46 protein-coding genes, 4 tRNA genes and 1 pseudogene (1 of these 51 running past the window's edge) are annotated in these 57671 nt (G+C 71.3%); 22 read left to right on the top strand and 29 right to left on the bottom strand.

Features of this window, described 5'->3' with window-relative positions; genetic code table 11:
* Window positions 1–39: 39 nt before the first annotated feature.
* The 4 genes from uvrC to EF879_RS15660 form a co-directional block, all read right to left on the bottom strand.
* Entirely contained in the window at window positions 40–1977 is a 1938-nt protein-coding gene (gene uvrC / locus EF879_RS15645; protein WP_123559299.1) for an excinuclease ABC subunit UvrC, read from the bottom strand.
* A gap of 75 nt (window positions 1978–2052) precedes the next feature.
* A complete protein-coding gene (locus EF879_RS15650) occupies window positions 2053–2538 on the bottom strand; it encodes a Rieske (2Fe-2S) protein (RefSeq protein WP_123559301.1) in 486 nt (161 codons plus the stop codon).
* A 101-nt stretch (window positions 2539–2639) separates the two neighbouring features.
* A complete protein-coding gene (gene uvrA / locus EF879_RS15655; RefSeq protein ID WP_123559303.1) occupies window positions 2640–5573 on the bottom strand; it encodes an excinuclease ABC subunit UvrA in 2934 nt (977 codons plus the stop codon).
* Between the two features lie 329 nt (window positions 5574–5902).
* The gene (locus EF879_RS15660) at window positions 5903–6559 is read right to left on the bottom strand and encodes an MBL fold metallo-hydrolase (RefSeq protein WP_123559305.1); all 657 of its coding nucleotides are present in this window, start codon (window positions 6557–6559) and stop codon (window positions 5903–5905) included.
* Between the two features lie 375 nt (window positions 6560–6934).
* Between EF879_RS15660 and rsgA the strand changes: the two genes are divergently transcribed.
* The 4 genes from rsgA to EF879_RS15680 all read left to right on the top strand — a co-directional run bounded on the left by rsgA (window position 6935) and on the right by EF879_RS15680 (window position 8972).
* Window positions 6935–8002: a ribosome small subunit-dependent GTPase A gene (gene rsgA, locus EF879_RS15665; protein WP_123559307.1), complete on the top strand. Its 1068-nt coding sequence runs from the start codon at window positions 6935–6937 to the stop codon at window positions 8000–8002.
* 590 nt (window positions 8003–8592) lie between these two features.
* Window positions 8593–8665 (top strand) — tRNA-Glu (locus tag EF879_RS15670).
* Window positions 8666–8775: 110 nt separating this feature from the next.
* Window positions 8776–8851, top strand: a tRNA-Leu gene (locus EF879_RS15675).
* 49 nt (window positions 8852–8900) lie between these two features.
* A tRNA-Gln gene (locus EF879_RS15680) sits at window positions 8901–8972 on the top strand.
* A gap of 169 nt (window positions 8973–9141) precedes the next feature.
* Here the strand turns inward: EF879_RS15680 and EF879_RS15685 are convergent.
* Window positions 9142–9402 carry an SCO4848 family membrane protein gene (locus EF879_RS15685; protein WP_123559309.1) on the bottom strand — a complete coding sequence of 87 codons (261 nt, stop codon included), beginning with the start codon at window positions 9400–9402 and terminating at the stop codon, window positions 9142–9144.
* Between the two features lie 169 nt (window positions 9403–9571).
* Window positions 9572–10210 carry a DedA family protein gene (locus tag EF879_RS15690; protein WP_199736457.1) on the bottom strand — a complete coding sequence of 213 codons (639 nt, stop codon included), beginning with the start codon at window positions 10208–10210 and terminating at the stop codon, window positions 9572–9574.
* A gap of 207 nt (window positions 10211–10417) precedes the next feature.
* Between EF879_RS15690 and EF879_RS15695 the strand changes: the two genes are divergently transcribed.
* On the top strand, window positions 10418–10621 hold the full coding sequence (locus EF879_RS15695) for a cold-shock protein (RefSeq protein ID WP_123559311.1): 204 nt from the start codon (window positions 10418–10420) through the stop codon (window positions 10619–10621).
* Between the two features lie 71 nt (window positions 10622–10692).
* Here the strand turns inward: EF879_RS15695 and EF879_RS15700 are convergent, their stop codons facing one another.
* A complete protein-coding gene (locus EF879_RS15700) occupies window positions 10693–11268 on the bottom strand; it encodes a helix-turn-helix transcriptional regulator (RefSeq protein WP_233604502.1) in 576 nt (191 codons plus the stop codon).
* 125 nt (window positions 11269–11393) lie between these two features.
* On the opposite strand from EF879_RS15700, the gene EF879_RS15705 reads away from it, so the two are divergent.
* On the top strand, window positions 11394–12434 hold the full coding sequence (locus tag EF879_RS15705; RefSeq protein ID WP_123559315.1) for an NAD(P)-dependent oxidoreductase: 1041 nt from the start codon (window positions 11394–11396) through the stop codon (window positions 12432–12434).
* A gap of 233 nt (window positions 12435–12667) precedes the next feature.
* On the opposite strand, the gene EF879_RS15710 is transcribed toward EF879_RS15705, so the two are convergent.
* The 3 genes and pseudogenes from EF879_RS15710 to EF879_RS15720 all read right to left on the bottom strand — a co-directional run.
* On the bottom strand, window positions 12668–13558 hold the full coding sequence (locus EF879_RS15710) for an N-acetylmuramoyl-L-alanine amidase (protein ID WP_123559317.1): 891 nt from the start codon (window positions 13556–13558) through the stop codon (window positions 12668–12670).
* 150 nt (window positions 13559–13708) lie between these two features.
* Window positions 13709–14563: a transglycosylase SLT domain-containing protein gene (locus tag EF879_RS15715; RefSeq protein ID WP_123559319.1), complete on the bottom strand. Its 855-nt coding sequence runs from the start codon at window positions 14561–14563 to the stop codon at window positions 13709–13711.
* 326 nt (window positions 14564–14889) lie between these two features.
* A pseudogene (locus tag EF879_RS15720) lies at window positions 14890–16290 on the bottom strand (DedA family protein); the annotation flags it as partial.
* Window positions 16291–16426: 136 nt separating this feature from the next.
* Here EF879_RS15720 and typA point away from each other — a divergent pair.
* The 4 genes from typA to EF879_RS15740 all read left to right on the top strand — a co-directional run bounded on the left by typA (window position 16427) and on the right by EF879_RS15740 (window position 21315).
* A complete protein-coding gene (typA, locus tag EF879_RS15725; protein ID WP_123559946.1) occupies window positions 16427–18295 on the top strand; it encodes a translational GTPase TypA in 1869 nt (622 codons plus the stop codon).
* Window positions 18296–18328: 33 nt separating this feature from the next.
* Window positions 18329–19171, top strand: coding sequence for a serine hydrolase (locus tag EF879_RS15730; protein ID WP_123559321.1), 843 nt, complete (start codon window positions 18329–18331; stop codon window positions 19169–19171).
* A gap of 25 nt (window positions 19172–19196) precedes the next feature.
* Window positions 19197–20288: a mandelate racemase/muconate lactonizing enzyme family protein gene (locus EF879_RS15735; protein ID WP_123559323.1), complete on the top strand. Its 1092-nt coding sequence runs from the start codon at window positions 19197–19199 to the stop codon at window positions 20286–20288.
* 100 nt (window positions 20289–20388) lie between these two features.
* Window positions 20389–21315: an NlpC/P60 family protein gene (locus tag EF879_RS15740; protein WP_123559325.1), complete on the top strand. Its 927-nt coding sequence runs from the start codon at window positions 20389–20391 to the stop codon at window positions 21313–21315.
* Between the two features lie 153 nt (window positions 21316–21468).
* On the opposite strand, the gene EF879_RS15745 is transcribed toward EF879_RS15740, so the two are convergent.
* Window positions 21469–22473: a TerC family protein gene (locus EF879_RS15745; RefSeq protein ID WP_123559327.1), complete on the bottom strand. Its 1005-nt coding sequence runs from the start codon at window positions 22471–22473 to the stop codon at window positions 21469–21471.
* 574 nt (window positions 22474–23047) lie between these two features.
* Between EF879_RS15745 and EF879_RS15750 the strand changes: the two genes are divergently transcribed.
* The 4 genes from EF879_RS15750 to EF879_RS15765 all read left to right on the top strand — a co-directional run bounded on the left by EF879_RS15750 (window position 23048) and on the right by EF879_RS15765 (window position 29118).
* Window positions 23048–24862, top strand: coding sequence for a stealth family protein (locus tag EF879_RS15750; protein ID WP_233604503.1), 1815 nt, complete (start codon window positions 23048–23050; stop codon window positions 24860–24862).
* Window positions 24859–25851, top strand: coding sequence for a hypothetical protein (locus tag EF879_RS15755; RefSeq protein ID WP_123559328.1), 993 nt, complete (start codon window positions 24859–24861; stop codon window positions 25849–25851). Before EF879_RS15750 ends, EF879_RS15755 begins: the two co-directional genes overlap by 4 nt.
* Entirely contained in the window at window positions 25848–28709 is a 2862-nt protein-coding gene (locus EF879_RS15760; RefSeq protein WP_123559330.1) for a stealth conserved region 3 domain-containing protein, read from the top strand. The genes EF879_RS15755 and EF879_RS15760 overlap by 4 nt, the downstream gene beginning before the upstream one ends.
* 109 nt (window positions 28710–28818) lie before the next feature.
* Complete coding sequence (locus EF879_RS15765; RefSeq protein ID WP_123559332.1) at window positions 28819–29118, top strand: antibiotic biosynthesis monooxygenase; 300 nt, start codon at window positions 28819–28821, stop codon at window positions 29116–29118.
* 306 nt (window positions 29119–29424) lie between these two features.
* On the opposite strand, the gene EF879_RS15770 is transcribed toward EF879_RS15765, so the two are convergent.
* Window positions 29425–30267, bottom strand: coding sequence for an STM4013/SEN3800 family hydrolase (locus EF879_RS15770; protein ID WP_123559334.1), 843 nt, complete (start codon window positions 30265–30267; stop codon window positions 29425–29427).
* A 417-nt stretch (window positions 30268–30684) separates the two neighbouring features.
* Between EF879_RS15770 and EF879_RS15775 the strand changes: the two genes are divergently transcribed.
* Complete coding sequence (locus EF879_RS15775) at window positions 30685–31464, top strand: SDR family oxidoreductase (protein WP_233604504.1); 780 nt, start codon at window positions 30685–30687, stop codon at window positions 31462–31464.
* Between the two features lie 39 nt (window positions 31465–31503).
* On the opposite strand, the gene uvrB is transcribed toward EF879_RS15775, so the two are convergent.
* The 3 genes from uvrB to rpsA form a co-directional block, all read right to left on the bottom strand.
* Window positions 31504–33615 carry an excinuclease ABC subunit UvrB gene (uvrB, locus tag EF879_RS15780; protein WP_123559338.1) on the bottom strand — a complete coding sequence of 704 codons (2112 nt, stop codon included), beginning with the start codon at window positions 33613–33615 and terminating at the stop codon, window positions 31504–31506.
* A 298-nt stretch (window positions 33616–33913) separates the two neighbouring features.
* Window positions 33914–35095, bottom strand: a complete 1182-nt coding sequence (gene coaE / locus EF879_RS15785) for a dephospho-CoA kinase (RefSeq protein ID WP_123559341.1) — start codon at window positions 35093–35095, stop codon at window positions 33914–33916.
* Between the two features lie 124 nt (window positions 35096–35219).
* Window positions 35220–36701 carry a 30S ribosomal protein S1 gene (gene rpsA, locus EF879_RS15790; RefSeq protein ID WP_123559343.1) on the bottom strand — a complete coding sequence of 494 codons (1482 nt, stop codon included), beginning with the start codon at window positions 36699–36701 and terminating at the stop codon, window positions 35220–35222.
* A gap of 354 nt (window positions 36702–37055) precedes the next feature.
* Here rpsA and EF879_RS15795 point away from each other — a divergent pair, with 354 nt between their 5' ends.
* The 4 genes from EF879_RS15795 to EF879_RS15810 are packed head-to-tail and all read left to right on the top strand — an operon-like array spanning window position 37056 to window position 39224.
* Window positions 37056–37925, top strand: coding sequence for a class I SAM-dependent methyltransferase (locus tag EF879_RS15795; protein ID WP_123559950.1), 870 nt, complete (start codon window positions 37056–37058; stop codon window positions 37923–37925).
* A 25-nt stretch (window positions 37926–37950) separates the two neighbouring features.
* On the top strand, window positions 37951–38553 hold the full coding sequence (locus EF879_RS15800) for a Uma2 family endonuclease (protein ID WP_123559345.1): 603 nt from the start codon (window positions 37951–37953) through the stop codon (window positions 38551–38553).
* Window positions 38554–38593: 40 nt separating this feature from the next.
* Window positions 38594–38806, top strand: coding sequence for a DUF2945 domain-containing protein (locus tag EF879_RS15805; protein ID WP_123559347.1), 213 nt, complete (start codon window positions 38594–38596; stop codon window positions 38804–38806).
* Window positions 38799–39224, top strand: coding sequence for a DUF3140 domain-containing protein (locus EF879_RS15810; RefSeq protein ID WP_123559349.1), 426 nt, complete (start codon window positions 38799–38801; stop codon window positions 39222–39224). Before EF879_RS15805 ends, EF879_RS15810 begins: the two co-directional genes overlap by 8 nt.
* Window positions 39225–39316: 92 nt before the next feature.
* Here the strand turns inward: EF879_RS15810 and polA are convergent, their stop codons facing one another.
* The 11 genes from polA to EF879_RS15865 form a co-directional block, all read right to left on the bottom strand.
* Window positions 39317–42004, bottom strand: coding sequence for a DNA polymerase I (gene polA, locus EF879_RS15815; protein WP_123559351.1), 2688 nt, complete (start codon window positions 42002–42004; stop codon window positions 39317–39319).
* Between the two features lie 77 nt (window positions 42005–42081).
* The gene (locus EF879_RS15820; protein WP_123559353.1) at window positions 42082–42891 is read right to left on the bottom strand and encodes an amino acid ABC transporter ATP-binding protein; all 810 of its coding nucleotides are present in this window, start codon (window positions 42889–42891) and stop codon (window positions 42082–42084) included.
* The gene (locus EF879_RS15825) at window positions 42888–43874 is read right to left on the bottom strand and encodes an amino acid ABC transporter permease (protein WP_123559355.1); all 987 of its coding nucleotides are present in this window, start codon (window positions 43872–43874) and stop codon (window positions 42888–42890) included. Before EF879_RS15825 ends, EF879_RS15820 begins: the two co-directional genes overlap by 4 nt.
* Window positions 43875–43899: 25 nt before the next feature.
* Window positions 43900–44799: an ABC transporter substrate-binding protein gene (locus EF879_RS15830; RefSeq protein WP_123559357.1), complete on the bottom strand. Its 900-nt coding sequence runs from the start codon at window positions 44797–44799 to the stop codon at window positions 43900–43902.
* Between the two features lie 34 nt (window positions 44800–44833).
* Window positions 44834–45544: an ABC transporter ATP-binding protein gene (locus EF879_RS15835; RefSeq protein ID WP_123559359.1), complete on the bottom strand. Its 711-nt coding sequence runs from the start codon at window positions 45542–45544 to the stop codon at window positions 44834–44836.
* Window positions 45534–46298: an ABC transporter ATP-binding protein gene (locus EF879_RS15840; RefSeq protein WP_233604539.1), complete on the bottom strand. Its 765-nt coding sequence runs from the start codon at window positions 46296–46298 to the stop codon at window positions 45534–45536. Before EF879_RS15840 ends, EF879_RS15835 begins: the two co-directional genes overlap by 11 nt.
* A 100-nt stretch (window positions 46299–46398) precedes the next feature.
* Window positions 46399–47508, bottom strand: coding sequence for a branched-chain amino acid ABC transporter permease (locus EF879_RS15845; protein WP_123559363.1), 1110 nt, complete (start codon window positions 47506–47508; stop codon window positions 46399–46401).
* 76 nt (window positions 47509–47584) lie between these two features.
* Window positions 47585–48535 carry a branched-chain amino acid ABC transporter permease gene (locus EF879_RS15850; RefSeq protein WP_123559364.1) on the bottom strand — a complete coding sequence of 317 codons (951 nt, stop codon included), beginning with the start codon at window positions 48533–48535 and terminating at the stop codon, window positions 47585–47587.
* Between the two features lie 93 nt (window positions 48536–48628).
* Window positions 48629–49783 carry a branched-chain amino acid ABC transporter substrate-binding protein gene (locus tag EF879_RS15855; RefSeq protein WP_123559366.1) on the bottom strand — a complete coding sequence of 385 codons (1155 nt, stop codon included), beginning with the start codon at window positions 49781–49783 and terminating at the stop codon, window positions 48629–48631.
* A 270-nt stretch (window positions 49784–50053) separates the two neighbouring features.
* The gene (locus EF879_RS15860) at window positions 50054–51220 is read right to left on the bottom strand and encodes a hypothetical protein (RefSeq protein WP_148086456.1); all 1167 of its coding nucleotides are present in this window, start codon (window positions 51218–51220) and stop codon (window positions 50054–50056) included.
* Window positions 51221–51256: 36 nt separating this feature from the next.
* Window positions 51257–51865: an ANTAR domain-containing response regulator gene (locus EF879_RS15865; protein ID WP_370375518.1), complete on the bottom strand. Its 609-nt coding sequence runs from the start codon at window positions 51863–51865 to the stop codon at window positions 51257–51259.
* Between the two features lie 98 nt (window positions 51866–51963).
* Here EF879_RS15865 and EF879_RS15870 point away from each other — a divergent pair.
* Window positions 51964–52036: transfer RNA gene (locus EF879_RS15870), tRNA-Leu, on the top strand.
* A 320-nt stretch (window positions 52037–52356) separates the two neighbouring features.
* Entirely contained in the window at window positions 52357–53742 is a 1386-nt protein-coding gene (locus EF879_RS15875) for a YibE/F family protein (protein ID WP_123559952.1), read from the top strand.
* 68 nt (window positions 53743–53810) lie between these two features.
* On the opposite strand, the gene EF879_RS15880 is transcribed toward EF879_RS15875, so the two are convergent.
* Window positions 53811–54695: a hypothetical protein gene (locus EF879_RS15880; protein ID WP_123559372.1), complete on the bottom strand. Its 885-nt coding sequence runs from the start codon at window positions 54693–54695 to the stop codon at window positions 53811–53813.
* 19 nt (window positions 54696–54714) lie between these two features.
* Window positions 54715–55272: a hypothetical protein gene (locus tag EF879_RS15885; RefSeq protein WP_148086457.1), complete on the bottom strand. Its 558-nt coding sequence runs from the start codon at window positions 55270–55272 to the stop codon at window positions 54715–54717.
* 642 nt (window positions 55273–55914) lie between these two features.
* Between EF879_RS15885 and EF879_RS15895 the strand changes: the two genes are divergently transcribed.
* On the top strand, window positions 55915–56919 hold the full coding sequence (locus tag EF879_RS15895) for an LLM class flavin-dependent oxidoreductase (protein WP_233604505.1): 1005 nt from the start codon (window positions 55915–55917) through the stop codon (window positions 56917–56919).
* A 513-nt stretch (window positions 56920–57432) separates the two neighbouring features.
* On the opposite strand, the gene EF879_RS15900 is transcribed toward EF879_RS15895, so the two are convergent.
* Window positions 57433–57671, bottom strand: the final stretch of a protein-coding gene (locus EF879_RS15900; RefSeq protein ID WP_199736459.1) for a cellulose binding domain-containing protein. The gene runs 2020 nt beyond the window's last position; 239 of the gene's 2259 nt are visible here — the last part of the coding sequence; its start codon lies beyond the right edge, outside the window — the gene reads right to left on this strand; its stop codon occupies window positions 57433–57435.

Genomic DNA, 57671 nt, shown 5'->3' on the forward strand with positions numbered 1-57671 from the left:
AGCCGATCGCCGGCACCGACCCTGGCGCGTTGACGCCGGTTACCGCTGATGCGACGACTCCGCCGGATGCAGGGCGGCGACGATCGCCTCGGCGGTGCGGCGCCCGATGCCGGGCACCTCGGCGATCTCCTCCAGCGTGGCCGCCGAGAGCCGCCGGAGCGATCCGAAGTGGCGCAACAACGCCTTGCGGCGTACCTCGCCGAGTCCGGGGACCTGATCCAGACCGGAGGTGGTCATCCGCTTGGAACGCCGCTGCCGGTGGTACGTGATGGCGAACCGGTGCGCCTCGTCCCGGACGCGTTGTAGCAGGTAGAGCCCTTCGGAGGCGCGGGGCAGGATCACCGGGAACTCATCGCCGGGCAGCCACACCTCCTCCAGCCGCTTCGCCAGCCCGCAGAGCGCGATGTCGTCGATGCCCAGCTCCGCCAGCACGGCCGCCGCGGCGGCGACCTGCGGCTGCCCGCCGTCCACCACCACCAGTTGCGGCGGATAGGCGAACCTGCGGGGCCGGCCGGTGGTCGGGTCGATCCCGGGCCGATCCGGGTCGGAGGCCATCTCCTCGCCGATCTCGCCGGTCTCGCCCCGCGCCTGCAGGTAGCGGGTGAACCGACGACGCAGCACCTCCGAGAGGGCCGACAGGTCGTCGGTGGCGCCGCGGATCGCGAACCGCCGGTACTCGCTCTTGCGGGGCACGCCGTCCTCGAAGACGACCATGCTGGCCACCACGTCCGTCCCCTGGATCTGGGAGACGTCGTAGCACTCGATGCGCAGTGGGGCCGTACGCAGCCCGAGCGCCTCGGTGAGTTCGTCCAGCGCCTCGCTGCGGGTGGTCAGGTCCCCGGCCCGACGCAGCTTGTGCCGGGTCAGTGCCTCGGCGGCGTTGCGGGCGACGGTCTCCAGCAGCGCCTTCTTGTCACCGCGCTGCGGCACCCGGAGGGTGACCCGGCTGCCGCGCCGGCCGGACAACCAGGCCGCCAACGCGTCGACGTCGGCGGGCAGCGCCGGCACCAGCAGTTCCCGGGGTACGTCGCGTTCGCCCTGCTCCCCGCCGTACACCTGGCTGCAGAAGTGGTGCACCAGGTCGCCGGTGGTCAACTCCTCGACCTTCTCCACCACCCAGCCGCGCTGACCGCGTACCCGACCGTCGCGGACGTGGAAGACCTGGACGGCGGCCTCGAGCGGGTCCTCCGCGAAGGCGACCACGTCGGCGTCGGTGCCGTCGCCGAGGACCACGGTCTGCTTCTCCATGGCGCGGCGCAGCGCCGCGATGTCGTCCCGCAGTCGCGCCGCGCGCTCGAACTCGAGCTTCTCGCTGGCCTCCCCCATCTCCCGCTCGAGGCGCCGGATCATGGTGTCGGTGCGGCCGCCCATGAAGTCACAGAACTCGTCGACGATGCGCCGGTGCTCGTCCGCGGAGATCCGGCCGACGCAGGGTGCCGAGCACTTGCCGATGTCGCCGAGCAGGCAGGGGCGGCCGATCTGTGCCTGGCGCTTGAACACACCGGACGAGCAGGTCCGGGCCGGGAAGACCCGCAGGAGCAGGTCCAGGGTTTCCCGGATCGCCCAGGCGTGCGAGTACGGCCCGAAGTACCGTACGCCCTTACGCTTGGCTCCCCGCATCACCTGCAACCGGGGAAACTCCTCGTCCAGGGTGACCGCAAGGTACGGGTACGACTTGTCGTCCCGGTAGCGCACGTTGAAGCGCGGATCGTACTGCTTGATCCAGGTGTACTCCTGCTGGAGCGCCTCGACCTCGGTCCCGACGATGATCCAGTCGACGCGGGCGGCCGTGGTGACCATCTGGCGGGTGCGCTCGTGCAGGGACGCGGGGTCGGCGAAGTACGAGTTGAGCCGGCTACGCAGGCTCTTCGCCTTGCCGACGTAGATCACCCGGCCGTCCGGGTCCCAGAACCGGTAGACGCCGGGCGCGTCCGGGATCGTGCCCGGCGCCGGGCGATAGGTGGCGGGGTCAGGCACGTCGACAAGCCTAATCGGTGATCAATCTGGGGTGTCCCGGCGCGACGGCGGAGCCGGTCGCGCCGGGACCCGGGTTCAGGCGAGGACGATGTCGTCCCCGGTGACGGTGATGTTCTTGGCGGCGAGTGCCTTGGTCGCCGGGCCGCCCTTGACCGAGCCGTCCGCGATCGAGAACTTGCTGAAGTGGCAACTGCAGTTGATCGTGCCGCCGTCGACGCTCGTCACCGGGCAGTTCTGGTGGGTGCAGATGGAGCTGAAGGCCTTGAACTCGCCCTTGGTCGGCTGGGTCACCACGACCTGCTGGTCCGCGATGATCTTCCCACCGCCGACCGGGATTTCGCTGGTCTTCGCCAGCACCGTGCCGCCGCCGGCGGGAGCGCCCGTCGCGCTGTCTCCGCCCGGCGTGCCCGCGGGAGTGCCGCCGCTCCCCCCGTCCAGGGCATCGTCGTCGCCCGTGCCGCATGCGGCCAGCACCATGGAGGCGCCCACCGCCCCCGCGCCCGCCAGCAGTGCCCGTCGGGTGTGCGTGCCCGGCCCGGTCACGGTCTGCTCGTCACTCATGCCTTGCCTTTCTTGATCAACGTCGACGCCGCGCTCCTGGTCGTCCGCGGCCATGCCCGAAGACACGGATATATCCGGCAACCGGTTCAACCGGCTCGTCATCAGGACGTGGTGCCGCGCCCGGCCCGGGCCGCACCGCCGTTGGCCTTCGTGGCGCGGGCGGCCGCCGCCGTCGAACCCTTCGGCGGACCGCTGAGCCCCAGGATCGGGCGGAGGAACCGGCCGGTGTGGCTCTCCGGAACCTCGGCCAGCTCCTCGGGGGTACCGATCGCCAGCACCGTACCGCCCCGGTGACCGCCCTCGGGTCCCATGTCGATCAGCCAGTCCGCGGTCTTGATCACATCGAGGTTGTGCTCGATGACGATCACGGTGTTGCCCTTGTCGACAAGGCTGTTCAGCACGCCGAGCAGTTTGCGGATGTCCTCGAAGTGCAGCCCGGTGGTCGGCTCGTCGAGGACGTAGACGGTCCGCCCGGTCGACCGCTTCTGCAGCTCGGCGGCGAGCTTGACGCGCTGCGCCTCGCCGCCGGAGAGCGTCGGCGCCGGCTGGCCGAGCCGGACGTAGCCAAGGCCGACGTCGACCAGGGTCTTCAGGTGCCGGTGGATCGCCGGGATCGCCGAGAAGAACTCGGCGGCCTCCTCGATCGGCATCTCCAGGATGTCGGAGACGGTCCTGCCCTTGTAGTGCACCTCCAGGGTCTCCCGGTTGTACCGGGCACCCTTGCAGACCTCGCACGGGACGTACACGTCCGGCAGGAAGTTCATCTCGATCTTGATCGTGCCGTCGCCGCTGCAGGCCTCGCACCGGCCGCCCTTGACGTTGAACGAGAACCGGCCGGGCCCGTACCCCCGCACCTTTGCCTCGGTGGTCTCCGCGAAGAGCTTGCGGATGTGGTCCCAGACCCCGGTGTACGTCGCCGGGTTCGACCGCGGCGTACGCCCGATCGGTGACTGGTCGACGCCGACGACCTTGTCGACGTGTTCCAGCCCGGTGATTCGCAGGTGGCGCCCGGGCACCAGGCGCGCCCCGTTGATCTGGTTCGCCAGGACGGCGTACAGGATGTCGTTGACCAGGGTGGACTTGCCGGAGCCGCTGACCCCGGTGACCGCGATGAACTGCCCGAGCGGGAACGGCACGGTCAGGTTGCGCAGATTGTGCTCGCGCGCCCCGTGCACCACCAGCTCCCGGCCCGGCGTCTGCGGCCGGCGCTGTCCGGGCGTGGGGATCGACCGGCGCCCGGACAGGTACGCCCCGGTCACGGACTCCTCGTTCGTCAGCAGCTCGGGCACCGGGCCGCTGTGCACGATCCGCCCGCCGTGCTCACCCGCGCCCGGGCCGATGTCGACGATCCAGTCCGCGGTCCGGATGGTGTCCTCGTCGTGCTCGACCACGATCAGCGTGTTGCCCAGGTTCTTCAGGCGGACGAGCGTCTCGATCAGCCGGTGGTTGTCCCGCTGGTGCAGCCCGATCGACGGCTCGTCGAGGACGTAGAGGACGCCCACCAGGCCGGAGCCGATCTGCGTCGCCAGCCGGATCCGCTGCGCCTCGCCACCGGAGAGGGTGGCGGCGGGGCGGTCCAGCGACAGGTAGTCGAGCCCGACGTCGACCAGGAACCGGAGCCGGGCGTTGATCTCCTTGAGGACCCGCTCGGCGATCATCTTCTGCCGGTCGGTCAGGGTCAGACCGCCGAGCATCTCCGCGCACTCGCCGACCGAGAGCGCGCAGACCTCCGCGATGTTGCGCCCGCCGACGGTGACCGCCAACACCTCCGGCTTGAGTCGGGCGCCGCGGCAGACCGGGCAGGGCACGTCCCGCATGTAGCCCTCGTACTTCTCCCGGGACCACTCCGACTCGGTGTCGTTGTGCCGACGCTCGATCCACTGCACCACGCCCTCGAAGCCGGTGTAGTAGGAGCGTTCCCGGCCATACTTGTTGCGGTAGCGCACGTGCACCTGGTCGCTGGAGCCGTGCAGGATCGTCTTCTGCACCCGGGACGGCAACGCCCGCCAGGGGGTGTCGAGGTCGAAGTGCTCGACCTCGCCCAGCGCCTCCAGCAGCCGCAGGAAGTACTCCATCGTCTGCCCGCCGGACCACGGCTGGATCGCGCCCTCCCGCAGGGTGCGCTCCGGATCGGGTACGACCAGCTCCGCGTCGACCTCCTTCTTCATGCCCAGCCCGGTGCACTCGGGGCAGGCGCCGTACGGGGCGTTGAAGGAGAAGACCCGGGGTTCGAGATCCTCGATCGCCAACGGGTGGTCGTTGGGGCAGGCCAGGTGTTCGGAGTAGCGGCGCTCCCGGTCCGGGTCGTCCTCGGGGAGGTCGACGAAGTCGAGCAGGACCAGCCCGCCGGAGAGCCCGAGCGCGGACTCGACCGAGTCGGTCAGTCGCTGCTTCGCGCTGGCCTTGACCGTGAGCCGGTCCACCACCACCTCGATGGTGTGCTTCTCCTGCTTCTTCAGCTTCGGCGGCTCGGTCAGCGGGTAGACCACCCCGTCGACCCGGGCCCGGGCGTACCCCTTGGCCTGCAGCTCGGCGAAGAGGTCGACGTACTCGCCCTTGCGGCCCCGGACCACCGGGGCGAGCACCATGAACCTGGTGCCCTCCGGCATCGCCAGCACCCGGTCCACGATCTGCTGCGGGCTCTGCCGGCTGATCCGCTCGCCGCAGACCGGACAGTGCGGCTCACCGATCCGGGCGAAGAGCAGCCGGAGGTAGTCGTAGACCTCGGTGATGGTTCCGACGGTGGAGCGCGGGTTGCGGGAGGTCGACTTCTGGTCGATCGAGACCGCCGGGCTGAGGCCCTCGATGAAGTCGACGTCCGGCTTGTCCATCTGCCCCAGGAACTGCCGGGCGTACGACGACAGCGACTCGACGTACCGCCGCTGACCCTCGGCGAAGATCGTGTCAAAGGCGAGGCTGGACTTCCCCGAGCCGGAGAGGCCGGTGAAGACGATCATGGCGTCGCGCGGCAGGTCGAGGTTCACATCGCGCAGGTTGTGCTCCCGCGCGCCACGGATGATCAGTCGGTCAGCCACTGTCCGCGCACTCCATACGTTTTGTCCGGATCTATGGGCGCACAGCAGCGCCGCTCTCGGCGCAGAGACGCGCCTCGGCAACTCTAGCCCCGGCGTATGACAGTCTCGCGCACCCGGTCATTCCCGCAGCTCACGGCACCCGTACCCGGGCCAGCGAGGCGGCCCGACCGATCAGTCCACCGCCGGACGGCTGCCGCCGCAGGCTCCGGGAGACCGGCCCGGCTCCGGCGCCGCGCGCAGACCGCCGGCACCCGCGCGTGGACCGCCGGCGCGAGGACGAGCCCGGCCGCCGCGACGAGGCCGGCCGCCCCGACGGTGCCGGACGGCGCCTACCAGCCGCGGGCCCGCCACTCCGGGAGGGCGGGACGCTCGGCACCCAGCGTGCTGTCCCGGCCATGGCCCGGATAGAACCACGTCTCGTCCGGGAGCCGGTCGAAGAGCTTGTGCTCGACGTCGTTGATCAGCGAACCGAACCGCTCCGGATCCCGGTCGGTGTTGCCGACCCCACCCGGGAATAGGGAGTCCCCGGTGAAGAGGTGGGTCCCGTCGGCGTCGTCACGGTAGAGCAGGGCGACCGAGCCGGGGGTGTGCCCGACGAGATGGATCACCTCGAGCTCGCGCTCGCCGACGCGGATCCGGTCGCCCTCGGCGAGCGGCTCGCAGGGGATCGGCAGCCCCTCGGCGTCGGCGGCGTGCACCAGCGACCGGGCCCCGGTGGCCGCCACCACCTCCTCCAGCGCGACCCAGTGGTCCCGGTGCCGGTGGGTGGTGACCACGGCCGACAGGCCGCCGTCCCCGATCAGCTCCAGCAACCGGGGCGCCTCGTTGGCCGCGTCGATCAGCACCTGCTCGCCGGTGGTGGGACAGCGCAGCAGGTAGGCGTTGTTGTCCATCGGGCCCACCGAGAGCTTGCTGATGATCAGTCCGGTCATCTCCCGTACGTCCGCCGGGCCGCCGGGGGTGACATTGCCGGTGTAGGTGCTCATGGGTCGTACCTCCGAGTCAGGTCCGGCCGGACGGGCACGGGGCGGGTCCGGCGAGCGTACCGGTCGCGTCGGCCGCCAACGGATCGATCCGGCGGCTGGCCGACGGACCGATCCGGCGCTGGGCGCGGATCGTACGCCCGACTCCGTCCGCGGGGACCTGCGGACGGCGGCCGTGCCGGTCCACCCTCGCGGGCGGGGGACCGGCGCCGTGGGTACCGACGATAGCGGGCCGGCGAAGGCGATCGCCCCGACGATCGCCGCCGGCACCCGGAAATGGCTTTCGGCGTGGTCGGGTCGCCGCCTACCGTCAACGCACGGCGCATACCCGGGGACCGCGTCCTTCCCGTACGGCACGTTCTGACGGCGAGGATTGACATGACCTTCGATCTCGCGTCCCTCGGATGGGACGCGTCGCTGGCCGCCGCGTACCCCGAACGCGGCGGTGACCACCAGCCCGGGCGGGTGATCCGTGCCGACCGGGGGGTCAGCACTGTGCTCACCGCCGAGGGCACGGTCCGGGCCAGCCTCGCCGGCGCCCTCCTGCTGGCGGCAGCCCGGGACGCGGTGAACCTGCCGTGCGCGGGCGACTGGGTGGTGATCCGAACCTGGCCGGACCAGCGGATCACCATCGAGGCGGTGCTGCCCCGGCGGACGGCGGTAATCCGGCGGACCTCGGACAAGGACGCCAGCGGTCAGGTGCTGGCCGCCAACATCGACGCGGCGATGGTGGTCGAGCCGCTGCATCCGGCGCCCGACGTGGGACGGATCGAACGGCTGCTCGCCCTGGCCTGGGAGTCGGGGGCGCAGCCGCTGGTGGTCCTCACCAAGTGCGACCTGGTCGCCGACCCGGCGGCGGTCGCCGCCCAGCTACGCCAGGCCGCGCCCGGGGTCGAGGTGCTACCGGTAAGCGCCCAGCGAGGGCACGGGCTGGCCCGGCTGCGGTCGTTGCTGGCCGCCGGTCGTACCCTCGCCCTGCTCGGTCCCTCCGGCGCCGGGAAGTCGACCCTGGTCAACGCGCTGGCCGGGGCGACGGTGATGACCACCCAGGGGGTACGCGGGGTGGACGGCAAGGGCCGGCACACCACCACCCACCGGGAGTTGATCCTGATTCCGGGCGGCGGGGCGGTGATCGACACCCCCGGCGTGCGGGCGGTCGGCCTGCTCGACGCCGCCGCGGGACTCGAACAGGCGTTCGCGGACGTGGCGGCGCTGGTGGCGGCGTGCCGGTTCGCCGACTGCGGGCACCGGGGCGAGCCCGGCTGCGCGGTTCAGGCCGCGCTGGACTCGGGCGAGCTGGGGGCGCGCCGGTGGGAGAACTGGCAGAAACTCCAGCGCGAGGTGGCGTACGAGACGCGGCGCCGGGATGCCCGGCTCGCGGCCGAGGAGCGGCAGCGGTGGCGGCGACTCCGCCAGCAGCGCGGCAGGCGTACAGCGGGTCGGTGAGCCGGCCGGGAGCCCGGCTCGCGGCCCGGCGAGCACCGAGCCGGGTGCGGGAGCCGGCCGGGACCGGATCGCCGGACCGGGCCGGAAAGGTGTTGTCGCCTCCCCGGTGCGGCTCCTACCGTGGTCAGTACGCCGGTCACCCGGGACCGGGCCGCCCGACGGGATCACCCGATGGCGGCCGACCTCGTCCCGACCGCTGCGGGCGGCGCGGTCTGGCCCGGTCGCCCGGGCGGATGCCGTCGCCGCGCGGTCCGGGGGTCGTCCCCGGCTCGGGCCTCCCGCCCGGCCGGTGGGGTGCCGACGGCGTCGGCGGGCCGTCGGTGGAGATGTGCCGCAACCGGCAGTGCGGCGTGGGCGGAAGCACGGCGCCGCAGCCTCCACAGCCGACGGTCACACGCCGAGCCCGGAGCGCCGCCTCCCCGGCCCCGGCCGGCAGGACCGGTGCCCTTGACACGTCCATAGTGGTACGTACGTCCGGCCCGCGCGGCCCACCCCGCGCCGGCCGGGTGGTTCCGGGCACGGGAGACCGCGAACCCGCCGGGTGTCGGCACCGGAGACACCGGGTGCGGATCCCGACCCGGACCGATCGAGGACCGTTGGAGTAGTGGAGAACTCGCCAGGCTCTCAACCTGGAGACCGCCGGTTCGATTCCGGCACGGTCTGCGCACCGATTACAGTTGTCACCGGACAACGACGCGGCGGTGGTTCGGTAGGGCGACCTGCCCCCGGACCGCCGGAGCCCCCGGCCTCCTCAGCCGCGCGCGGTCCCGCCCGCTCCGGTAGCCCAATGGCAGAGGCAGCGCGCTCAAACCGCGCCCAGTGTGCGTTCGAATCGCACCCGGAGCACCAGGTGCCCGAAGCCGCACCGCGGCCCGGCGAGTCCCGCCCACCGGACCATTCCCGGATCGTCCAACTGGCAGGACGCCTGATTCTGGTTCAGGAAACCGAGGTTCGAATCCTCGTCCGGGAGCGATGCTCTCGGCGCCCACCGAGCGGGGCACCGACCCGAGGGCCACACGTTGCGCACTCACCGCATACCGACCGCGACGGCTGCCGGTCCGCACCCGGCCGAAACCCCGGTCGAGCGGCCCGGTCCGTACCGGCCGGATTGCCCGCGCGCCGTCCCGCCCGGCCGGAGCTCAGCCCTCCGCCGAACCGCGTCGCCGGGCCGCCCACCAACCGCGGACCCCGAGCACCCCCACGGCGGTGCCGATGGCCAGGGACGCCACGATCAGCAGCGCGTGCACCCAGAGGAATCCGGTGGGCGTTCCCTGGCCGATCTCCCCGGTCGACCAGGACCGCGGGTCCTGCCAGATCGCCACGGCGAAGCGGGGCCAGATCGCCCAGGTCCAGATCCCGACCAGGACCAGGAACGCGGCCCAGCCTCTCGACAGCACCATGGCTGGCCAGTATGCCAGGCCGAGCCGCGGGTCGGCCGGGGCGCGCGCCGGCGCATCCCGTCCGGCGCGCCGGCGCCGCGTGAGCGGGGCGTCGCGCGGTGGACCCCACGTCGGACCCGGTGGCGCGAGCCGATGATCTCCTGAGCCGGGCCGGTGGCGCACCGCGGTGTCACGCCCCGAGCCGGTCAGCCCGAACCGGTCGATCCTGGATCGCCTCGCCGAGCCGGTTACGCAGCCCGAGCAGTATGAGCCCGCCGAGGAGCAGGCCGAAGCCGAGCGTGCCGACCGTGGCGAAGGTCTCACCGGGCAGAAGATTGCCCAGCGACCGGGCCACGGTGCCGAGCACCAGGTAGAGCCCGGCCCAGAGCACCGCGCCGACCGCCGCGAACCCGAGGAACCGCCGGTACGACATCCGCAGTCCCCCCGCGGCGAGAGGCAGCACCGCGTTCAGCACCGGCAGGAAGGGCGCCACCATCACCATGCGCCCGCCGCCGCGGTCGAGCAGCCGCTCCGCGGCCGACCAGCGGGTCTCTCCGATCCACGCGCCGGCACGGCTCCGCCGCAGCCGGGCGCCGAACATCCGCCCGGCGAGGAAGGTCAGCGACCACCCGACCAGGCAGCCCCCGATGACGGCGAGGAAGGCGCTGGCGCTGGCCGGCCGACCGACCCCCACCGCGGTGAGCACCGCGACGTCCCCCGGCACCAGGACGCCCAGCAGTGGAATGGCGTCCAGCACCATGATCACACCAAGCGCCGCCAGGAACAGCGCCGTCGGCAATTCCCCCACCTGGCCCAAGGAGTCCCCCACGCCCCGAAACCGTACGCCGGCTCCCCGATCCGGACATCCGGGTCCAGCCCCGACATCACCCTGAGGCGATCTCGGGGTCGACTCCTCCCCACCCGCCGGATCCCGCCGGTACGTCGGGCCTTCCGGCCGCGCCCCACCCCGAAGGCCGCTACTGTCAGTGACGTACGGGGCGCGCCGCGAACAGACGCGCCGCTAAGGAGACACGCAATGGCAACCGGCACCGTGAAGTGGTTCAACTCGGAAAAGGGCTTCGGCTTCATCGCACAGGATGGTGGGGGCCCCGATGTCTTCGTCCACTACTCGGCGATCGCCACGTCCGGGTACCGGGAACTCAGTGAGGGCCAGAAGGTCGAGTTCGACGTGACCCAGGCCGAGAAGGGCCCGCAGGCGGCGAACGTCCAACCCCGCTGACCCCCTCCCCCGTGGGCCACCGCAGACCGACGGCCGCGGCGGGACGGGCTGTGGACGGGTCGCGACGCCGCTCAGGGCTGGGCCGGAATGCCGTACGCGAAGAAGAGCACCGGCTCGCGTCGCCGGCCGTCCTCCGGGATCTTCCGGTTCTCCCAGCGTGCGAGCAGTTCCTGCAGTTCCTGTTCCAACTCGGCGAGTTCCTCCGGGGTCAGCCGCAACCACCGGTCGGTGGAGAACGGCCCCTTCCCCCACGCGGCGTGCGCGTCGTCGCCCGCGGCGTACCAGGCCCGGACCACGCCGATCTGCCGCTCCAGGTTGAGCGCGGTGGCCGCGTCAGCGACCACCCGGGCCGCGGGGTCCCCCGCATCGTCACGCCTCGACCAACGCACTCTCCGGGGAACCAGCCGCCACCAGCGTTCCCGGCTGGTGCGGGCGAGGTCGGGAGCCGCCTCGATCAGCCCGGCGGCACCGAGCACCCGCAGGTGGTGACTCACGTTGGCGACCGCCTGGCCCGTCCGCTCGGCGAGCACGCTGACCGTCGCGGGTCCCTCCGCCTCGAGGACGTCCAGCAGGCGCCGGCGCAGGGGGTGGGACATCGCGGCCAGCACCCGGGACTCGGCGCCCTGACCGACGTCGGCGTTCTCCACGCCGCCATCCTGACACCGGCAGCGCCCCTGATGCATGAGGGATCCGCGCACACCATCCATCGACAATTCGGCCGACGGCGGAAACCGAGGCCCGAGCCAGACCACCGGCCCCTAGCCTGAGCCGTATGGAGAAGGTCGCGTTGGTGCTCGGGGCCACCGGCCAGATCGGACGCGCCGCCGTACGGGCGCTGGTCGCCGACGGCTGGCACGTCCGCGCCGCCGCCCGCGGCCTGCGCGCGGGCGCGCCGTGGCCACCCGCCTGGAACGTGGAACTGGTGCACCTCGACCGCGAGGACCACGCCGCGCTGGCGACCGCGCTCGGCGACGGCTGCGACGTGCTGGTGGACACGGTCGCGTACGGCGGCCGGCACGCCCGCCAGCTCCTCGCGCTCGCCGACCGGATCGGCTCGGCGGTCGTCATCTCCAGCGCGGCGGTCTACGTCGACGACGCCGGCCGGGGCCTCGGCGAGGAGGGTGTCCGGTTCCCGGTGCCGATCCCCGAGACCCAGCCGACCGTCGCCCCCTCCGACGGTGGCCCAGGCGCCGGCTACGCCAGCGAGAAGGCCGCCCTGGAACGTGAGCTGCTCGCCGCCGGGGCGGTTCTCCCCACCACGCTGCTGCGGGCCGGCGCCGTCCACGGGCCGCACAGCGTGCACCCACGCGAGTGGCACTTCGTGAAGCGGGCCCTGGACGGGCGTCCGGTCCGGATCCTCGCCTACGGCGGGCGGAGCCGGTTCCACCCGGTCTCCACCGCCAACCTCGCCGAGCTGATCCGGCTCGCCGCCAACGAGCCCGGCGCCCGGGTGCTCAACGCCGCCGACCCGGAGCCGCCCACGGTGGCGGAGATCGGCGCGGCCGTCCACGCCGTACTGGACCACGACGCGGAGGAGGTGCTGATCGAGGGACCGTCCCCGGCACCCCCGGTGGGTGAGACGCCCTGGTCGGTACCGGAACCGGTGGTGCTGGACATGAGTGTGGCGCAGCGGCAGCTCGGCTACCGCCCGGTCGTCGGTTACCTGGACTCGCTCCCCGAGACGGTGCGCTGGCTTGTGGACGCCGCGCGGGGCCGGGACTGGCGCATCGTCTTCCCGGCCCTGGTCCACAACTACCGGACCGACTACTTCGACTACCTGGCCGAGGACGCCTGGCTGCGCCGGCACCGGTAGCCGCGTCTCCCCACCGCGACGGCCCGGCTCCCCGCCGGCCGGACATGCCGGACGTCCCCGGGCCGGCGCGGCCGAGCACACCAGACCCGGCCGGCCACCACCGCCGCCCCGGCCGGCCCGTGCGACGCCGCCGGTGCGGGGCCGCGTGACGCTGGTGCGAGCCAACCGGCGCGACGCCGCCGCTGCGCGCCGGCCGGCGGACCACCGGAACCGGCCGGGCGGCGGAGCCGTCGCTAGCTGGCCGGCGTGGTGGTCGCGGCGGCCAGCTTGGTGGCCAACTCCGCCGCGCGGTCGCCGAACGCCGCCTTCAGCGCGGTGACCACGTCGTCGAGGTCCTTCGACCCGAGTCCATTGAGGACACCGTCGATGATCTCCTGCTCGTTCACCCAGTCCTTGCCGAGCATCGTCATCTGGTTGGCCTTGATCTCGGTCAGCATGCCCTCGATGTTGTAGAAGTGCTGTCGGATGTCGGTACGCCCGCTGCCGTCCGGCTTCTGCGCGCCATGCCAGAGGATGTAGTTGACGTCCTTCGCGTACGTGAACAGTTGCTTCTGCTGCTCGTCAGACAGTGCCGGCATGATGTTCTCCTCTCCGGACAGCAGCGCATCGACGTCGCGCCGGAACCGGTCCATGTTGAAGCTGGGATCCGTCTTGACGCTGGAGTGGCCGTAGCCGCCGGGCTGGTGCTCCTTGTGCCCCGCGATCCCCCACCCGGTACGGCGACGAATCGCCGCCACCCCCCGCACGTACGAGTCGTACTGCCGATCCGTCCACGGCTCGTTCAGGGCGTGCTGCGCCTCGATGCCGAGCAGACCCGAGTTGCCGACTCCCTTGAACGGGCCGGCCCAGCCGATCCGGACGTGGTTGCAGCGGCCGGAGGCGATGACGTGCCAGTGCCCGGTACGGGAGAGGTAGAGCTGGGCGATCGGCGGTGGCGCGGTGGGGGAGCCGTTCAGCAGGACGTAGATCTCACCGGCGTCGGTGCTCGTCCGGGATCCCCTGGTCTCGTGGATGATGATCCCGTGCGGGTCGAAGGAGCTCGACCCGCGATCACGCCACCCGCCGACCTCGTGCACGGTGAGCCCGGCCGACCGGAGTACGTCGGGAAGCCAGAGCAGTCGCATCGGTCGACCCTCCTAACTCGGAGGCGGGGTTCCACTACCGAACGTATCGACTCCCGACGACCGGCGTCCAGTCGGTCAGCATGCCAAAATCTGCAAAAGCAATGGTCAACCGGGGTGGAGCCGGCTCTCCGAGCGCTCAGGCCACCGCGCCTAGAACGACAGGCACTCACACTCCGTCATCAACGCCCGGACGTTGCGGACGTACTGCGGGTTCGGGATCCGCATCCCCTCGTCCGTCACCACGGCGCCGTGCCCGAAGTTGTACGCCGAGATCACCGCGTTGAGCAGGCAGGAGTTCAGCTCGCTCGTGCACAGGTCGGCGTCCAGCCGGTAGTCGCCGTCGAAGAACGCGTCCCCGATGTACTTGGTGAGCCAGGCCAGGTACGTCGCGCCCAGGTAGGCGTTGTCCTGGTAGTCGTTGATGTCGTACGACTTCTCGAAGCGCTGGTTCATCCACGTCGCCGTGTCGGGCATCACCTGCATCAGCCCGACCCCGCCGTCGCAGGCGATGATGTTCGACTGCCAGCCGCTCTCCTGCCACGCGGTGGCCTTGAGCAGGTTGAGCGGGATCTTGATGCTCGGCGCCGAGACCGGCCAGTAGGTCCGCCCCGCCGCGTTGGTCAGCGCCTGCTTCACCGCCGCCCGGCTCGCCGCCTCCCCCTCGTACCGCGGCTTGGTGCATCCACCGTCGTTCACCGGCTTCGGCGCCGGTGGCACGTTGGTCTCGACCGGCGGCTTCGGCTTCTGCCGCGGGGTCGGCCGCTTGCTCGGGGTCTTGGACGGGGTGGCGGACGGCGTCGGTCGGGCGCCCAGTCCCGCCACCGACGACGGTTCCGGAGTCGGCTCCACGTCCGGGCCGGTCGTCGGGTCGGTCGCCTGGTCGACGCCCGCCGCGATCTCCGCCGCCGAGTCGGTTGCCCCCGTCTCGCCGTTGGCGCAGCCCGCCACGAACGCCAGGACCGTCGCCCCCAACACCAGCCCGAGCCGTCGTACCCGTCCGGTCATCAGCCGCTCCCCCGTGAGATTCCGGAGGGGGACCCTAGCAGGCCGCGGGCGGGTCAGGGGACCCCGCCGCACTCCGGTGCCACCGTGCCGGCCTCCGTCGCCTCCCCCGGCCCGCCACCGCGCCGGTCTCCGTCGCCGACCGCGTGGCCGTGCCGGTCTCCGTCGCCGCCTCCGGTCCGGTTCCCCGGCCCCGCCGGGTCCTCCCCGCTCCCGGGGGCGGGCGCGCCGCCCGCGGCGGACGCGCCGTCGACCGGCCCGCCACCCGGGGCGCACCCGCCGGCGGAGGCGTCCCCGACAGCCGGTCCGTTCTCTCCATCCTCGACGGCCGGATCCGACGGCTCGGCTGTCCGACTCCCCGCCGCGGCGTCGCCGAGCCCGGTGTCGACGGTTCGCAACGCCCGGTCCCGGGTCACCCAGGCGACCATGAAGACCGCCGTCCAGAGCCCGCCGAGCAGCATCGAGGTCACGGTCTCGCTCGCCGAGCTCCACCCGACGTAGAGCCGGGCTCCGGCGACCGTCACCACCCCGACCGCCGCCACCGTCCAGGCCGCGACCGCCACCGGCCACCGGCTGTTGCGGCCGAGCAGCCAGGCCAGCGTGCCGAGACTCGCCACGACCAGCGCGTTCTGCGCCGGGAAGAGCCCCACCGGGCTGCTCCGGCCCGGCCCCGTCAGGTCCGCGACCAGGGCCAGCACCACCAGCGGTACGAAGGCACCGGCCGTACCGACCACGCTCAACAGGTCGGCCCGCCACGGTCGGCTCCGCCAGCCCAGCACGGCGGCGACCACCGCCACCACGAGGATCAGCACCGGCCCGCGCAGCACCCCGATCGTGGCCCGCGCCAGTTCGGCCACCTCCTCGGTACGCCGTGCCGCGAACCACTCGGCGATCGTGCTGTCCACCACCGCCAGCCCGCTCTGCGCCACCAGTAGGTCGAGCAGCCAGGCCAGGGCCAGCCCGACCACGAAGAGCAGCGCCAGTCCGGCCACCAGGTTGGTCACCAGCGTCCAACCGGGCCCGATGCGGATCGCCAGCACGAAGAACAGCACGCCGTAGCGCTGGACCAGCCAGCGCAGCGGCGGCAGCGCGGTGGCCCGGGCCAGCAACGCCCGGGCCGGATCCGGGTTGCGGCCCAGCCAGCGGCCGACCAGCACGATCACGACGATGAAGACGATCAGCAGCAGCACCGCCCCGGTCGCCCGGCCCAGATAGTGGGAGACCGTCTCGTACGACTCCCCGGCCAGGTACCCGGCCAGCACCGAACCGCCCACCCAGCTGACCACCCCGGCCAGGTTCCACGGGACGAACCGCCGGTACGGCATGCCGGCACTCCCGGCCAGCCGGGGCACGAGGGTACGGGCGAACGCCACCCACCGGGCGGCGAGGACGCCCCGGCCACCGAGCCGGCGCAGCATCGCGTCCGCCCGCCGCCAGCGTTCCGCACCGACCCGGCTGCCCCACCGGCTGGCCCGCAGCCGCGGCCCGTACCGCCGGCCGCTGCGGAACGCCAGGGTGTCTCCCACCGCGGCGGCGAGAATCATCACCACCAGCGCGGGCCCGAGCCGGAGCAGTCCGGTGTAGGCGAGAAACCCGACCAGCAGCAGGGTCGCCTCCGCGGGCATCACCAGACCGACGATCAACGCGGTCTCGGTGGCGACCAGCAGGGCGGCGGCCAGGTAGACGAGCAACGGCGGCCACTCCTGCACCACCGCCAGGACTTCCTGCACGTCCACCCCCCGAATTCCCCGCCAGCATGCCAGGCTGGCAATGGGACACTCCCATGATTACGGCTCAATCCACCCGCGCGCCTCGGGGGGAACCCGGACGCCGGCCGGAAACCCGGGGACTGGGAGGATGGGGAACATGCAGACCCGCGCCGACCTCCGCAACGTCGCCATCATCGCCCACGTCGACCACGGCAAGACGACCCTGGTCGATGCCATGCTGCGGCAGGCCGGCGCCTTCTCCGCCCGCGCCGAGCCCGGTGAGCGGGTGATGGACTCCATGGATCTGGAGCGGGAGAAGGGCATCACCATCCTGGCCAAGAACACCGCCGTGCGGTACCTGCCGGCGGACGGTTCCGCGCCGGTCACCATCAACATCATCGACACCCCCGGTCACGCCGACTTCGGCGGCGAGGTGGAGCGCGGCCTGACCATGGTCGACGGGGTACTGCTGCTGGTCGACGCCAGCGAGGGCCCGCTGCCGCAGACCCGCTTCGTGCTCCGCAAGGCACTCCGGGCGCGGCTGCCGATCATCCTCGTGATCAACAAGGTTGACCGACCGGACGCCCGGATCAAGGAGGTCGTGGACGAGACGTACGAGCTCTTCCTCGATCTCGACGCCGACGAGGAGCAGATCGACTTCCCGATCGTCTACGCCTGCGCCCGGGACGGGATCGCGTCGCTGACCCAGCCCGCCGACGGCACCGTACCGGACGACAGCAGCTCCCTGGAGCCGCTCTTCCGCACCCTGCTCGACACCATCCCGCCGCCGGCGTACGACGAGAACCACCCGCTCCAGGCCCACGTCACCAACCTCGACGCCTCGCCGTTCCTCGGCCGGCTGGCGCTGTGCCGGGTCCACCAGGGCACCATCCGCAAGGGCGCGACCGTCGCCTGGTGCCGCGCCGACGGCACCGTCGAGCGGGTCCGCGTCTCCGAACTGCTGATGACCGAGGGACTGGAGCGGACCCCGGCGGAGTCGGCCGGGCCGGGCGACATCATCGCGGTCGCCGGGATCCCGGAAATCATGATCGGCGAGACCCTCGCCGATCCCGAGGACCCCCGACCGCTGCCGCTGATCACCGTCGACGAGCCGGCCATCTCGATGACCATCGGCACCAACACCTCGCCGCTGGTCGGCAGGGTCAAGGGCACCAAGGTCACCGCACGGATGGTCAAGGAGCGGCTGGACCGGGAGCTGATCGGCAACGTCTCGCTGCGGGTCCTGCCGACCGACCGGCCGGACGCCTGGGAGGTGCAGGGCCGGGGTGAGCTGGCGCTGGCCATCCTGGTCGAGCAGATGCGCCGCGAGTCGTACGAGCTGACCGTCGGCAAGCCGCAGGTGGTGACCCGGGTGATCGACGGGAAGGTGTGCGAGCCGGTGGAACGGCTCACCATCGACGCTCCGGAGGAGCACCTGGGCGCGATCACCCAGCTGCTCGCCACCCGCAAGGGCCGGATGGAGCAGCTGGTCAACCACGGCACCGGCTGGATCCGGATGGAGTGGCTGGTCCCGGCCCGGGGCCTGATCGGGTTCCGGACCGAGTTCCTCACCGCGACCCGCGGTACCGGGATCCTGCACCACGTCTTCGAGTCGTACGAGCCGTGGTTCGGCGAGCTGCGAACCCGCAACACCGGCTCGCTGGTCGCCGACCGGGCCGGCGTGGCGACCGCGTTCGCCATGCTCAACCTGCAGGAACGCGGCACACTCTTCGTGGAGCCGGCGACCGAGGTCTACGAGGGCATGATCGTGGGCGAGAATTCCCGTTCCGACGACATGGACGTCAACATCACCAAGGAGAAGAAGCTCACGAACATGCGTGCCTCCACGGCCGAGGAGACCGAGAAGCTCATCCCGCCCCGCAGGCTCTCCCTCGAGCAGGCCCTGGAGTTCTGCCGGGAGGACGAGTGTGTCGAGGTCACCCCGAACGCCATCCGGCTGCGCAAGGTCATCCTCGACGCCGCCGCCCGGGCCCGGGCCGCCGCCCGGCGTAAGCACGCCAGCTGACCCCCGCTCCCACCACCGATCCACGAGACACACATGACCTGGGACGAACTCGACACCGACCTGGCCGCCACGCCCGGCACCGTCTCGGTGTACGTCGGCCGGCCCGGCATCCGGCCGGCGTACACCCGGCTGCCGGAGAGCCCGCACTACGCGGCCAGCACCATGAAGGTTGCCGTGCTGGCCGCTCTCTACCGGGCGGCGGAGGCGGGCACGATCGACCTGGACGCACCGGTGCCGGTGGTCAACGACTTCCCGTCGGCGAAGCCCGGCGGCGGGCGCTTCTCCTGCGACGCCGAGGACGACAACGACGACGCGGTGTGGGCCCGGCTCGGCGGCACGGCGACGCTGCGCTGGCTCGCCGAGCGGATGATCATCCGGTCCAGCAACCTCGCCACCAACCTGGTGCTGGGACACGTCGGCCTGCCCACCGTCGCCGCGGTCTGGGCGGACAGCGGCGCCCGACACAGCCGTACCGCCCGGGGGATCGAGGACTTCGCCGCCCGGGACGCCGGGCTGGACAACCAGGTCACCGCCGCCGACCTGGCCGGACTCTTCTGCGCGATCACCCGCTCGCGGCTCGCCCAGCCCGGCACCTGTTCCGCCATGCTCGACGTGCTCTTCCGGCAGGAGCGCGGCGAGGACCTGGCGGCGGGCCTGCCGGCGGGGGTACGGATCGCGCACAAGAACGGCTGGGTCCGTGGGGTACGGCACGGGGCGGGCATGGTCTTCCCGGACGACGCACCGCCGTACGCCATCGTGGTCTGCACCAGCGCCGCGGCCGGCAGCGCCGGTGACGACGAGGCGGCGTGCCGGTTGATCGCCCGGATCTCGGCGATGGCCTGGGAGGCCCGGCACCGGCTGGGCGGCACCCGCTGAGCGGGCGCCGGTAGGGTGCTGAGCCATGTCGATCGCTGCTGTCCGCACCCACCGGCTCTCCGCCCCGCTGCACACCCCGTTCGTGACCGCGCTGCGTCGGACGACCACCGTGGAGACCCTGGTCGTCGAGGTGATCGACTCCGACGGCCGGTCCGGTTTCGGCGAGGCGCCGCAGGTGTGGCAGGTCACCGGGGCCTCGATCGGCGGCGCCCAGGCCTGCGTGGAGGAGATGCTCGCACCGATACTCACCGGCCGCAGCGCCGATGACCTGGTGGCCCGGTGCGCCGAGGTCCGCCGGGCGGTCGTCGGCAACGAGGCGGCCAAGGCCGCGGTGGACGTGGCGCTCCACGACCTGGCCGCCCGCCGGCTCGGCATACCGCTGGTCCGGCTGCTCGGCGGGGTGTCACGGCAGATCCCCACCGACGTCACCCTCTCCGCCGGCGACGCCGGGGACCTCGCCGCGGCGGCCAAGCAGCGGATCGCGGACGGCTTCGACGTCCTGAAGGTCAAGGTCGGTACCGATCCCGCCGGCGACCTGGCCCGGGTCCGCGCGGTCCGGGCCGCCGCCGGTCCCCAGGCCCGGATCCGGCTCGACGCGAACCAGGGCTGGACGCCCCGGGAGGCGGTACGGGTGATCCGGGCGATCGAGGACGCCGGGCTGGACGTCGAGATGGTCGAGCAGCCGGTGTCGGGTGCGGACATCGCCGGGCTGGCCTGGGTGAGCGAGCGCGTCGACCTGCCAATCCTCGCCGACGAGGCGGTGTACGGGGTTCGCGACCTCATCGAGGTGATCCGGCGGCGGGCCGCCGACCTGGTCAACGTCAAGCTGGCCAAGTGCGGCGGACTGGGACCGGCCCGTACCCTGCTGGAACTGGCCCGGGAGCACGGGGTGGGGACGGTGGTCGGCTCGATGATGGAGAGCCAGATCGGGCTGGGGGCCGCCGCGAGTCTGGTCGGGGCGTACGGCACCAGCGCCGTCTCCGATTTGGACGCCGCCTGGTGGCTGGCCTGGACGCCGGTTCAGGGCGGAATCCGGTACGCCGCCCCGTACGTCCTGCTCCCGGACGCGCCCGGACTGGGTATCACCGGCCTGCGCGCCGCTCCCACGCCGAGCTGACCGGGTCCGGACAACCCTGAAGGCAATGTTCATTCCGACATTGCCTTGTGGCGCTAAGTTTCATAGGGTCGGGCGCGTAGTTGAGGACGGAGGGGGCGACATGACGGTGCGCCCAGGTCAGGAAGCCGTCGTCCGGGTCGCCGTGGCCACCCTGTGGAGCCGCCCCGAGGCGGTGCGTCCGGTGGACGCACCGGCGTTGGCCCGGCGCACCGACATCCCCGGGTGGATCTCCAGGCTGACCGCCGACCAGCGGGTCGGGGACTGCGTGCTCAGCCAGCTCCTGCTGGGCGAGCGGGTGTTGGTCGAGGAGATCCGGCCGGACGGCTGGGCTCGCCTGATCGCGCTCGAGCAGCCCGCTGCCAAGCTCGACCCGCGCGGCTACCCCGGTTGGCTTCCGGTGGACCAGCTCGCCGAGCCCTCCGACACCGCGCCGCCGGCCCCCGCCCTGGTCGTGGCCGCGACGGTGACCGCGCTGCACGCCGCCCCGGCCGGGCGGGTGGAGCTGCCCGGCGTCATCCTCGGCACCCGGTTGGCCGGGGCGGGGCCGGCCGAGCGCGGCTGGCGTCCGGTCCGGGTTCCGGGTTACGACCACCCGCTCTGGGTCGCCGACGACCACGTCACCGTGGCGCCGACCCGACCGCCGCAGCCGGCGGAGGTGCTCGCGGTGGCGAACCGGCTCCGGGATGTGGTCTACCTGTGGGGCGGCGTGTCGACGTACGGCATCGACTGCTCCGGGCTGGTCCACCTCGCGTGGCGGCGGTTCGGCGTCCGGCTGCCCCGGGACGCCGACGACCAGGCCGCGGCGACCACCCCGGTCGCCCTCGGTACGGAACGCCCCGGGGACCTCTACTTCTTCGCCCGCCCCGGCCGCCGCATCCACCACATCGGCATCGTCACCGCCCGCCCCGGTCGACGCGGCGACCGGCGGATGCTGCACGCCTGCTACACGAAGCGGCGGGTGCTGGAGGAGCCGATGCCGGCCGAGCGGGCCGCGACCCTGGTCGGGGTGCACCGGGTGCTCTGCTGACGGCGGCCACCGACCGGGTCACCCCGCCGGCACGGCGGACCCGTGCGGGCCGGTGACCGCCGGGCCGACGGCGTACCGGCCGGCGGCGCGACCCGCGTCCGCCGGCCCGGGCTCAGGGCTGGCCGACCGGCACCCGCGTCCGCCGGCCCGGGCTCAGGGCTGGCCGACCGGCACCCGCTCCGCGGCCCGGCGGTCCCGGGCCGACTTGATCAGGCTGGCCGCGGTCGCGAGCGTCAGCGTCCCCAGGATGACGGTCAGGGAGAGCCAGATCGGGACGTGTGGCGCCCAGCTGATGTGCTCGCCGCCGTTGATGAACGGCAGGTTGTTGCCGGCGAGCGCCTCCAGGACCAGCTTCACGCCGATGAAACCGAGCACCACCGCGAGGCCGATGTTGAGGTAGATCAGCCGGTCAAGGAGGCCGCCGAGCAGGAAGTAGAGCTGCCGAAGCCCCATCAGCGCGAAGACGTTGGCGGTGAAGACCAGGTACGCATCCTGGGTGATCCCGAAGATCGCCGGGATGGAGTCGAGCGCGAAGACGAGGTCGGTGGTGCCGATCGCGATCAGGACGATCAGCATCGGGGTGAAGAGTCGACGACCGTTCTCGCGGACGGTGAGGCGGGTGCCGGAGAAGTCTCGGGAGACCGGCAGGGCGCGGCGGCTCCAACGGATCAGGACGTTCTCCTGGAACTCCTCCTCGGTCGGCTCCCCCTGCCGAAGGAAGTTGATCGCGGTGTAGATGAGGAAGGCCCCGAAGATGTAGAAGACCCAGGAGAACTGTGAGAGCAGCGCCGCCCCGGCCGCGATGAAGCCGCCCCGCAGGACCAGGGCGAGCACGATGCCGATCATCAGCACCTTCTGCTGGTACTGCCGGGGCACCCCGAACCGGGACATGATGATCACGAAGACGAAGAGGTTGTCCACCGACAGGCTGTACTCCGTGAGCCAGCCGGTGTAGAACTCGCCGGCAACGGTGAAGCCGTTGGTGACGGCGAGTCCCGCTCCGAAGAGCAGCGCGAGGCCCACGTAGAAGACGACCCAGAGGCTGGACTCCCGGAGGCTTGGCTCGTGTGGGCGATGCCCGATGATCAACAGATCCAACACGAGGATCGCCGTCAGCACGATCAGCGAGACGACCCACACCCAGACGGACACGTTCAAGACACTCCTCCGGCAGACACACAGCGTCGCTGACACGGCAGCGCACCGTGCGTCAGCGGCGTAAACGGTGGTGACTGTCGGAGGTCTCTTCCGCCGCCGCCGCCCGGCTCCCTGCCGCGCGACGACAACCTGCGGTGCCGGGTCCGTCGTGTCGATCGTTCGACCGGGGACCGTGTTGACGACACCACCGCGAAGGAATACTCCCCTCCTCCACAGGCCATTGTTCACCATTCCCCACCCGGGGCGCATCTTCCCCCGACCGGCGATACGCCAGACACCCCCGCCAGCGCATCCTAGGAGGCTAGATCAAAGCAGAACATTGGATCGCATATGCTCTTTTTGCCCAGTCTGGGCGCTTGCCGAAGCAGCAGGGACAGTGTCCAAAACATGAATGGTGCTGGTACCTTTCGCTGCGCGCGGATGACACCGTGCTGATTCACGGGCGCGACGATACCTGCCCGATTAGTGCTACTGAGTCCGATTCGTACGGTCTGTTGGTGGAGACGAGGCGAAACGTGGAAAGCACGGTGGCTGCAACCGGTATGCGGTCGGCGGCGAGGACGGAGGTGCGGCGGTGATCGCACTGCGGGTGTATCGTGCCCTGCCGAAGGCGTACCGGCTCAGGTTCATCCAGTTGCTTCCGCCGCAGCGGCAGCTGTGGCTGGTCCGGCGGCTGACCCGGATGGCGCCGCGCCGGGCCGCCGTACCGGTCGGGCAGCTGCGCCGGGTCAAGGACCGGGGCATCTCGATCCGCGCCCTGGTCGCCACCGAGGCCACCCCGGCCGAGCTGTGGCGCCGCAACCTGGACCTGGTCACCCAGACGCTGGAGAGCGCCGGCATCGACCACTTCTACGTCCGCCACCTCGACGACCTGCGCAGCGCGGTCGCGGTGCCGCTCAGCCGCAAGTCCGAGGTGCTCCGGGCGCTCACCCAGGCCGCCGCCCGGGGCAAGGGCATCGTCCTCCGCCACGTCAACAAGGCGGGCGACCCGATCAACCCCAAGCGGGCGAAGATCGTCCAGCTCTTCCACGCGGTGACCGACCCCACGGGCAGCACCGTGCTCGGCAGCCAGCACGCCTGCGAGGTCGAGTTCTGGCGCGCCGTACCGGCCAACGACTCCACCCCGATCCCCCAGATCGTCGCGCCGCGCGGCAACCAGGTTGCCCCGGCGCTGCCGGCGGCCGGCCAGACCGAGATGGTCCCGGCCGCCCAGCTCAACCGCTTCGTCCCCTTCGAGGGCGTCCGCTACCGGACCCGCACGGAGTTCACGCCGGTCAGCTACGAGCAGGTCACCTTCCCGATCGACCTGGTCTACACCTGGGTCGACGGCAACGACCCCGACTGGCAGCAGCGCAAGAACCAGGCACTGCGGGAGAACGGCGAGGCCGAGATCAACATCATCGCGGCCAACATGTCCCGGTACATCAGCCGGGACGAACTGCGCTACTCCATGCGGTCGGTGGTCGCGAACGTGCCCTGGATCCGGCAGATCTACCTGGTCACCGACGACCAGGTGCCGCCGTGGCTGGACACCGAGCACCCGATGGTCCGGGTGATACGGCACCGCGAGATCTTCGGCGACACGGGCAAGCTCCCGACCTTCAACTCGCACGCCATCGAGTCGCGGCTGCACCGCATCCCCGGGCTGAGCGAGCACTTCATCTACTGCAACGACGACATGTTCTTCGGCCGGCCGCTGCTGCCGGACACCTTCTTCCTCCCCAACGGCATCTCGAAGTTCTTCCCGTCGCCGGCCCAGCTCGACGTCGGCCCGGCGACGATCCACGACGCCCCGGTCACCGCGGCCGGTAAGAACAACCGCCGGCACATCGAGGAGCGGTTCGGCCGGACCATCACGCAGAAGATGCGGCACGTGCCGTACCCGCTGCGTAAGAGCGTGCTGGAGGAGATCGAGCAGAACCTGACCAAGGAGGTGCTGGGCACCGCCAGCCACCAGTTCCGGCACCCCGAGGACCTGTCGATCCCGTCGTCGCTGCAGCACTACTGGTCGTACTTCTCCGGCCGCGCGGTGCCCGGCCCGATCGAGTACACGTACGCCGACCTGGCGCACCCGTCCACGCCGGTCAAGCTGGCCCTGCTGCTCGCCCGCCGCCACAGCGACGTCTTCTGCCTCAACGACACCGAGTCGAGCGAGGTGCTCCTCTCCGAGCAGCACGCGATGCTGACCGACTTCCTGTCGGCGTACTTCCCCTTCCGGGCCCCGTTCGAGCTGCCGGCCGAGGTCGAGGCCGAGCGGGCCAAGATGACCGCCAGCGCCCGGGCCGAGGCGTACCTGCCCCCGGCACCCACCATCCCGGCACCTCGCGGCGCCGCTGACCTGGATGCGACGAACCCGCGGCCGGCCGGCCAGCCCGAGCGGGTCGGATGAGCCAGCAGAGCCGACGGTCCTGGTCACCGCCCCGGCTGCTCCAGCTCGCCTCCGGCGCCCGCCGCCGGGCGGACCAGGCCACCGACAGGATCGTCCGCCGGATCGGTCAGCTCCGGTACGACCCGGTCGCCAACCTGCCCCGGGCGACCGGCGACTTCGTCGGGGTGCTCGACGGCCGCACCCTGCAGGTCCACGCGGTGCTGCCGGCCGGCGTCGAGCGGCCCGACCAGGCCGAGCTGCTGCTCCTCCGCGGCCGGCACGTTCGGCGCTGCCCGGCGTCGGTGCGGACCGGCCCCGACGGCCGGCCGTCGGTGGAGGCACTCGTCCGACTCGGCGAGGAGCCCGGGGAACTGCCCCTCAGCAAGGGCACCTGGTCGCTGGCGGTCGCCGTCGCCGGGGCCGGCGGTGAGCGCCGGTACGGCGTACGGATCGCCGAGCTGCCGGAGCGGCCCGGCCCGACGGTGGAGGTTCCCCCACACCCGGTCTCCGGCTGGACGTACTGGCCCGGCCGGGGGGTGAAGGGGGTGGCCCAGTTGACCGTCACCGGCCCCGCCGCGCAGGCGGAGGTGACGGCGCTCGACCACGACGGCGCCCAGGCCCGGATCCGGGCCCGCCTGGTCGGCGTCCGACGCGTGGACGGGCCGGCGCTGGTCTTCTCCCCGCGCGGCGGCGGTCCCGACCGGGTGGTCCCGGTCGACGTGGTCGATGGCCGCTTCGAGGCCGTCGTGCCGGTGGCTGACCTTGCCACCGGCGCCCCGGGCGACGAGGTGATCTGGGACGTCCGGGTGCGGGTCTCCCCCGCCCGGCTCGTCCGGATCGGCCGGTTCCTGCACGACCTCCGCGAACCACGAGCGGTTCTGCTGACCAGTCGGGTCATCCTGCCCATCGGCGGGGATGACTTCGTCGGCTACCGCCCCTATTACACGGCGAGCGGCGGCCTGGCGGTCGCGCTCCTCCGCTTCACGCGCTTCACCGGGGTGCAGAGTTGAAGATCACGTTTCTCCTGATGACCGCCGACGCCATGGGCGGCACCGAACGCGCGGTGCTGACCCAGGCCGAGTATCTCGCCCAGCGGCACACGGTCGAGGTGCTCAGCGTCTACCGCACCAGCCAGCGGTCCTTCTACCAGACGGACGACCGGATCCGGGTGCACTACCTGATCGACCAGACCGGGAAGACGCCCCGGCCCACCCGCCCGTCCACCGTCGACGACGCCGACTTCGACCGCCTCTTCCGCAGCGCGCCCCGGCTGATGCCGCCGTCCTGGGACGAACACGCCAACCGGCTCTTCGAGCTGGAACTCGAGCGCGGCCTACGGTCGCTCGAGACCGACGTCCTGGTCACCTGCTCCCCCGCCCTGATGGCGATGGCGACCACCTTCGCGCCCCCGTCCGTGGTCACCGTGCACCAGGAGCACCGGCCGTCGCAGTTCCGCGGACCCACGGGCCAGCCACTCTTCGAGTACGTACCCCGGTTGGACGCGCTGGTGCTGCTGACCCAGCGGACCCGGGACTGGTTCGCGGACAGTTTCGGCGACGCCGTACCCCGGCTCGAGGTCATCCCCAACGGCATGGCGGAGGGTTTCCGTCCCCGGTCGAGCCTGCAGAACCCGATCGTGATGATGGCCGCCCGGATGCACAAGGAGAAGCAGGTCGACCACGCGATCCGGGCGTTCAGCAAGGTCGTCGCCACCCACCCGGAGTGGACGTTGCGGATCTTCGGGGACGGTCCGCTGCTCACCCCGCACCGCCGGCTCGCCGCCGATCTCGGCCTGCACGACCAGGTCCAGTTCATGGGTCCCACGCCGCGCATCGTCGAGGAGTGGTCAAAGGCGAGCATCGCCCTGCTCACCTCCCGCGACGGGGAGGCGCTCCCGCTCGTCCTGCTCGAGGCGTTCGCCGCTGGCGTGCCGGCGGTGGCGTACGACATCGAGACCGGCCCGGGCGAGATCATCACCCACGGCAAGAACGGCTTCCTCGTGCCCGCGGAGGACGAGGACGGGATCGCCGAGGCGCTGAACACCCTCATCGCCGACGAGAAGCTCCGGCAGGAGTTCGGTGCCAACGCGCTGCAGGCCTCCGAGGCCTACCGGCTCGGTCCGATCATGGAGCGGTGGGAGAAGCTCTACGCCGAGCTGCTCGCGAACCGCGACAGCCACGTGCAGAGCCGGGCCGACCGGGTGGCGATCTGGCTGAACCGCACCGGGGGGTCCGGCTTCGCGCCGGCGGCGCCCCGCCCCGGCTCGATCACCAGCGGGGAGAACGTCTCGGCCGTCGAGGCCCGGATCGAACAGGCCGTACCGGGCCTGGTGCGCTCCGGCGGACGCCTGGCGGTCGTCCGCGACGACATGGTGCCGGCCGACGCCGCGTACGCCAACCTCGTCGCGGTGACGGAGGTCCTCGACCGGTACGGCATCCCGTACTGGGTGGTCCCGGACCCCAACATCCGCCACCGGGTGGCGGTGACCGAGGACCGTCGGGAGGCTGTCCTGGCCGCGCTCGCCGAGGGCTTCGCCACCGCCCCGGTATACGCCGAGACGCTGGTCCGGGACGCGAAGGTAACCGGCGTGACCCTGGCGGCCTGTCTGCCCGGTGAACAGCGGGCCGCCACCGCCGCAGGTCTACGGGTGTTCCAGCCGACGGTCTCCACCTCGCGCACCCTGCGCTACGGCCCCGGGTACGGTTGTGACCTGGAGTTCTGGACGGAGTCGGCGGACGGCAAGGGTGTCGACCCGATCCGGCGGACCATCATCGGTACCACCATCCCCCGCGGCGCGACGAGCCCGGCGACGATCCGGATCAGGGAACGCGACTTCCCGACTATCGAGGGCTTTGCGCAGCGGTTCGTCACCGACGTCGACTTTCCGATCGACGTCGTCTACACCTGGGTGGACGGCAACGATCCGGCGTGGATCGCCCGCAAGAACGAGGTGCTCGCCTCATTTGGCCGGCCGCCGGCCGAGGCGGCGGGCGGTGAGGCCCGGTTCCGCAGCCGCGACGAGTTGCGCTACTCGCTGCGCTCCATCGACATGTACGCCCCCTGGGTCCGCAACATCTACATCGTCACCGCCGGGCAGACCCCTGCCTGGCTGGACACCTCGCATCCGCGGGTCCACGTGGTCGACCACAACGATCTCTTCGGCGGGCGGGGCCGGCTGCCGACGTTCAACTCGCACGCCATCGAGTCGCAACTCCATCACATTGACGGGCTGGCCGAGCACTTCATCTACTTCAACGACGACTTCTTCCTCGGGCGGCCGGTGGCTCCGACGCTGTTCTTCCACGCCAACGGGGTGGCGCAGTTCTTCCTGTCGCCGGTCCGGATCCCGATGGTGGAGGTGGACGAGGAGGACGACTTCAACTTCAGCGCGGCGAAGAACAACCGCCGGCTGATCCGGAACCTCTCCGGCCGTACGCTGGTCCAGGGTCTGCTGCACGCCCCGTACCCGATGCGGCGCAGCGTCGGCCTCGACCTGGACCGGGAGTTTCCGGAGGAGGTGGCGCGGACCGCGGCCAGCCAGCTCCGGGCGCACAGCGACATCTCGATCGCCTCCTCGCTGCACCACTACTACAGCTACCTGACCGGGCGCGCCGTCCCCGGCAGCATCGCCATGCAGTACGTGGACACCGGCGACCCGGCCAAGCACCCGATGCTGACGAGGATCCTGGTGACCCGGGAGTACGACTCGTTCTGCCTCAACGACACCCACCACGGGATGCTCGACCCCGACACGCAGCACCGGGTCGTCTCGGCGTTCCTGGAGAGCTACTTCCCCGTGGCGAGCCAGTTCGAGCGGGGCAGCCCGCGCAACCTGGCGGCCCGCCAGACCACCGGCAACGCCGCCTGAGGCAGCGACGCACCGTCGTCGCGCCCGCAGCGCCAACCTGCCTGCCGTGAGCCTGGGACGGGCCGCCCCCGCCGTCAGTGGCCGGGGTGGCCCGTGCCAGGCTCACGTCATGGTGTTGGAGGTTGCGCTGATCGACGTCGTTCCCGGGCAGGAAGAGGACTTCGTCCGGGCGTACGCGTCAGGTCACCACCTGGTGGCCACCACCCCGGGCTGCCGGTCGGTCCGGATGACCCGCGGGGTCGAATCACCGTCCCGGTTCGTGCTGCTGGTGGAGTGGGACTCGGTGGAGGCCCACCTGGAGAACTTCCGCGCGACCGAGCGGTTCACCGCATGGCGGGCGTTGATCGGCCCGTACTTCGCGACGCCGCCGGTGGTCGAGCACTTCGTCGACGTACCGGTGCCGGCCTGACGGTCGTCCGACCGAAACTGTCGGACGGCGGCGTTATCCTCCCCGAGCGGTTCGGGGTGAATGCCGCCGGCCCCGGCGGGTTCGGGGCTGCCGGGTCCGGCGGCTCACCACGACGGCCGCACCTCGGCCGCGCGTCCCGACCGTCGGTCATCCGACGGGGGTGACACCGCCGAGCGCCCGCGCCGCGACCCCCTCCCCGGTTCCTCCCGTCAAATCTGCCCCGCCCCGGCCGGCCGCGACCAAGCCGCCCTCGTGGCTCGGGAACGCGGCGACGGTGCCGTCGGGCCGGAGCAGCCCGGTGGCGGCTCACGCCGGCTGGTCCCGTTCCACCCAGTCCCCGGGCTTGCCCCAGTCACCCGGCTTCAGCACGAACTGCCCGTAGGGCACCGTCCACACCACCTCGTGCCCGAGCCGGTGCCCGCTGTGCCCCTCCTCCCCGTAGGCGGTGCCGTGGTCGGAGCAGATCAGCACCAGGCAGGGCCGGTCCCGGGAGGTGACGAGCGCGAAGAGGCGCCCGATGTGCCGGTCGACGTACTCCAGCGCCGCCGCGTGGCTCTCCCGGCTGTCCCGCTCGGCACCGGGCAGGTAGTGCCGGTTCGGCTGGTGAATCGCCGCCACGTTGACGAAGAGGAAGAGCGGCTTCTCCGGCGGCACCGTCGGCAGTACGGTGGCGATCCGGTCGAGCTGCGCCTCGAAGCAGCGGGGCGAGGAGACGCCGAACTCCGGCTCCCAGTGCGCCTCCGCGAACAGTCCGGGCAGCACGCTGCCGAGCGGAGAGCGTTGGTTGAAGAAGCCAACCCCGCCCACACAGACCGTGTGATAGCCGACGGCGGCGAGCGCGCGGACCACGTCCGGGGCGTCGAAGACCCAGGTCTCGTCGCTGGTCGTCGTGCTGTCCTGGGAGGCCGCGGCGAAGAGCCGCGGATGCGGACCCGGCGTCGTCGGGGTGGGGAGGAAACCGGCGAAGAACGCCTGGTGGGCGGCATAGGTGAAGCTGGCCGGGCTGTGCCGGGCCTCCCACGTCCCGCCCGGCAGGGCCCGGGCCAGGTTCGGGGTCCGTCCGGCCGCGGCCAGCTCGGCGGCCACGTCGTAGCGGAGCGTGTCGAGGGTGACGAACAACAGGTCGTGGGTGCCGATGAGGTCTTTCACGCCATCCTCCCGTCAGTCGTTCCGCCTCGCCGCCACACCCGCCGGCGGAGCCACCGTCCACCATGGTCGGACCGATCCCGGAACGCGCATACCGTCGTGTCTTGCATAGCAGGCCCGACTGACGGGGTCGTACCCGGTCGGCGGGGTGCGGTCGCCTCCGCCGCCCGGAGGACGACCGCGGCGCCGGGAGCGCCGGCCGGGTCGGGCTCTCCGGAGCGTGGACGGTTCCTGGACAGTCATCCGCCGATCATGCCAGTTCCGCCACGGCCGTCCTTCCGCCGGTGGCGGGCGTGCCGCCGGCGCACGGTCGGACGCGCGGATCGGCAGGTGAGCGGCGCGGTCGACGGACCACAGTGGAGGCTTGGCACCGCCGGGGTTCCAGGGGAGAGGCGCCCCGGTTCGGGTTGAATGAACGCCATGACGGAACGAGTCGCCCTGATCACCGGGGTCAGTCGCCGAATCGGCATCGGTGCGGCGGTGGCCCGACGTTTCGCCTCCGCCGGCTACCGGTTGTACCTCAGCGGCCTGCCCGACTACGACGCGGCGCAGGACTACGGCGGCGGCCCCGAGGACGTACCGGCGCTCCTCGCCGAACTCAGCACGCGTACCGGGGATGCCGACCGGGTGCGCTACCAGGCCGTCGACCTGTGCGAGCCCTCCGCGCCGGGGGAGCTGGTCCAGGCGGCGGTACGCGCGCACGGTCGACTGGACGTCGTCGTCGCGGTGCACGCGTACTCGACGTACACCCCGTTGGGCAGCCTGGACGCCGCCGAGATCGACCGACACCTGATCGTCAACGTCCGGGCCACCCTGCTGCTGGCCGAGGCGTTCGCGGCGGCGTTCACCGCCGACTCCGGGGGCCGGCTGGTGCTGTTCTCCAGCGGGCAGCGGCTCGGCCCCATGCCCGGGGAGTTGGCGTACGCCGCCAGCAAGGCCGGTGTGGAGGACCTCACCCGGCAGCTGAGCCCGCTGTTGATGCCGAGGGGTATCACGGTGAACTGCATCAACCCGGGTCCCACCGACACCGGGTACCTCTCCGGTCCGGACCGGGAGGCGGTCGCCCGGATGTTTCCGGGCGGCGAGTGGGGCATCCCGGACGACGCCGCCCGGCTGGTCGAATGGCTCTGTTCGCCGGATGGCCGGTGGGTCACCGGTCAGGTGATCGACTCCGAGGGCGGCTTCAACCGGTACCGCTGACCGCGTCACGGCGGCGGAGCCGGCGCGCGGCCGTCGCCGCTACGCGACCCCGGCCGCGTCCATCCCGCGCAGTTCCTTCTTGAGTTCGGCGATCTCGTCCCGGATCCGGGCGGCCAGCTCGAACTGGAGTTCGCGGGCCGCGGCGAGCATCTGCTCGTTCAGCTCCTGGATGAGCTGCGCCAGGTCGGCCCGGGCCATGCCCTCGCGGGACGGCCCCGCCCCGCCCCGGCCCCGGCTGCGGGTCTCCGGCACCGGTGCCTTGCCTCGGGACAGCTGCCGCGCCGCGCCGCCGACCTGGGTGGTCACCCCCTCGGTGTCCTCCGCCTCGCGGTAGATGTCGTCGAGGATGTCGTGGATCTTCTTGCGGAGCGGCTCCGGGTTGATGCCGTGCGCCTTGTTGTGGGCGATCTGCTTGGCCCGCCGCCGGTTGGTTTCCTCGATCGCCTCCGCCATCGACGGGGTTATCGTGTCGGCGTACATGTGGACCTGTCCGGAGACGTTGCGGGCGGCCCGGCCGATGGTCTGGATCAGGGAGCGGCCGCTGCGCAGGAAGCCCTCCTTGTCGGCGTCGAGAATCGCCACCAGGGAGACCTCGGGCAGGTCCAGCCCCTCTCGTAGCAGGTTGATCCCGACCAGGACGTCGTAGTCGCCCTTGCGCAGCTCGCGCAGCAGCTCGACCCGGCGCAGGGTGTCGACCTCGGAGTGCAGGTAGCGGACCCTGATGCCGTGCTCCAGCAGGTAGTCGGAGAGGTCCTCGGCCATCTTCTTGGTCAGTGTGGTGACCAGGACCCGCTCGTCCCGCTCGGTACGCAGCGTGATCTCGTGCATCAGGTCGTCGATCTGCCCCTTGGTGGGCTTCACGATCACCTCGGGGTCGACCAGGCCGGTCGGCCGGATCACCTGCTCGACCACCTCGCCCTGGGCCTGCTCCAGCTCCCAGGGGCCGGGCGTGGCGGAGAGGTAGACCATCTGGCCGACCCGCTCCAGGAACTCGTCGAACCGCAGCGGACGGTTGTCGGCCGCGCTGGGCAGCCGGAAGCCGTGCTCGATCAGTATCCGCTTCCGCGAGGCGTCGCCCTCGTACATCCCGCCGATCTGCGGGATCGTCACGTGCGACTCGTCGATGACGGTCAGGAAGTCGTCGGGGAAGTAGTCCAGCAGGCAGTGCGGCGGGCTGCCGTACGTCCGGCCGTCGATGTGCATGGAGTAGTTCTCGATGCCGGAGCAGAAGCCGACCTGGCGCATCATCTCGATGTCGTACGTCGTCCGCATCCGCAGCCGCTGCGCCTCCAGCAGCTTGCCCTGGCGTTCCAGCTCGGCGAGGCGCTCGGCCAGCTCGGCCTCGATGCCGGCGATCGCCCGCTCCATCCGCTCGGGTCCGGCGGCGTAGTGCGTGGCCGGGAAGATCAGGAGGTGGTCGACCTCCCGGATCACGTCCCCGGTCAACGGGTTCAGGTAGTAGAGCTTCTCCACCTCGTCGCCGAAGAACTCGATGCGGAGCGCCAGCTCCTCGTAGGCCGGGATGATCTCCAGCGTGTCGCCCCTGACCCGGAACGTGCCGCGGTTGAAGGCCATGTCGTTGCGGGTGTACTGGATGTCGACCAGCCGGCGGAGCAGCGTGTCGCGCTCGATCTCCTCGCCGACGCTGATCCGGACCGCCCGGTCGAGGTACTCGTCCGGGGTGCCCAGGCCGTAGATGGCCGAGACGGTGGCCACGACCACGACGTCCCGGCGGGTCAGCAGCGACATCGTCGCGGAGTGCCGCAGCCGCTCGACCTCCTCGTTGATCGAGGAGTCCTTCTCGATGTAGGTGTCGGTCTGCGGAATGTACGCCTCGGGCTGGTAGTAGTCGTAGTAGGAGACGAAGTACTCCACCGCGTTGTGCGGCAGCAGCTCACGGAACTCCTTGGCGAGCTGGGCGGCGAGGGTCTTGTTCGGGGCCAGTACCAGGGTTGGCCGCTGGAGCCGCTCGATCAGCCACGCGGTCGTGGCGCTCTTGCCGGTGCCGGTGGCGCCGAGTAGTACCGAGTGCCGCTCGCCGCGCCGGATCCGCCGCTCCAACTCGGCGATGGCCGTGGGCTGGTCGCCGGAGGGCTGGAACTCGCTGACCACCTGGAAGCGGCCGTCACGTCGGGGAATGTCGAGCGCCATGACCTCAACCGTACGCCGCCGGTCCGACAGGACACAGCACGGTGCCGGGCCGCCGTGGCAACCGTGGGTACACGATCGGTTTCGATATGGTCATTGTGTGTATAAGGTGACCGCGCTACGGTTTTAGGGTAGGCCGCTCGCGGCGGCCGACCGGGTCCGCGACCGGCCGCCACACCAGCCGTCGCACCCGGGATCGAGGTTGCAGCCCTGGCGCGAGCCGGCGAGCGCACCGACGGCCGCCGCGAGCGGCCCTTTTTCGTCCGTGGTCATCCCGTCCGTTCCCGACCCCGTCGGCCGCCTAGGGGCGCCAGCCGGTGGCCGCCGCCCACGCCTCGGCCCGCTCGTGTTCCCGGTCGAACCACGGCTCCTTGCCCGCGGCGTACGCGTCGACGTCGGGGCTGGTCGCGACCAGCCTCTGCTTGAGCCGGAGGTACGCGGACCGCTGCTCGGGGTCGGCCCGCAGGTGGTCGCGCATCAGCAGGGCGTACCGCCAGCCCGGCGAGCCGACGACCCGGACGTGCAGGTTCACCGGCCGTCCCGGGTCCGCGCTGCCGTGCAGCCGCTTCTCCCAGCGGTCGGCATCGGTCGGGAACCGTGGGTTGTCCCACCACTGTCCCGGATACCGGGGAAAGCCCGCCTCGGCGAGCCGGTCCGCGACCGCGTCGGCCTCCGCCATCGACCCAACCCCCACCTGGATGTCGATGACGTCCCTGGCCGGCAGGCCCGGTACCGCGGTCGAGCCGACGTGGTCCACCCGGATCTCGGCCGGGCGGAGCGCGTGCCGGATCCGGGCGGCGAGCCGGGTGAACTGGGCCGGCCAGTCGGGATCGGGCGCGACGAGCCGAGCCTCGGTGAGTCGGACCGGCAGCCGCTCGCGCACGTTCCGCTCGTACGGGAGTAGCCGTTCCCGCCACAGGGTGTCGACGGCGGCGTGCAGCGTGGCGAGGTCGGCGTCGTTGTCCAGCAGGACATCGGCGGCGGCCTCCCGGCGCGCGTCCCCGGCCTGGGCCCGGATCCGCTGCTCGGCCTGGGTGGCCGTCATGCCCCGGTCCCGTACGAGTCGTCCGATCCGGGTCTGCTCCGCCGCCCGCACCACGACGACCAAGTGGTACGTCGGCGCCAGCCCCACCTCGACCAGCAGCGGTACGTCGTTGACGACGATCGCGTCCGGTGCCGCCTCTGCGGCGAGTTGGGCGGTTCGGGCCCGGACCCGGGGGTGGATGATCTGCTCCAGGCGGGCCCGGGCCGCGGGATCGCCAAACACGATCTCGCCCAGTGCCGGCCGGTCGAGGCTCCCGTCGGGCCGGCAGACCCGGGTGCCGAAGGCGGCGACGACCTCGCGGAGACCCTCGGTGCCCGGCTCGACCACCTCCCGGGCAAGCCGGTCGGCATCGATCACGACGGCGCCGTGGTGGGCCAACCGGGCCGCGGCGACACTCTTGCCCGACCCGATGCCGCCGGTCAGTCCGATCATCAGCACTGCTGTAGTCAACCAAACGGCGTCAGGCCCGCCTCCGGGGCACCCGGTGGAAACCGGGTGCCGGGAGACGGGCCTGACCGCGATGATTGTCGCCCGGGGCCGGGCCGCTACGCGGCGTCGGCGATCACTTGCCGCCGGCGAGCTTCTCGCGAAGCGCCGCGAGGGCCTCGTCCGTGGCGAGCGTGCCGGACGGCTCCTCGGCCTGGCGCGCCGACGTGCCGCCGGAGCCGCCGGTGGCCGTGCCGCCGGCCGCGGCCGCCGCCGCCTCGGCCTCGAGGGCGCGGGACTGCTGCACCTGCTTGGTGTGGGCCTCCCAGCGCTGCCGCGCCTCGGCGTACTGCTGCTCCCAGGCCTCGCGCTGCTTCTCGTAGCCCTCCAGCCACTCCCCGGTCTCCGGGTCGAAGCCCTCGGGGTAGATGTAGTTGCCGTCGGCGTCGTAGTTCGCGGTCATGCCGTAGAGGGTGGGGTCGAAGTGCTCCTCGCCCTCGATGAAGCCCTCGTTGGCCTGCTTGAGCGACAGCGAGATCCGCCGGCGCTCCAGGTCGATGTCGATGACCTTGACCATGACCTCGGAGCCGACCTGGACGACCTGCTCCGGGATCTCCACGTGCCGCTCGGCGAGCTCGGAGATGTGGACCAGACCCTCGATGCCGTCGTCGACGCGGACGAAGGCGCCGAACGGCACCAGCTTGGTGACCTTGCCGGGCACGATCTGCTGGATCGCGTGGGTCCGGGCGAACTGCCGCCACGGGTCCTCCTGGGTCGCCTTCAGCGACAGCGAGACCCGCTCGCGGTCGAGGTCGACGTCGAGGACCTCGACCTCCACCTCCTGGCCGACCTCGACGACCTCGGACGGGTGGTCGATGTGCTTCCAGGAGAGCTCGGAGACGTGCACCAGGCCGTCCACGCCGCCCAGGTCGACGAAGGCGCCGAAGTTGACGATCGAGGAGACGACGCCCTTGCGGACCTGGCCCTTCTGCAGCTTGTTGAGGAACTCGGTGCGGACCTCGGACTGGGTCTGCTCGAGCCACGCCCGGCGGGACAGCACCACGTTGTTGCGGTTCTTGTCCAGCTCGATGATCTTGGCCTCGAGCTCGCGGCCGACGTACGGCTGGAGGTCCCGCACCCGGCGCATCTCGACCAGGGAGGCGGGGAGGAAGCCGCGCAGACCGATGTCGAGGATGAGGCCGCCCTTGACCACCTCGATGACGGAGCCGCGGACGACGCCGTCCTCCTCCTTGATCTTCTCGATCGTGCCCCAGGCCCGCTCGTACTGGGCCCGCTTCTTCGAGAGGATCAGGCGCCCTTCCTTGTCCTCCTTCTGCAGGACGAGGGCCTCGATGTGATCACCGACCGACACCACCTCGGCGGGGTCCACGTCGTGCTTGATCGACAACTCACGCGAGGGGATGACACCCTCGGTCTTGTAGCCGATGTCGAGCAGGACCTCGTCCCGATCGACCTTGACGACGGTGCCTTCGACAATGTCGCCGTCGTTGAAGTACTTGATGGTCTCGTCGATGGCGGCGAGGAACGCTTCCTCGGACCCGAGGTCGTCGACGGTGACCTTAGTGGCGCTCGAGGTGGCCTCGATGCTGCTCGTCATGTGGGCGGTTGCTCCGGTCGGATGGATGTCACAGCAGGTTTGTCTCGCGGTGACCCGTCTGCGCCTGCGGACCCGCCGCCGGCCACCCCGAACGACCGCAGTCCGATCGTGCGGCGTGCCCGGCGACCGCGAGCCTGCTCCCTGCCGAGGCACACGATCCGCGAGCGCATCGAACAGCTTACCGTGCGCATTACCACAGCATGCAAGCCCTCCCCGCACGTGATGAGATCCGTTGTCCACTGCTCGGGAAGAGCTGCTGCCGGGCCACCCGGCTAACTGCCCGGGATCACCCCAGGAGAAGGTACCTTACCCTCCCGGCGGGCGATTCGGGTGGCCGGGGACTACCGTGACGGGATGCACGACGACACCCTGCCGGCCGGCGTCGGCGTGACCGACGCGCTGCCCGCCGACGACGATCCGCCCAGGGTGCTCCGGCGCCTGGTGACCAACGCCGAGAGCCGACGGGCCAGCCGCCGGTGGTGGGATCTGGACGCCGACGCCTACCAGGCCGAACACGGCGCGTTTCTGGGCGAGGTGGACTTCGTCTGGTGTCCCGAGGGGCTGCGCGAGGCCGACGCCCGGCTCCTCGGCGAGCTGCGGGGCCGACGCGTTCTCGAGCTCGGCTGTGGGGCGGCCGCCGCCGCCCGCTGGCTGGCCACCCAGGGCGCCCACCCGGTCGGGCTGGACCTCTCCGCCGGCATGTTGCGGCACGCGACCCGGGCCGCCGCGACCTCCGGGGTTCGCGTGCCGCTGGTCCAGGCCGACGCCCTGGCCCTGCCGTTCGGTGCGGAGACGTTCGACATCGTCTGTACGGCGTTCGGCGCGATCCCGTTCGTCGCCGACTCCGCGGCGGTGCTGCGCGAGGTGTTCCGGGTCCTCCGCCCCGGCGGCACCTGGGTGTTCTCGATCACCCACCCGATACGGTGGATCTTCCCGGATGACCCGGGTGAGGGAGGCCTGACCGTCAGGCACTCGTACTTCGACCGCCGCCCGTACGTGGAGCAGGACGCCGACGGGGTGCCGACCTACGTCGAGCAGCACCGCACCCTCGGCGACCGGGTCCGGGAGATCGTCGGCGCCGGCTTCGTGCTGCGCGACCTGGTCGAGCCGGAGTGGCCGGCCGGGCACGACCGGATCTGGGGGCAGTGGAGTCCGCTGCGCGGTCGGCTCTTCCCCGGCACCGCCATCTTCGTCTGCGACAAGCCACTGCGCGGGCCGGCGTAGGGGCCCGACTCACTATGCTGGCCTGGTGAGCGCCGAGCCAGTCGCGCAGCAACCGGGGCCATGGCAGCCGGACCCGGTCCGGCAGCGCCAGGCCGGCTACACCCTGGAGGACCTCCTCGACCTGCCCCCGGACGCTCCCCGCGTCGAACTCGTGGACGGAGTCATCCACGTGGTCCCCTCCCCCACCCTGGGCCACCAGAACATCGCCGGTCTGCTCTGGCACTGGTTGCGCACCCACGCCCCGGCGCACCTGCGGGTCGCCCAGGCGGTCGGAGTGGCACTCGGTGCCAACTTCACCCGGGAACCGGACGTCCTGGTCCACCTGGCCGAGGTGCCGGCCGAGCGGCACTTCCTGCTGCCGCACGAGGTGATGCTCGCGATCGAGGTGGTCTCACCCGGCACCCGCCGCACCGACCGGTTCAGCAAGCCGGCCGAGTACGCCGGCGCCGGCATCCCGGCCTACTGGCGGGTGGAGCAGGATCCGGTCCAGATCTCCGCGTACCGGCTCGCCGACCGGCCCGGGCCCAGTGGCCGCCGGGAGTACGAGCTGCTCGCCGAGACCGCCGACCTGCTGACGGTGGAGCACCCGTTCCCGCTGGCGTTGCCGATCGCCGAGATCACGCCGTAGCGGCGCTGTTTCGCCTCTGGGCCGGCGGGTAGGCCCAGGTATGCCGGAGCGGAGGAAGCTGCACAGGGGCGACCGGGTGAGCTGGCGCAGCCACGGTTCCCGCGCGTACGGCACCGTCCAGGAGGAGATCACGGAACGGACGTACGCCGCGAAGCGTACGGTCGCCGCGTCGAGGGAGAATCCGCAGTACCGGGTCCGGACCGACGACGGACGGGACGCGGTGCACAAACCGGAGGCGCTCGACGATGAGTAGCCGCGACGACGGCCGCGACATCGTTCGGGAGTTCCGGGACGCGGTCAACATGAATCCGGGTGAGCTGGACCGGTGGCTCGCCACCGACGCCTCGAAGGCGGTCGGCTGGCGCCACGACGGTGGCGAGTCGGTCGGTCACGAGTCCGGGCGGCGGATCATCGAGCTGTTGCGCAAGCGGACCAACCAGTTCACCGAACGCGACCTCGCCCACATGCGCAAGGTCGTCGGGTACGTCCGCCGACACATGGCCCAGCGGCCCGCCGGCGACGTCCGGAACACCCGCTGGCGGTACTCGCTGATGAACTGGGGCCACGACCCGTTGAAGGAGCCGCTGCCGCCACCCGGCGGCCCGTCGCGGAAGGCGCTGCAGCGGCATCGGGCCGCGGAGCGGTCGGCGCGCCAGACCCGGCGTGGGTGAGCCGGCGCCCGGCCGGGTCCGTTGCCGCCCGTCGCGGGCGGAGCGCCCCGGGCGAGGCTCGGTGCGGATGTGGTGGCCCGAACGGCGGATCGTCAGTGGCCGGCGCTGTTCCAGTCCGCGCCGACGCCGACCGTGACCTCCAGCGGCACCGCCAGCGGATAGGCCCCGCCCATCTCGCGGCGAACCAGCTCCTCCAGCGCCGCCCGCTCGCCCGGCGCGACCTCGAAGACCAGTTCGTCGTGGACCTGGAGCAGCATCCGGGACCGGAGCCCGGCCTCGCGCAGCGCGGCGTCGATGTGCAGCATCGCCACCTTGATGATGTCCGCCGCCGAGCCCTGGATCGGCGCGTTGAGCGCCATCCGCTCGGCCATCTCGCGCCGTTGCCGGTTGTCGCTGACCAGGTCCGGCAGGTAGCGACGGCGGCCGAGGATCGTCTCGGTGTAGCCGTCGTGCACCGCCCGCCTGACCACCGACTGGAGGTAGTCACGGACTCCACCGAACCGGCTGAAGTACTCCTCCATCAGGGCCCGCGCCTCGTCGGCCGGGATACCGAGCTGCTGGCCGAGCCCGAAGGCGCTCAGGCCGTACGCCAGGCCGTAGTTCATCGCCTTGATCTTGCGCCGTTGGTCGCTGGTGACCTCGGTCAGCGACACGCCGAAGACCGACGAGGCGGTGACGGCGTGGAAGTCGGCACCCGAGTGGAACGCCTCGATCAGCGCCGCGTCGCCGGAGAGGTGCGCCATGATCCGCATCTCGATCTGGCTGTAGTCGGCGGTGAGCAGGCACTCGTAGCCCGGCCCCACGACGAACGCCCGGCGGATCCGTCGGCCCTCCTCCGTCCGGATGGGGATGTTCTGGAGGTTGGGGTCGGTCGAGGAGAGGCGGCCGGTCGCCGCCACGGTCTGGTGGAAGGTGGTGTGGATCCGGCCGTCGTCGGAGACCGACTTCAGCAGGCCGTCGACGGTCGACTTGAGTCGGGCCACGTCGCGGTGCCGGAGCAGGTGCTCCAGCAGCGGGTGGGGCTGCTGGGCGTAGAGCCACTGCAGGGCGTCGGCGTCGGTGGTGTAGCCGGTCTTGATCTTCTTGGTCTTGGGCAGGCCCAGTTCGGTGAAGAGGATCTCCTGTAGTTGCTTCGGGGACCCGAGGTTGAACTCCCGGCCGATCACCGCGTACGCGGCCTGTGCCACCGCCTTGACCTCGCCGGCGAAGTGCGCCTCCAGCTCCGACAGGTAGTCGGTGTCGGCCGCGATGCCGGTCCGTTCCATCCCGGCGAGGACCTCGACCAGCGGCAGCTCCACCTCGGCGAGGAGCCGCGCCGACTGCTCGCCGGCGCGGGACAGCTCACCGGCGAGCGCGTCCGCGAGGTCCAGGGTGGCCCGGGCCCGCAGCATGAGGTTCTGCTCGACCTCGCCGTCGTTGCCCATGCCCTCGAAGGCGAGCTGCCCGGTGTCGGGGGTGTCGACCCGCAGTTCCCGGTGCAGGTACCGCAGGGCCAGGTCGGTCAGGTCGTAGGAGCGCTGGTCGGGGCGGGCCAGGTAGGCGGCGAGCGCGGTGTCCCGGGTGACCCCGCGCAGCGTCCAGCCGTGCGCGGCGAACGCCAGCAGCGCGGGCTTGCTGTCGTGCAGCACCTTGGGCCGGGCCGGGTCGGCGAGCCAGGCCGCCACGGCCGCCTCGTCGGCCGGCTCCAACGCGGCCGGGTCGAACCAGCCGGCGGCACCGGTCGCGGTGGCCACCGCAACCCCGGTCAGGCTGCCCGTCCCGCGGCCGAAGGTGCCGGTCACGGCGATCCCGACCGGGGTGCCGACCGGGGTGTGCTCGGCGAGCCAGCCGGCCACCTCGCCGGCCCCGAGGACCTTTCCGGCCAGGTCGAAGCCGGCCTCGGCCTCCGGCTCCACCGCGTCGAGGTACTGGTAGAGCCGATCCCGGAGGATGCGGAACTCGAGGGTGTCGAAGACCTGGTGCACGGCCTCCCGGTCCCAGCCGGGCCAGCGGGCGTCCTCGGGGCGCAGCGGCAGCTCCAGGTCGGAGACCAGGCAGTTGATCTCGTAGTTCCGGATGACGTCGGCGAGCCGCTCCCGCAGGCTCTCCCCGGCCTTGCCCTTGATCTCGTCAGCCCGGGCCACCACGCCCTCGACGCCGCCGTACTGGTTGATCCATTTTGCGGCGGTCTTGGGGCCGACGCCCGGCACCCCCGGGAGGTTGTCGCTGCTCTCGCCAACCAGCGCCGCGAGGTCGCGGTAGCGCTCGGGGCCGACGCCGTAGCGAGCGGTGACCGCCGCCGCGTCCATCCGGGCCAGGTCGGAGACGCCCTTGCGCGGGTAGAGCACGGTGATCCGGTCGTCGACCAGCTGGAAGGCGTCTCGGTCACCGGTGCAGATCAGCACCGACATGCCCTGGTCACGGGCCTGGCAGGCGAGGGTGGCGATGACGTCGTCCGCCTCGTAGCCCTCCTTCTCCACCACCGGGATCCGCAGCGCCGCGAGGACCTCCTTGATGAGGCTGACCTGGCTCTTGAAGTCGGTCGGGGTCTCGCTGCGGCCCGCCTTGTACTCCGCGTAGCGCTCGGTGCGGAAGGAGTGGCGGGAGACGTCGAAGGCGACGGCGATGTGGGTGGGCTGCTCGTCCCGCAGCACGTTGATCAGCATCGAGGTGAAGCCGTAGACCGCGTTGGTGGGCTGCCCCGTGGTGGTGGAGAAGTTCTCGACCGGCAGGGCGAAGAAGGCCCGGTAGGCCAGGGAGTGACCGTCGAGCAGGAGCAGGCGCGGCGTAGAGGCTGTCACGATAGGCGACTCTAGTCGGACCCCCCGACAGCGGGACCACCCCCGGGGCCCGCGCGCGTCGCCGGCCCCGGGCGGCCTCACAGGACCTTGGCGAGGAACGCCTGGGTTCGCTCGTGCCGCGGGTTGGCGATCACCTCGCGGGGCGGCCCGGATTCCACCACCACGCCGCCGTCCATGAAGACCAGCGAGTCGCCCACCTCGCGGGCGAAGCCGATCTCGTGGGTCACGACGATCATGGTCATCCCGTCCCGCGCCAGGTCCTTCATCACGTCCAGCACCTCGCCGACCAGTTCCGGGTCCAGTGCGCTGGTCGGCTCGTCGAAGAGCATCACCTTCGGCTGCATGGCCAGCGCCCGGGCGATCGCCACCCGCTGCTGCTGGCCCCCGGAGAGCTGCCCGGGATAGGCGTTGAGCTTGCTGGCCAGCCCGACCCGGTCCAGCAGCTCGATGCCCCGCTGGCGGGCCACGGCCGCGGGCTCCCGGCGGACCCGCAACGGCGCCTCGATCACGTTCTCCAGGGCCGTCATGTGCGGGAACAGGTTGAATCGCTGGAACACCATGCCGATCGACCGGCGCTGCGCGACGACCTCCTTCTCCCGCAGCTCGTACAGCTTGCCGCCGCGCTCGCGGTAGCCGACCAGCTCGCCGTCGACCCAGATCCGGCCGGCGTTGATCTTCTCGAGGTGGTTGATGCAGCGCAGGAAGGTCGACTTGCCCGAGCCGGACGGCCCGAGCACGCAGCAGACCTCGCCGGCGCGTACCTCGAGATCGACGCCGCGGAGCACCTCGAGGTGACCGAAGGACTTGTGCACGTTCTCGGCCCGCACCATCGGGCCGGACTCGGCGGCCGACGGGGCGGCCTGCGCGGGGATCGTCGCCTCGGTCATCGGGCCGTCTCCGTCCCGCCGGGGGCGCCGCCGCTCTCCGCGGTGACGTTGCGCAGCCGGAACCGGGCCCGCTCGGACCGGCCGTAGCCCTTCCCGTAGTGCCGTTCCAGGAAGTACTGGCCGACCAGCAGGACGCTGGTCAGGAGCAGGTACCACAGACAGGCGGCCACGTACATCGGGAAGATCTGGAAGGTGCGTTTGCCCACGGCGTCGAGCTGGAAGAACAGCTCCATGCTGACCGGCACGTACATCAACAGCGAGGTGTCCTTGAGCATCGCGATCGTCTCGTTGCCGGTCGGCGGAATGATCACCCGCATCGCCTGCGGGAGCACCACCCGACGCAGCGTCTGGCCGCGGGTCATGCCCAACGCCCCGGCCGCCTCGGTCTGCCCCGGGTCCACCGACTGGATCCCGGCCCGGACGATCTCGGCCATGTACGCGGCCTCGGAGAGCGCCAGCCCGAGCAGACCGGCCATGAACCCGGTCAGCAGGTCGCGGGAGTCGAAGCCGAACAGCCGCAGCTCAAGATTGTCGATGCCGAAGAGCCGCCCGAGATGGGTGTCGAACGGCACCCCGAACTCGATCCGGCTCCAGAGGATGCCGATGTTGCCGAAGACGGCCAGCAGTACCAGCCGGGGCACGGCCCGGAAGAACCAGGTGTAGAGCCAGGCGACCCCGCGCAGGATGGGATTGGGTGAGAGCCGCATGACCGCGACCACCACCCCGAGCGCCACCCCGATCAGCATCGCGCTGATCGTCATCAGCACCGTGCCGCGCACCAGCCCGTCGATGATCGGCGGGCGGAACATGTGGTCGATCATGAACGACCACTGGAACGCGTCGTTCGTCAGCAGGACGTGCAGGAACATCGCGGCCAGCACGGCCAGCACTGCGACGGTGACCCAGCGTCCGGGGTGACGGACGGGCACAGCCTTGATCGGCTCCGGCCGTGCCCGTTCGGTCGCGGTCTTCTCGGCGGTCATCTCACATCACGGGTTGATCGTCACGTCACGGGTTGATCGCCGGAGCGGTGATCGCCCCGTCGCCGACCTTCCACTTCTCCAGCACGGTCCGGTACGACCCGTCGTCGATCAGCGCCTTGACCGCGTCCCGCACCGCCTCGGCGAAGGCGGTCTGGTCCTTGGCGACCACATAGCCGTACGGGGCGGCGTCGTACATCTTGTCCAGCAGCTCGAGCTGGCCGCCGGACTGGGTGACCGCGTACGCGCTGACCGGGTAGTCGGCCAGCATGGCGTCGTCCTTGCCGGAGACCACGGCCGCGGTGGCCGCGTCCTGGCCCGGGAACTGGTCGATGGTGATCGCCGGCTTGCCCGCGTCGGTGCACGCCTTCGACCGGGCCTGGATGTCCTCGACCTGGACGGTGTCCTTCTGCACGGCGATCTTCTTGCCGCAGGCGTTGTCGAGGGTGACCCCGGCCGGGTTGCCCTTCCTGGTCGCCCACTGGGTGCCGACCTGGTAGTAGCTGACCATGTTGGCCTGGGCCTTGCGCTCGTCGTTGATGGTGAACGACGAGACGCCGACCTCGTACTTGCCGGAGTTGACCCCGGCGATGATGTCGCCGAAGTTCGCCGAGACGAACTCGGCCTTCAGGCCGAGCTTCGCGGCGACCGCGGTGAAGAGTTCGACGTCGAAGCCGATCACGGTCTTGCCGTCGGTGTCGAGGAACTCCGCGGGGGCGTACGTCGAGTCGGTCCCGACGACGATCTTGCCATCGGCCTTGATCGCGTCCGGCACCTTGGACGCGAGGGCCGAATCCGGCGCCGCGGACACCGACGGGCCGGACCCGGCGGGCGTCTCCTCCTCCCCGCAGGCGGCGAGGGACAGGCTGAGCAGAGCGGCCCCGGCGATGCTGAGCGCCCGCCGCCGGCCTCTTGTCGTCGTGAACATGTGATCCTCCTGATTACCGGGCCAGCGGGCACGGCTAGGCCACGCCCAGGTACGCCTCTTTCACCGCGGGGTCGTGCAGCAGGTCGGCTCCGGTGCCGCTCTTGACGATCCGTCCGGTCTCCAGCACGTACGCCCGATGCGCCCGGGCCAACGCCTGCTGCGCGTTCTGCTCGACCAGCAGGATCGTGGTGCCCTGGGCGTTGATCTCCGTGATGATCGAGAAGATCTGCTGGATCAGCATCGGCGCCAGCCCCATCGAGGGCTCGTCGAGCAGCAGCAGCTTGGGGCGGCTCATCAGGGCCCGGCCCACGGCGAGCATCTGCTGCTCCCCGCCGGAGAGGGTGCCGCCGGGTTGCTTGCGCCGTTCGGCCAGCCGGGGGAAGAGCTCCATCACCCGGGCCAGGTCCTTGGCCACCTCGGCCCGGTCCCGCCGGGTGTAGGCCCCCATCTCCAGGTTCTCCAGCACCGTCATGCCGGGGAAGATGCCCCGCCCCTCCGGTGCCTGACAGAGCCCGCGACGGACCCGCAGGTCGGCCCGGAGCCTGGAGATGTCCTCGCCGGCGAAGCGGATCCGGCCCGAGGCGATCGGCCGGATGCCGGAGATCGCCCGCATCGTCGTGGTCTTGCCGGCGCCGTTCGCGCCGATCAGCGCCACGATCTCGCCCTCGTCGACGGTGAGGCTGATTCCGTGCAACGCCTGGATCCGCCCGTAGAGCAGGCTGACGTCCTCGATCTCAAGCAGCATCTTCCGGCACCCCCAGGTAGGCAGCGATCACCCGGGGGTCCTCGCGGACCTCGGCGGGGAGCCCTTCGGCGATCTTCTTTCCGAACTCGAGCACGACGATCCGGTCGGTCACGCCCATGACCAGGCGCATGTCGTGCTCGATCAACAGCACCGTGATGCCCTGGTCCCGGATCTTGCGGATGAGCTGGAGCAGTTCCTCCTTCTCCGCCGGGTTGAACCCGGCCGCCGGCTCGTCCAGGCACAGCAGCACCGGATCGGTGGCGAGCGCGCGGGCGATCTCCAGCCGGCGCTGCTCGCCGTACGACAGGTTGCGGGCCATCTCGTGCATCCGGTGCCGGATACCGACGAACTCCAGCAACCGCTCGGCCTTCTCCCGGCCCTCGCGCTCCTCCCGCCAGTGCCGGGGCAACCGGAACAGCGCGGAGATCACGCTGGTCTTGTGGTGTGCGTCAGCACCGACCTGGACGTTCTCCACGGCGGTCATCTCGGGGAAGAGCCGGATGTTCTGGAACGTCCGGGCCATGCCCATCCGAGTGATCTGGTGCCGCTTCTTCCCGGTGATCCGCTGGCCCCGGAACCGGATCTCACCCTCGGTGGGGCGGTAGATGCCGGTCATCGCGTTGAAGCAGGTGGTCTTGCCGGCGCCGTTCGGACCGATCAGACCCAGGATCTCACCCTTGTACAGGGTGAAGTCGACCTGGTCCAACGCGACCACACCGCCGAAGCGCAGGGTGACGTTGTCCACCTCGAGCAGCGGCTCGCGACCGGCCTCGCCCGTCGCTCGTCCGCTGGTCGGCGCGGTCTCCGAAGCGGCCGGGCCGGCCTGCGCCGGCACCGTCGGCTTCTGCTCGGTCTCAGCCACCGACGGTCACCTCCTTGCGGCGGTCCTTGAGCTCCGCCGCGCGTCGTCGATTCGGGATGAGGCCCTGCGGCCGGAAGATCATCATGATGATGAGGATCACGCCGAAGGCGAGGAAGCGGAACTCGTACAGCTCGACACCGAGCACCTCGATGCCACGGAACCGCTCGATCAGGTAGGCCACCAGGCCCCCACCGACGATCGCGCCGACGATGTTGCCGGAGCCGCCGAGGATCACCGCGGCCAGGATGATGATCGAGTTGAGCAGCTCGAAACTCTGCGAGTTGACGAAGTTCTGCTTACCCGCGAAGAGCGCGCCGGCCAGGCCACCGATGGCCGCTCCGATGGCGAACGCCCAGAGCTTGAACGTGAACGTCGGCACCCCCATCAGTTGGGCCGCGTCCTCGTCCTCTCGGATCGACACCCAGGCACGGCCGACCCGGCTGCGGGTCAGGTTCCGCACCCCGAACACGACGAGCAGGATCAGGGTCAGCACCAGCCAGTAGTACGGGCGGGCATCCAGCACGCCGAAGATCGGCCGCCCGTCGGCGTACTCGCCGGGCGGGTGCGGAATCTGGTTGAAACCCCGCTGTCCCTTGAGAAAACTGGAGCTCGTCGCGGCGATCCGGATCATCTCGGCGAAGCCGAGGGTGACGATCGCCAGGTAGTCGCCGCGCAGCCGCAGGGTCGGGGTACCGAGCGCGACACCGGAGATCGCCGTCAGGGCGATCGCTATCGGCACCACGGCCAGCCAGGGCCACAGGGTCTTGATGTCGCTGCTCGGCGAGGTCAGCACCGCCACGGTGTAGGCACCGACCGCGAAGAACCCGAAGTAGCCGAGGTCCAGCAGGCCGGCGAAGCCGACCACGACGTTGAGCCCGACGGCCAGCAGGACGTAGATGGAGATCGTGAACAGCACCTGGCCGAAGTTGGACTCGGTGGTCGGAATCGGCCCCAGGTACTGGTAGAACTCCTTGTTCGGCAGGGCGTAGAAGAAGATGATCACGGCGGCGAGCACCGACCACCGCACCGCGCGGGGTGCGGTGCGCCACCGTTCGCCGGCGGCCTGCCGGAAGGTCCGAATCCCCTGGGTGATGCCGCTCATGCCTCTGCTCCACTTCGCCCGGTGCCGTGCCACAGCCCGGTCGCGCCGGACGGGATGACCCGTCTGCTTCGCCCGTTCACGCCCGTGCCCTCCCCAGCGACTCGCCGAGCAGCCCGGTCGGCCGGAACATCAGCAGCACGACCAGCACCGCGAAGGCGGCGAAATCCTTCCACTGCGAGCCGAACAGCTCCGAGGCGTAGTTCTCCACCAGCCCGAGCAGCAGCCCGCCCAGCAACGCGCCCCGCAGGTTGCCGATGCCGCCGAGGACCGCCGCGGTGAACGCCTTGAGCCCCAACAGGAATCCGACACTGTAGGTCACGGCGCCGATCCGGATGTCGTACAGCAGCCCGGCGACGCCGGCCATGGTCCCGCCGGCGATGAAGACCAACAGGATGGTGCGGTCCCGGTTGACCCCCATCAGCGCCGCGGTGTCCGGATCCTGGGCCACCGCGCGGATGCCCCGGCCGAACCGGGTGCGGTTGATGAAGGTGTCGAGGCCAACCATCATCAGCAGCGCCGCGCCGATGATCAGCACCTCCATGACCCGGATCGGGGTTCCGGCGATGTGGAACAGCGGTTCGTTGCTGACCAGGTTCGGCACCCCCTGCGGCAATCGCCGGGTGAAGATTCCGAAGGCCTCGGAGATGGTGATCGAGGCGCCGATCGCGGTGATCAGAAAGGCCAGCGGCGGCGCGTTGCGGCGGCGCAGCGGGCGGTAGGCCACCCGCTCGATCACGGTCGCGGCCAGCGCCGAGGCGAGGGCCGCCACCACCATGGCGATCAACAGGTACAGCAGGATCGAGCCGAACCCACTGACCTTGGAGTCCTGGTTCAGGCCCAGCATGCTCCAGGTCCAGATCGCCGCGAAGGCGCCCGAGATGAAGACCTCGGAATGCGCGAAGTTGATCAGCCTCAACACGCCGTAGACCAGCGTGTAACCGAGCGCAACCAAGGCGTAGATGGCGCCCTGGGCTAGGCCCGTCGTGGTGAGTTCCCCAAAGTGGGAGAACAGTCCGGTGAAGTCCAAGGGAACATGCTCCAGGTTCGGCTCGGGACGACGTCGGGTGCGGCGCGGAGGGGGGGTACTCCGGCCGCACCCGAGGTCATCAGCGAAAACGGGTCAGCCCAGCGGGATCTCCTGATCCGGTACGACCTGGCCGCCCTGAACCTTGTACGCCCAGATCTTGACCTGGGAGGGGTCAAGCTCGCCCTTGTCGGTGAACTTGTAGCTCGCCGCGACGCCCTCGCCGGTGTAACCCCGGACGAACTCCAGCAGGTCGGCCCGGGTGGTCTTGCCAGCCTTGATCCCCGCGAGCAGGATGTTCGCCGCGTCGTACGCGGAGTCACTGTAGGTGCCCGGGTCGACGCCGTTGAGCGCCTTGTAGTCGCTGACGAAGCTGCCCCGGGCCTTGGTGGCCGGCTGGCAGGGGCAGGTCAGGATGGTGCCCTCGGCGGCGTCCTGGCCGGCGCTGGTGATGTAGGCCGGGTCGTTGACGCCGTCACCGGCGATCAGCGGAGCCTTCACCCCCGCGTTGGTGAGCTGCTTACGGATCAGCCCCGCCTCCTGGTAGTAGCCGCCGAAGTAGATGGCGGTGGCACCGGAGGCCTTGACCTTGGTCACGACGCCGGAGAAGTCGCTCTGCTTACCCTCGCCCTGCACCTTGTCGCTGCCGACAACCGCGGGACCGAGCACCTTCTTGACCTCGTCGGCCAGGCCCGCGCCGTACGCGGACTGGTCGTCGATGACGTAGACCTTCTCGGCCTTGAGCACGTTCTTGATGTAGGTGCCGGCTGCCGGGCCCTGGCTCAGGTCGTTGCCGATCACCCGGAAGAACGTCTTCCAGCCCTGGTCGGCCAGGCTCGGCCGGGTGGCGGAGGGAGTGATGTGCACCAGGCCGGCCTCGGAGAAGAGCGGGTTCGCCGCCTCCGACTCACCGGAGTAGGCCGGGCCAACGATGCCGAGGAGCTTCTCGTCGTCGATGGCCCGCTGAGCCAGCTGCGGCGCCTGGTCCGGGCTGCCCTGCGAGTCAAGCTCCACGAGCTCGACCTTGCAGTCCGGGTTGGCCTTGTTGTATTGGTCGACGGCGAGCTTCACACCGTTGTTCATGTTGATGCCGAGGGCCGCGGACGAACCCGTCAGAGCACCGAAAAAGCCGATTTTGTAGCCGCAGGCGCCATCGGCAGCATCGTCCCCGCCGCTGGAGCACGCCGCTCCGCCAGCGACGAGCGCCACCAGGGCAGCGCCGCCGAGTACGCGCGCCAGTTTCTGCCTCAAGGCTCGAACCCTCCTCCATCCAGGGGTCCAAACCACCCGCTGCCAATTGGCCCTTGCCAAGCACCTCAGGGTGGGTGAACCAGACCGTCGTCGCGGTCTGGGGCCGGACGTTATCTCACCGGCCGGTAGCACGGATAGACCCAGGAGAAGGGGTTGACCTAAACGTTACAAGGCGTGGCTGCCCAACTGCATCCCCTGTAAGAACACCGGCGTACCCGGGTGGCCGAACGGCCCGGGTACGCCCGACAGCAGCGCCTCCGACCTCGCCCGTTACCAGGACGGCGCCGGCGTCCCCCACAACCGTACGCCGCTCCCGTCATCGACAACAATCAGCAGACGGTGACCCTGGGCGGCGAGCGCGACCGCTCGTCCCCCGCCGGCCGGCAGCTCCGGTACCGGCGCCGGCACCTCCCGCCAGGACCCACCCTCGTCAGCCGAGACCCAGACGCGGTGGTGCCGACCGTCCGAGACCGCCGCCCAGAGCTCCCCGTCGAGGACGGCGAGGTCGGCGACGATCGCCGCACCACCGCCGATCCGGCCGAAGTGGCCCACCGCGACCCAGCCCCGACCCTCGTCCCGCCAGACGCCGAACGTCGAGCCGCTCGGCCCGACCGCGACCGCGTGCCCGTTGATCAGGACAACGCGCTGAAGTTCGTCGTACCCGGGGGCGCCGGGCACCGCGCGCCGCTGCCAGGACAGCCCGTCCCGGGAGACCCAGGCCAGTGGGTCCCGCTCGATCCGGCCGGTCCGCCCGACACCGCCGACGACCAGCCAGCCGTCGGGGCCCGCGACGGCGTCGAAGGCCCAGGTCCGGCCCTCGGCGTCGCTGGCCAACCCGGGTGCGGCCGCGACCAGTTCGAACCTGGCCGGGTCGCCCGCCCGCCAGACGGCGGCGCCGCTCACCCGGCTGCCGACGATCAACCAGCCGGCCGGGCCGGCGGTCATCCGGCCGACATGTGCCGCGTCGGGGCCGCCGAACAGCTCGAACGGCGCGGGCACCTCGACCAGTGCCCCGTCCTCCGCCTGCCGCCACGCGGTGACCCGGGGGTTGCCGTGCGCCCCGCCGGCCTGCGTGCCGAGCGCCGCCAGGACGCCGTCCCGGCAGGCCGTCGCGTACAGCACGGCGCGCCGCCCGTAATGGCTGTCGGGCCGGACGACGAACGGCTCCCAGGCCCGGCCGTCCGGGCTGTGCCACGCCATCGGGCGGGCCGTGCCGTCGGCGGACAGTTCGGCACCCGCCAGGATCCACCGACCGCCGCAGCCGGTCACCTGCCGGACCGTCAGACGGTCGGCTCCGCCGCTCGGCCTGGGAGGCGTCAACGCGAGCCAGCTCGGACCAATCTGGGCGCGCCGCGGTGGCGGGTGCCCGGGACAGCCGGCAGCCGCCACCACCGCCAATGCGGCGACCACGGCGGCGACGCGAGACGGCCGGAGCACCGCCCGATCGTACGGGGGCCGGACCAGGGGTGGCGGTCAGCCGGCCGAGGCGGTCTCCGTGCCGGTCCCCTCCGCCAGGATCCGCTCGGCGATCTCCTTCATGGTCATCCGGTGGTCCATCGCGGTGCGCTGGATCCACTTGAACGCCTGGGGCTCGGTCATCCCGTACGTCGTCATCAGGGCGCCCTTGGCCCGCTCCACGATCTTGCGGACCTCCAGCCGGTCGGTCAGCCCGGCGACCTCGGCCTCGAGGGCGGCGATCTCGGAGTAGCGCGAGAGCGCGATCTCGATCGCCGGCACGAGGTCGCTCTTCTGGAACGGCTTGACCAGGTACGCCATCGCCCCGGCCGCCCGGGCCCGCTCGACGAGGTCACGCTGGCTGAACGCGGTGAGGATGACGACCGGGGCGATCCGACCGCCGGCGATCCGCTCCGCCGCGGCCAACCCGTCCATGATCGGCATCTTGATGTCGAGAATGACCAGGTCGGGCTTCAACTCCTCGGCCAGGCGCACCGCGGTCTCGCCGTCGCCCGCCTCCCCCACGACGTCGTAGCCCTCCTCGACCAGCATTTCGGCCAGGTCCAGCCGGATGAGCGCCTCGTCCTCGGCGATCAGCACTCGCCTACGCTCGGCACCAGCCTGCATGTCGGCCACGAGCCCCTACCCCCAACTACTCCTTTTCCGACACCTGCCCAGCCGGGTGTCGCCGCCATCAGCGTAGTGGGTAGTCTTATCGACGCCAGGCCCCTGTAGCCCAACGGCAGAGGCGCGATTCTCAAAAGATCGACAGTGTGGGTTCGAATCCCACCGGGGGCACCCGTTGCCCGCCTCCGGGGCCCACCACCACCAGCCGCCGTGCCGCGCCGACCGATCCGGTCGCCCGGGCCCGTCCGACACCGTCGTCGCTGGTGACGTACCCGTCCGCGGTGCGGATGGTCACCCAACCCCGGCTCCGGCCACCGCCGCCCAGGCCGCCACCGCCGCACCCGGAGCCGAGTAGCCGAGAAAACTGCTCCCTGCCCCGGTACGGTCCGGGCCCGATTCCGGGCGTAGCGGGCGAACGACTCGCCGCCCAGGGTCGCGCTGTGCAGAATCAGCACCGAACCGACCGAACCGGGCCGAAGGAGCTGCCGCCGATGGGCGCCGACCACGACCACCATCCCCCGACGCCGGCGCCGCCACGGGTACGGAAGATCCTCATCGCCACGGTCGTACCGCTCTTCGTCGCGACCTGCGTCGCCACGCTCCTGCTCTGGCCCTCGACGGCACCGGCCCCGAGGGAGGCCGAGCCGGTGCCCCGCCACCACGGCACCGTCACCCGGGTCGTGGAGGAGGCCTGCCCCGCGCTGCCGGAGGTACCGGACGGACCGGAGGTCGGTGCCGACGGGCCGTGCGGCACGGTCCGGGTCCGGGTCGAGGACGGACCGGACAAGGGCAGGGAGGTCGAGACGTCGATCCCGGTCGGCCCCGGTGCCCCGAAGGTCGACGTCGGCGACGAGGTGATCCTGGTCCAGCTCGCCGACCCGGCCGACCCCGCGGTGAGCAGCTACAGCATCGCCGACCAGCAGCGCGGACGCCCGCTGGTCTGGCTCGTCGCCGCGTTCGCGATCGCCATCGTCGCGTTCGGCCGCCTGCGCGGGCTGGCCGCCCTCGCCGGACTCGCCGCGAGCTTCACCATCCTGCTCGCCTTCATCCTGCCCGCCATCCTCGACGGCAGTCCGCCGCTGCTGGTCGCCGTCACCGGGGCCGCCCTGATCATGTTCGTGGTCCTGTACCTCACCCACGGTGTCACCGCGCAGACCTCGGTCGCGGTCCTCGGCACCCTCGGCAGCCTGCTCCTCACCGGCGTGCTCGGCACGGTGGCGATCGCCGCCACGCACCTGACCGGATTCGGCAGCGAGGACGCCACCGCCCTGTCGTTCCTCGACGCGGACGTCGACCTGCACGGACTGCTGCTGGCCGGGATCATCATCGGGTCGCTGGGCGTCCTCGACGACGTCACGGTCACGCAGGCGGCGACGGTCACCGAACTCGCCCGCGCCAACCCGGCGCTGAGCCGGCGGCAGCTCTACCAGGCCGCGACCCGGGTCGGACGGGCGCACATCGCCTCCACCGTCAACACGATCATCCTGGCGTACGCCGGCGCCTCCCTGCCGCTGCTGTTGCTGATCGTCGCGGGCGGTCGGGGCACCGTCGAGGTCCTGACCAGCGAGTTCATGGCACAGGAGATTGTTCGCAGTGCGATCGCCACGCTCGGGCTGATCGCCGCCGTACCGATCACCACCGGGCTCGCCGCGATCGTCACCACCGCCGGCCGGCGGGCCACCGCGGCGACGGCGGAGCCGGTGGGCCCGAGGCCGCGCACCGACCGGACGGAGGCGCTCGCCGCCCTCGCCGGGGCCGCGTCCTCCGCCTGGCACGGCCCAACCGATCATGATCCGACGGTACGTCGAGCCGCCGTCGACGGCGCGGACCACGTCGACCCGCCCACCGACCTCGGCAGCCGCCGCCTCGATTCGTAACGAACCCGATTCCTAGCCGAGTAGCGAACTCGAGTCGTAGCGACATCGTCGCGGCTCTCCGACGCGGATCATGCCGCCGGCCGGTCTGCCCGAGGACGCCAGTTGCCGCGGTCCACCCACGCGTCGGTTCCCACCTCGGGTTGTGGGAACGGTGTCGTGTCGTGGCCCCGGGTGCCGAGGTCGGGTCGCTCCTTCCGTTCCTGCTCATCGATCCTGATCAGGCCCGACATGGCCTCGACGTACCGCCGCTGCGCGTCGACCAGGTAGCCGACAAAGGCGTGCACCACGTCCAGCAGGGCCTTCTCCGGGTCGCTACACGACGAGAAAAGGCTCCTGACCGCGTCGAGGTAGTTCGTGAGCGCCTCGATGAGGGTGCCGATCTGCTGATAGCCGAGATCGGCGTACGCGTTGCGGAGGCCCTCGAGCATGCTGGCCGCCTTCTTACCCTCCTCGGCCAGCCAGCGGGTCTGGGTTTCGAGTTGGGTGAGGTAGGCCACGGCGCGGTCGGCGTAGTGGCTGAACGCCTGGCAGGCGGTCCCCTCCCAGTAGAGCTTGAGATTCTTCAGCTCGTTGTCCAGCTCCGCACGGAGTTCCCCGTACGTGTTCGCGGCGGAGTGGACCAGATCGGCACGGTTGCGAATGATCCGGGGTGCGGACCGCCAGGCGTGCACCATGAGATCGGTCCGGGGTAGGCGTTCGCCGGTACCCAGCTCGATCAGGATCGCCTCGAGCTGGATGCGAAGCTGCCGGTACTGCCGCCGGTGATCGGCGACGGCGGCGAGTAGCGCCGCCCGGATCTCCCGCTGCCACCCCGTCCGGACCGCACCGGCGCAGTAGTCCGGCCCGAATGTCGACGGTGAGTTCGCCGTCGTGGTCGCGGACGATCCGCACCCAGCCGTGGGTGGAGATCCCTTCCGCCCGAATCCGGGCGACGTCCTCGAAATGGCGCTCAAGCTTGCCCATGGCACGCTCCTAGTCGGTGGCCTCCAGGGCCATCGCGCGGTCGATGATGCGTTGCGCGGTGCTGTTCGCGTAGGCGACGACCTGCTCGGGCGAGAGGCTGGAGCTGCTCAACTCAGCGAGGGTGTGCGCGTAGCGCTCGGCCGAGGCCACGTACACCCCGGCGAAGACCTTGTCGTTGACCCTTTCCGCACAGGCACGGGCCACCTCGTAGCCGGTGCCGCTCGGGTGGGGGACGGCGTCGCCGTAGCACGGGCCGTCCGTCGCCTTCCTCCGCAGGGCGGCCGCGTCGTCATCCGCGCTGAGGTCCACGACGATCGTGCCCTCGTACGCCTGGTCGGCGGAGCGGAACCGAAACTCGCATCGGGCCACGGACCTGCTCGCCGTACGCCTCGGCTCGGTACGGGTGAGGGTCCACGATCCCGGTACGGCCTCCGGCAGGGCTTCGGCCAGGTCACTACAGGCGGGTACGACGTGCTCGTCGCCCAGCGACGCCCACCGCCACGCCCCCAGTAGGCCCAGTCCCAGGACGACCACGCCGGCCAAAATCGCCTTCGACTGCCCGCTCATCGCAGCGTCGACCACCCGGGCCGCGGCTCGGGCAGGGGGGACTCATCCCGGTGCGTTGGCTGTTGCATGCGCGCGAGAGCCAGCCGCGCCGCCGCCCGCACCTGGCGAGCGAGTGACCGCTCGTCGTGGCGGTGCAGATCGTGGACGTGGACGGCTATGTCGCCTCGGGCGGACGCCGTGATGCGGACCGATCGGTCGGGCGAGTGTACGTCGACCGTGGCGCTCGCGGCGGCGGTGGCGGAATCGGATGGCATTCGCGGCTTGCGAATCACTTGGCGGCGACCTCCCCCTGACCGTTACTCCGGCTGCCTCGCCAGCTGCGCTAGTGCCGTACGGGTGTGTTCTCTCGGCGCGGCTCAGACATGCCAACGAAGTTATCAATATCCATCACTAGATGGCTACATTGAGTAACATCGTGAAGCGGATTCTGTAGCCCATGCGACACGAGCATCGCGGGCGGCTTTCACTGTGACACAAAGAGTGATCCGACAAGATTCGATGTTTTCGGGGAGTTTGTCCCGGCCGTTCCGATCTCCTAGTCCAGAGCTGTTCCGACATCCGATGCGCCAGGATGACTCCGACGAAAGACCGGAAGAAAACCACACCCGGAAGAAATCGCACCGATGGCCGGTTGCCGATCATGTGATCGACGTACCGTTGTCCGTTCTTGACCTTGCCCCGGTCGCCGCCGGCGCCACGGCCGGCGACGCCCTGCGGCACACCGCCGAGCTGGCCCGCCGTACCGAGGAGCTCGGCTACCACCGCTTCTGGGTCGCCGAACACCACAACATGCCGGCGATCGCCTCGGCCGCCCCGGCCGTGCTGATCGCGCACGTCGCCGCCGCCACCTCGCGCATCCGGGTCGGTTCCGGCGGGGTGATGCTGCCCAACCACGCGCCGTTGGTGGTGGCCGAGCAGTTCGGCACGCTCGAGGCGCTGCATCCGGGCCGGATCGACCTGGGCATCGGCCGGGCGCCGGGGACCGACCAGGCGACCGCGCTCGCGCTGCGTCGTACGGTCGAGGGCCTCTCCGCCGAGAACTTCCCGCAGGAACTCGCCGACCTGATCAACTACTTCACCGGGGAGCGTCCCGGTCCGATCACCGCGACTCCGGGGCGTGGACTCCTGCCGGCGATCTGGCTCCTCGGCTCCAGCGGGTTCAGCGCCCGGCTGGCCGGGCTGCTCGGGCTGCCCTTCGCGTTCGCGCACCACTTCAGCGCCGCGAACACCCTGCCGGCGTTGGCCCTCTACCGGGAGAGCTTCCGGCCGTCACGCTGGCTGGAGCAGCCGTACGCGATGGTGGCGGTGAACGCGATCTGCGCCGAGACCGACGAGCGGGCCGAGTGGTTGGCCGGGCCGGCCGAGTTGTCGTTCCTACGGCTACGGGCGGGGCGCCCGGCGGCGTTGGCGACGCCGGAGGAGGCGGCGGCGTACCCGTACACCGACCTGGAGCGGCAGTTCATCGCCGAGCGGCGGGAGGGCCAGGCGCTCGGCTCGCCCGCGACGGTCCGTCGGCAGCTCGGCGACCTGCTCGCCCGGACCGAGGCCGACGAGCTGATGCTCACCACGATGGTCTACGACATCGCCGACCGGGTGCGCTCGTACGAGCTGATCGCGGAGAAGGTCGCCGGCGGCCTGCGCCGCTGACGGCGCCGGGCGTCCGGTACGGGCGGGCCGGTGCGGCGGTGCCGGTGTCCGGCCGGTACGGCGGTGGACGGCGCGGGGTGTTCGGTCGGACGCGAGCCGCGACACGTCGGGGCGAGGACGACGAAACACACTCTTCACGGCGCTGTCACCGGTTGGCACCGGAACCCGCCTACTGTTCTTCCCGGTGGTGGTTCGACAAGCGCGATCGGGACGGGTCGCGTGATGTCGCGGTGTGTGCCGCACCGCCCGGCGGGGAGATGAGCGGCTCCGGCGGGCGGTGCGGCTTCGCGTCTCGCGGGACCGTCCCGGCGGTTGGCCCTACCTGCCGCCCGGGGCGGTCCCGCGCCGTCGCCGGCCGCGTCCTGAGCCGAGCCGGCCGGGCCCGCGCTACTCCTCGCCGGCGTGCCGTGCCGTCGTCGGCCGCCGGACCGACCGACGACCGCCGGACGGCCGGCCCGCGGGTGGCCGCCCGCCGAGTCGTCAGCGGCGACCACACGGTCGCGGTGCCCGGGGCTACCGGAGGTAGATCGACGGACTCGGCGGGGTCGCCATGCCGTCACCGAGGAAGAAGCTCGGGTGCGGCGGCTGGTTGTAGGCGGTGTTCTGCCAGGCGATCGCCACCCGGTACATCGGGTCGTGCATCAGGGTGTAGATCCGGCGGTCCGTCTGGTGCGGGGTGCTGTAGATCCGTAGCGCCCGGCTGTCGCTGGTCCGCCAGATCACCTCCTCGCGCCAGTCGCCGAGGATGTCGG

Origin of the sequence: Micromonospora sp. HM5-17, from assembly GCF_003762835.1 — a bacterium.
Lineage (GTDB): Bacteria > Actinomycetota > Actinomycetes > Mycobacteriales > Micromonosporaceae > Plantactinospora.

Coding starts and splice junctions, on each gene's coding strand:
- EF879_RS15650 (WP_123559301.1), bottom strand. CDS start 2,538: ATGAGTGACGAGCAGACCGTGACCGGGCCGGGCACGCACACCCGACGG.
- EF879_RS15660 (WP_123559305.1), bottom strand. CDS start 6,559: ATGAGCACCTACACCGGCAATGTCACCCCCGGCGGCCCGGCGGACGTA.
- rsgA (WP_123559307.1), top strand. CDS start 6,935: ATGACCTTCGATCTCGCGTCCCTCGGATGGGACGCGTCGCTGGCCGCC.
- EF879_RS15685 (WP_123559309.1), bottom strand. CDS start 9,402: ATGGTGCTGTCGAGAGGCTGGGCCGCGTTCCTGGTCCTGGTCGGGATC.
- EF879_RS15695 (WP_123559311.1), top strand. CDS start 10,418: ATGGCAACCGGCACCGTGAAGTGGTTCAACTCGGAAAAGGGCTTCGGC.
- EF879_RS15705 (WP_123559315.1), top strand. CDS start 11,394: ATGGAGAAGGTCGCGTTGGTGCTCGGGGCCACCGGCCAGATCGGACGC.
- EF879_RS15710 (WP_123559317.1), bottom strand. CDS start 13,558: ATGCGACTGCTCTGGCTTCCCGACGTACTCCGGTCGGCCGGGCTCACC.
- EF879_RS15715 (WP_123559319.1), bottom strand. CDS start 14,563: ATGACCGGACGGGTACGACGGCTCGGGCTGGTGTTGGGGGCGACGGTC.
- typA (WP_123559946.1), top strand. CDS start 16,427: ATGCAGACCCGCGCCGACCTCCGCAACGTCGCCATCATCGCCCACGTC.
- EF879_RS15730 (WP_123559321.1), top strand. CDS start 18,329: ATGACCTGGGACGAACTCGACACCGACCTGGCCGCCACGCCCGGCACC.
- EF879_RS15735 (WP_123559323.1), top strand. CDS start 19,197: ATGTCGATCGCTGCTGTCCGCACCCACCGGCTCTCCGCCCCGCTGCAC.
- EF879_RS15740 (WP_123559325.1), top strand. CDS start 20,389: ATGACGGTGCGCCCAGGTCAGGAAGCCGTCGTCCGGGTCGCCGTGGCC.
- EF879_RS15755 (WP_123559328.1), top strand. CDS start 24,859: ATGAGCCAGCAGAGCCGACGGTCCTGGTCACCGCCCCGGCTGCTCCAG.
- EF879_RS15765 (WP_123559332.1), top strand. CDS start 28,819: ATGGTGTTGGAGGTTGCGCTGATCGACGTCGTTCCCGGGCAGGAAGAG.
- EF879_RS15775 (WP_233604504.1), top strand. CDS start 30,685: ATGACGGAACGAGTCGCCCTGATCACCGGGGTCAGTCGCCGAATCGGC.
- uvrB (WP_123559338.1), bottom strand. CDS start 33,615: ATGGCGCTCGACATTCCCCGACGTGACGGCCGCTTCCAGGTGGTCAGC.
- rpsA (WP_123559343.1), bottom strand. CDS start 36,701: ATGACGAGCAGCATCGAGGCCACCTCGAGCGCCACTAAGGTCACCGTC.
- EF879_RS15795 (WP_123559950.1), top strand. CDS start 37,056: ATGCACGACGACACCCTGCCGGCCGGCGTCGGCGTGACCGACGCGCTG.
- EF879_RS15805 (WP_123559347.1), top strand. CDS start 38,594: ATGCCGGAGCGGAGGAAGCTGCACAGGGGCGACCGGGTGAGCTGGCGC.
- EF879_RS15810 (WP_123559349.1), top strand. CDS start 38,799: ATGAGTAGCCGCGACGACGGCCGCGACATCGTTCGGGAGTTCCGGGAC.
- EF879_RS15820 (WP_123559353.1), bottom strand. CDS start 42,891: ATGACCGAGGCGACGATCCCCGCGCAGGCCGCCCCGTCGGCCGCCGAG.
- EF879_RS15825 (WP_123559355.1), bottom strand. CDS start 43,874: ATGACCGCCGAGAAGACCGCGACCGAACGGGCACGGCCGGAGCCGATC.
- EF879_RS15830 (WP_123559357.1), bottom strand. CDS start 44,799: ATGTTCACGACGACAAGAGGCCGGCGGCGGGCGCTCAGCATCGCCGGG.
- EF879_RS15835 (WP_123559359.1), bottom strand. CDS start 45,544: ATGCTGCTTGAGATCGAGGACGTCAGCCTGCTCTACGGGCGGATCCAG.
- EF879_RS15845 (WP_123559363.1), bottom strand. CDS start 47,508: ATGAGCGGCATCACCCAGGGGATTCGGACCTTCCGGCAGGCCGCCGGC.
- EF879_RS15865 (WP_370375518.1), bottom strand. CDS start 51,865: ATGCAGGCTGGTGCCGAGCGTAGGCGAGTGCTGATCGCCGAGGACGAG.
- EF879_RS15875 (WP_123559952.1), top strand. CDS start 52,357: ATGGGCGCCGACCACGACCACCATCCCCCGACGCCGGCGCCGCCACGG.
- EF879_RS15885 (WP_148086457.1), bottom strand. CDS start 55,272: ATGAGCGGGCAGTCGAAGGCGATTTTGGCCGGCGTGGTCGTCCTGGGA.